This window comes from Nocardia sp. NPDC059691 (assembly GCF_042733915.1).
Taxonomy (GTDB): domain Bacteria; phylum Actinomycetota; class Actinomycetes; order Mycobacteriales; family Mycobacteriaceae; genus Nocardia; species Nocardia sichangensis.
The window spans coordinates 1-57671 of sequence record NZ_JBHWFB010000021.1 but is presented as its reverse complement, the minus strand read 5'-3'; the positions used below and the strand labels follow the sequence as shown (position 1 = coordinate 57671).

Annotated in this window: 49 protein-coding genes (1 of these 49 running past the window's edge); 21 read left to right on the top strand and 28 right to left on the bottom strand. The window is 69.4% G+C overall.

Annotation, left to right across the window (positions count from 1 at the left end):
• Positions 1 to 184, top strand: the 3' end of a protein-coding gene (locus ACFV2O_RS34095) for a winged helix-turn-helix transcriptional regulator (protein WP_379255761.1). Its footprint begins 515 nt before the window's first position; only the last 184 of its 699 coding nucleotides appear in the window; its start codon lies off the left edge, out of view; the stop codon is at positions 182 to 184.
• Positions 185 to 390: 206 nt separating this feature from the next.
• Here the strand turns inward: ACFV2O_RS34095 and ACFV2O_RS34090 are convergent, their stop codons facing one another.
• Genes ACFV2O_RS34090 through ACFV2O_RS34080 form a run of 3 tightly spaced genes read right to left on the bottom strand, consistent with a single transcriptional unit; the run spans position 391 to position 2812 of the window.
• Complete coding sequence (locus ACFV2O_RS34090; protein ID WP_379255759.1) at positions 391 to 1029, bottom strand: TetR/AcrR family transcriptional regulator; 639 nt, start codon at positions 1027 to 1029, stop codon at positions 391 to 393.
• The gene (locus ACFV2O_RS34085; protein ID WP_379255758.1) at positions 1026 to 2075 is read right to left on the bottom strand and encodes a zinc-binding dehydrogenase; all 1050 of its coding nucleotides are present in this window, start codon (positions 2073 to 2075) and stop codon (positions 1026 to 1028) included. The genes ACFV2O_RS34090 and ACFV2O_RS34085 overlap by 4 nt, the downstream gene beginning before the upstream one ends.
• A complete protein-coding gene (locus ACFV2O_RS34080) occupies positions 2072 to 2812 on the bottom strand; it encodes an SDR family oxidoreductase (protein ID WP_364436637.1) in 741 nt (246 codons plus the stop codon). Before ACFV2O_RS34080 ends, ACFV2O_RS34085 begins: the two co-directional genes overlap by 4 nt.
• Positions 2813 to 3054: 242 nt before the next feature.
• Here ACFV2O_RS34080 and ACFV2O_RS34075 point away from each other — a divergent pair, with 242 nt between their 5' ends.
• Both ACFV2O_RS34075 and ACFV2O_RS34070 read left to right on the top strand, forming a co-directional pair.
• Positions 3055 to 5235, top strand: coding sequence for a malate synthase G (locus ACFV2O_RS34075; protein ID WP_379255756.1), 2181 nt, complete (start codon positions 3055 to 3057; stop codon positions 5233 to 5235).
• A 620-nt stretch (positions 5236 to 5855) separates the two neighbouring features.
• Positions 5856 to 6371, top strand: coding sequence for a hypothetical protein (locus ACFV2O_RS34070; protein ID WP_355078484.1), 516 nt, complete (start codon positions 5856 to 5858; stop codon positions 6369 to 6371).
• Between the two features lie 27 nt (positions 6372 to 6398).
• Here ACFV2O_RS34070 and ACFV2O_RS34065 read toward each other — a convergent pair whose 3' ends face one another.
• The gene (locus tag ACFV2O_RS34065; RefSeq protein WP_379255754.1) at positions 6399 to 7133 is read right to left on the bottom strand and encodes a PaaI family thioesterase; all 735 of its coding nucleotides are present in this window, start codon (positions 7131 to 7133) and stop codon (positions 6399 to 6401) included.
• Positions 7134 to 7298: 165 nt separating this feature from the next.
• On the opposite strand from ACFV2O_RS34065, the gene ACFV2O_RS34060 reads away from it, so the two are divergent.
• Positions 7299 to 8057 (top strand): NAD(P)H-dependent oxidoreductase, encoded by a 759-nt coding sequence (locus ACFV2O_RS34060; protein WP_379255752.1) that lies wholly within the window; start codon positions 7299 to 7301, stop codon positions 8055 to 8057.
• Between the two features lie 12 nt (positions 8058 to 8069).
• On the opposite strand, the gene ACFV2O_RS34055 is transcribed toward ACFV2O_RS34060, so the two are convergent.
• The 13 genes from ACFV2O_RS34055 to ACFV2O_RS33995 form a co-directional block, all read right to left on the bottom strand.
• Entirely contained in the window at positions 8070 to 8699 is a 630-nt protein-coding gene (locus ACFV2O_RS34055) for a DUF305 domain-containing protein (protein WP_379255750.1), read from the bottom strand.
• 14 nt (positions 8700 to 8713) lie between these two features.
• Positions 8714 to 10288, bottom strand: a complete 1575-nt coding sequence (locus ACFV2O_RS34050; RefSeq protein WP_379255748.1) for an LVIVD repeat-containing protein — start codon at positions 10286 to 10288, stop codon at positions 8714 to 8716.
• A 153-nt stretch (positions 10289 to 10441) separates the two neighbouring features.
• On the bottom strand, positions 10442 to 11356 hold the full coding sequence (locus tag ACFV2O_RS34045; RefSeq protein ID WP_379255826.1) for a 3-methyladenine DNA glycosylase: 915 nt from the start codon (positions 11354 to 11356) through the stop codon (positions 10442 to 10444).
• Between the two features lie 37 nt (positions 11357 to 11393).
• On the bottom strand, positions 11394 to 12458 hold the full coding sequence (locus ACFV2O_RS34040; protein ID WP_355078479.1) for a hemolysin family protein: 1065 nt from the start codon (positions 12456 to 12458) through the stop codon (positions 11394 to 11396).
• Entirely contained in the window at positions 12451 to 13833 is a 1383-nt protein-coding gene (locus ACFV2O_RS34035; protein ID WP_355078547.1) for a hemolysin family protein, read from the bottom strand. The genes ACFV2O_RS34040 and ACFV2O_RS34035 overlap by 8 nt, the downstream gene beginning before the upstream one ends.
• A 244-nt stretch (positions 13834 to 14077) precedes the next feature.
• On the bottom strand, positions 14078 to 15514 hold the full coding sequence (locus ACFV2O_RS34030) for a GuaB1 family IMP dehydrogenase-related protein (RefSeq protein WP_379255746.1): 1437 nt from the start codon (positions 15512 to 15514) through the stop codon (positions 14078 to 14080).
• Positions 15515 to 15624: 110 nt separating this feature from the next.
• Entirely contained in the window at positions 15625 to 16470 is an 846-nt protein-coding gene (locus ACFV2O_RS34025; protein ID WP_355078477.1) for a DMT family transporter, read from the bottom strand.
• Positions 16471 to 16473: 3 nt separating this feature from the next.
• Entirely contained in the window at positions 16474 to 18075 is a 1602-nt protein-coding gene (locus ACFV2O_RS34020; protein ID WP_379255744.1) for a DEAD/DEAH box helicase, read from the bottom strand.
• 182 nt (positions 18076 to 18257) lie between these two features.
• A complete protein-coding gene (locus ACFV2O_RS34015; protein WP_355078475.1) occupies positions 18258 to 19196 on the bottom strand; it encodes a M56 family metallopeptidase in 939 nt (312 codons plus the stop codon).
• 43 nt (positions 19197 to 19239) lie between these two features.
• Positions 19240 to 19632, bottom strand: a complete 393-nt coding sequence (locus ACFV2O_RS34010) for a BlaI/MecI/CopY family transcriptional regulator (RefSeq protein ID WP_043690252.1) — start codon at positions 19630 to 19632, stop codon at positions 19240 to 19242.
• A 71-nt stretch (positions 19633 to 19703) separates the two neighbouring features.
• Positions 19704 to 20603, bottom strand: a complete 900-nt coding sequence (locus ACFV2O_RS34005; protein ID WP_379255742.1) for an ABC transporter ATP-binding protein — start codon at positions 20601 to 20603, stop codon at positions 19704 to 19706.
• Entirely contained in the window at positions 20600 to 21691 is a 1092-nt protein-coding gene (locus ACFV2O_RS34000) for a FecCD family ABC transporter permease (RefSeq protein WP_379255740.1), read from the bottom strand. The genes ACFV2O_RS34005 and ACFV2O_RS34000 overlap by 4 nt, the downstream gene beginning before the upstream one ends.
• Positions 21688 to 22734 (bottom strand): FecCD family ABC transporter permease, encoded by a 1047-nt coding sequence (locus ACFV2O_RS33995; protein WP_379255738.1) that lies wholly within the window; start codon positions 22732 to 22734, stop codon positions 21688 to 21690. Before ACFV2O_RS33995 ends, ACFV2O_RS34000 begins: the two co-directional genes overlap by 4 nt.
• 131 nt (positions 22735 to 22865) lie before the next feature.
• Between ACFV2O_RS33995 and ACFV2O_RS33990 the strand changes: the two genes are divergently transcribed.
• The 6 genes from ACFV2O_RS33990 to ACFV2O_RS33965 all read left to right on the top strand — a co-directional run bounded on the left by ACFV2O_RS33990 (position 22866) and on the right by ACFV2O_RS33965 (position 27479).
• Positions 22866 to 23573, top strand: a complete 708-nt coding sequence (locus ACFV2O_RS33990) for a hypothetical protein (RefSeq protein WP_379255736.1) — start codon at positions 22866 to 22868, stop codon at positions 23571 to 23573.
• Between the two features lie 254 nt (positions 23574 to 23827).
• Positions 23828 to 24217 (top strand): PaaI family thioesterase, encoded by a 390-nt coding sequence (locus ACFV2O_RS33985; RefSeq protein WP_379255825.1) that lies wholly within the window; start codon positions 23828 to 23830, stop codon positions 24215 to 24217.
• A gap of 76 nt (positions 24218 to 24293) precedes the next feature.
• Positions 24294 to 24596, top strand: coding sequence for an urease subunit gamma (locus tag ACFV2O_RS33980; protein WP_039797870.1), 303 nt, complete (start codon positions 24294 to 24296; stop codon positions 24594 to 24596).
• 50 nt (positions 24597 to 24646) lie between these two features.
• On the top strand, positions 24647 to 24958 hold the full coding sequence (locus tag ACFV2O_RS33975) for an urease subunit beta (protein ID WP_379255734.1): 312 nt from the start codon (positions 24647 to 24649) through the stop codon (positions 24956 to 24958).
• 60 nt (positions 24959 to 25018) lie between these two features.
• Positions 25019 to 26740, top strand: coding sequence for an urease subunit alpha (locus ACFV2O_RS33970; RefSeq protein WP_379255732.1), 1722 nt, complete (start codon positions 25019 to 25021; stop codon positions 26738 to 26740).
• A 286-nt stretch (positions 26741 to 27026) separates the two neighbouring features.
• Positions 27027 to 27479, top strand: coding sequence for a hypothetical protein (locus tag ACFV2O_RS33965; protein WP_364436589.1), 453 nt, complete (start codon positions 27027 to 27029; stop codon positions 27477 to 27479).
• Positions 27480 to 27505: 26 nt separating this feature from the next.
• Here ACFV2O_RS33965 and ACFV2O_RS33960 read toward each other — a convergent pair whose 3' ends face one another.
• On the bottom strand, positions 27506 to 28048 hold the full coding sequence (locus ACFV2O_RS33960; protein ID WP_379255731.1) for a YaeQ family protein: 543 nt from the start codon (positions 28046 to 28048) through the stop codon (positions 27506 to 27508).
• Between the two features lie 133 nt (positions 28049 to 28181).
• Here ACFV2O_RS33960 and ACFV2O_RS33955 point away from each other — a divergent pair, with 133 nt between their 5' ends.
• A complete protein-coding gene (locus ACFV2O_RS33955; RefSeq protein WP_379255729.1) occupies positions 28182 to 28748 on the top strand; it encodes a hypothetical protein in 567 nt (188 codons plus the stop codon).
• Between the two features lie 7 nt (positions 28749 to 28755).
• Here the strand turns inward: ACFV2O_RS33955 and ACFV2O_RS33950 are convergent, their stop codons facing one another.
• Positions 28756 to 30348 (bottom strand): bifunctional phosphatase PAP2/diacylglycerol kinase family protein, encoded by a 1593-nt coding sequence (locus ACFV2O_RS33950; protein ID WP_379255727.1) that lies wholly within the window; start codon positions 30346 to 30348, stop codon positions 28756 to 28758.
• 181 nt (positions 30349 to 30529) lie between these two features.
• On the opposite strand from ACFV2O_RS33950, the gene ACFV2O_RS33945 reads away from it, so the two are divergent.
• The 4 genes from ACFV2O_RS33945 (at position 30530) to ACFV2O_RS33930 (ending at position 32367) form a co-directional block, all read left to right on the top strand.
• Positions 30530 to 30883, top strand: a complete 354-nt coding sequence (locus ACFV2O_RS33945; protein WP_379255725.1) for a hypothetical protein — start codon at positions 30530 to 30532, stop codon at positions 30881 to 30883.
• A 210-nt stretch (positions 30884 to 31093) separates the two neighbouring features.
• On the top strand, positions 31094 to 31546 hold the full coding sequence (locus tag ACFV2O_RS33940; protein ID WP_379255724.1) for an SRPBCC family protein: 453 nt from the start codon (positions 31094 to 31096) through the stop codon (positions 31544 to 31546).
• Positions 31543 to 31884 carry a metalloregulator ArsR/SmtB family transcription factor gene (locus tag ACFV2O_RS33935; RefSeq protein ID WP_356968549.1) on the top strand — a complete coding sequence of 114 codons (342 nt, stop codon included), beginning with the start codon at positions 31543 to 31545 and terminating at the stop codon, positions 31882 to 31884. Before ACFV2O_RS33940 ends, ACFV2O_RS33935 begins: the two co-directional genes overlap by 4 nt.
• A 39-nt stretch (positions 31885 to 31923) precedes the next feature.
• Positions 31924 to 32367, top strand: a complete 444-nt coding sequence (locus ACFV2O_RS33930) for an SRPBCC domain-containing protein (RefSeq protein WP_379255722.1) — start codon at positions 31924 to 31926, stop codon at positions 32365 to 32367.
• A 147-nt stretch (positions 32368 to 32514) separates the two neighbouring features.
• On the opposite strand, the gene ACFV2O_RS33925 is transcribed toward ACFV2O_RS33930, so the two are convergent.
• Positions 32515 to 33465, bottom strand: coding sequence for a zinc-binding alcohol dehydrogenase family protein (locus tag ACFV2O_RS33925; protein ID WP_379255720.1), 951 nt, complete (start codon positions 33463 to 33465; stop codon positions 32515 to 32517).
• A 95-nt stretch (positions 33466 to 33560) separates the two neighbouring features.
• Here ACFV2O_RS33925 and ACFV2O_RS33920 point away from each other — a divergent pair, with 95 nt between their 5' ends.
• Positions 33561 to 34088 (top strand): TetR/AcrR family transcriptional regulator, encoded by a 528-nt coding sequence (locus ACFV2O_RS33920; protein WP_379255719.1) that lies wholly within the window; start codon positions 33561 to 33563, stop codon positions 34086 to 34088.
• A 38-nt stretch (positions 34089 to 34126) separates the two neighbouring features.
• Here ACFV2O_RS33920 and ACFV2O_RS33915 read toward each other — a convergent pair whose 3' ends face one another.
• The 6 genes from ACFV2O_RS33915 to ACFV2O_RS33890 all read right to left on the bottom strand — a co-directional run bounded on the left by ACFV2O_RS33915 (position 34127) and on the right by ACFV2O_RS33890 (position 40069).
• Complete coding sequence (locus ACFV2O_RS33915) at positions 34127 to 36520, bottom strand: ATP-binding cassette domain-containing protein (protein ID WP_379255718.1); 2394 nt, start codon at positions 36518 to 36520, stop codon at positions 34127 to 34129.
• Positions 36521 to 36598: 78 nt separating this feature from the next.
• The gene (locus ACFV2O_RS33910; RefSeq protein WP_355078459.1) at positions 36599 to 37009 is read right to left on the bottom strand and encodes a VOC family protein; all 411 of its coding nucleotides are present in this window, start codon (positions 37007 to 37009) and stop codon (positions 36599 to 36601) included.
• Positions 37010 to 37014: 5 nt separating this feature from the next.
• Positions 37015 to 37464: a helix-turn-helix transcriptional regulator gene (locus ACFV2O_RS33905; RefSeq protein ID WP_355078458.1), complete on the bottom strand. Its 450-nt coding sequence runs from the start codon at positions 37462 to 37464 to the stop codon at positions 37015 to 37017.
• Positions 37465 to 37503: 39 nt separating this feature from the next.
• Entirely contained in the window at positions 37504 to 38808 is a 1305-nt protein-coding gene (locus ACFV2O_RS33900) for a hypothetical protein (RefSeq protein ID WP_379255715.1), read from the bottom strand.
• Between the two features lie 377 nt (positions 38809 to 39185).
• The gene (locus ACFV2O_RS33895) at positions 39186 to 39584 is read right to left on the bottom strand and encodes a hypothetical protein (protein ID WP_379255714.1); all 399 of its coding nucleotides are present in this window, start codon (positions 39582 to 39584) and stop codon (positions 39186 to 39188) included.
• The gene (locus tag ACFV2O_RS33890; RefSeq protein ID WP_364436561.1) at positions 39581 to 40069 is read right to left on the bottom strand and encodes a hypothetical protein; all 489 of its coding nucleotides are present in this window, start codon (positions 40067 to 40069) and stop codon (positions 39581 to 39583) included. The genes ACFV2O_RS33895 and ACFV2O_RS33890 overlap by 4 nt, the downstream gene beginning before the upstream one ends.
• A gap of 588 nt (positions 40070 to 40657) precedes the next feature.
• Here ACFV2O_RS33890 and ACFV2O_RS33885 point away from each other — a divergent pair.
• The 5 genes from ACFV2O_RS33885 (at position 40658) to ACFV2O_RS33865 (ending at position 46617) form a co-directional block, all read left to right on the top strand.
• Entirely contained in the window at positions 40658 to 41434 is a 777-nt protein-coding gene (locus ACFV2O_RS33885) for a helix-turn-helix transcriptional regulator (protein WP_379255713.1), read from the top strand.
• Between the two features lie 277 nt (positions 41435 to 41711).
• Positions 41712 to 43490: a TerD family protein gene (locus ACFV2O_RS33880; protein WP_379255711.1), complete on the top strand. Its 1779-nt coding sequence runs from the start codon at positions 41712 to 41714 to the stop codon at positions 43488 to 43490.
• Between the two features lie 607 nt (positions 43491 to 44097).
• Positions 44098 to 45036: a CorA family divalent cation transporter gene (locus tag ACFV2O_RS33875; RefSeq protein ID WP_379255709.1), complete on the top strand. Its 939-nt coding sequence runs from the start codon at positions 44098 to 44100 to the stop codon at positions 45034 to 45036.
• 141 nt (positions 45037 to 45177) lie between these two features.
• On the top strand, positions 45178 to 45546 hold the full coding sequence (locus ACFV2O_RS33870; protein ID WP_356968530.1) for a nuclear transport factor 2 family protein: 369 nt from the start codon (positions 45178 to 45180) through the stop codon (positions 45544 to 45546).
• Between the two features lie 168 nt (positions 45547 to 45714).
• Entirely contained in the window at positions 45715 to 46617 is a 903-nt protein-coding gene (locus tag ACFV2O_RS33865) for a S1C family serine protease (protein WP_379255823.1), read from the top strand.
• A gap of 73 nt (positions 46618 to 46690) precedes the next feature.
• Here ACFV2O_RS33865 and ACFV2O_RS33860 read toward each other — a convergent pair whose 3' ends face one another.
• Positions 46691 to 47368 (bottom strand): DUF6875 domain-containing protein, encoded by a 678-nt coding sequence (locus ACFV2O_RS33860; RefSeq protein ID WP_379255708.1) that lies wholly within the window; start codon positions 47366 to 47368, stop codon positions 46691 to 46693.
• On the bottom strand, positions 47365 to 57657 hold the full coding sequence (locus ACFV2O_RS33855) for an amino acid adenylation domain-containing protein (RefSeq protein ID WP_379255822.1): 10293 nt from the start codon (positions 57655 to 57657) through the stop codon (positions 47365 to 47367). Before ACFV2O_RS33855 ends, ACFV2O_RS33860 begins: the two co-directional genes overlap by 4 nt.
• Between the last annotated feature and the right edge of the window lie 14 nt (positions 57658 to 57671).

The window sequence follows — 57671 nt, the reverse complement described above, 5'->3', positions numbered from 1 at the left end:
CGCCTCGCTGTACCAGGTGTGGCTGGGGCGGCTGCCACTGGCGCACGCGCTGCGGACGGGCCGGGTGGCGTTCACCGGCACGCCCGCGCTCACCCGCCGGATGCCCTCGGTGCTGCGGCTCAGCCCCGTCGCCGGGTACGCGGACACGTCGCACCCGGACGCCGCCACTCGGCGCGCATCCTGAACTCCGGCGGCCTGCTCAGAGATTCCCGCCGACGCGCTCGAGGCGCTGGGCCACCAGTTCGCGGGCCTTCTCGCGCAGCGCGGCCGGTACCCGCTCGGATACACCGGGTCGCCCGGGGCGTAGCTCTTCTTCGGTGCGGACGAACTCCGCGGCCGAGTCCAGCTTCCGCCGGTACTCCGGGTCGGCCTCGAAATCCCAAGCCCCGGTCAGCCGTTCGTGTCCCGCGCGGTGCCGGTCACCACGCCGTCGAGCAAAGTGGTCGCGAGGATGTCGGCTATCTCGCCGGGGGAGCGGCCGCCGTGCGGGCGGTACCAGAACGACACCGTGTTCAACATGCCGAGCACGCTGTTGGTGACCACGTGGTCGTCGGTGCGCAACAGCCCCTCGGTGTGACCGGCGTCGATGACGCGTTGCCAGCACTGCTGCACCCGGTCGCGCAGGTCTTGCAGTTGCGCGGCGCGCTCGCCGGTGAGCGCGCCGACGTCGCGCAGCTGGATGGCCACCTCGCGCTGATGCCGCACGATCAGCCGCACGTGACTGTCGATCAGCTTGCGCAGCTTGGCGACCGGATCGCCGGGCCCGTCGGCGATCTGTTCGGCCTCGGTCAGCATGAGCTGCGTGTAGTCGCGCAGGATCTGCCAGAGCAGCTCTTCTTTGGAACCGATGTGGTAGTACAGCGCGCCGCGCTGCACGTCGGCGCGCTCGCCGACCTCGGCCACACCGGTGCCGTGGAAGCCCCGTTCGGCGAACAGGTCGATCGCGGCCCGCACGATCCGCGCCCTGGTGTCGCTCGCGGTCGATTCGGCCGCGGGCGGACGGCCCCTCCTACGGGACGGTGCGGTCATTTCGACGGGTCCAGCACGATCTTGCCCACCCCGTCGGCCCGCTCGGCGAACATCCGGTAGGCGGCGGGCCCGTCGGACATCGGAAGGTGGTGGGTGACCACCGCCTCGGGCCGCAGCCTGCCGCCCGCGGTGAGCTTCAGCAGCGCGGGCAGTTCGTACTGGATCGAACACAGCCCGATGTGGAATTCGAGGTCCTTCACCTGCGCCGCCATCATGTGGAACGGATAGGCGCGGTTGTGGCTCACGCCGATCACACTGACCCGGCCGCCGTGCCCGACGGCGCTGATCGCCAGCTTGATGGTTTCGTCGGCCCCGACCGCCTCGATCGCGACATCCGCTCCGCCGCGCAGCGTTTCGCGGATCGCCTGCTTCGGATCGTCCGATTCGACCGGCTCCGCGCCGAGGTCGGCGGCGCGCTTGCGGCGTTCGGCCAGCAGGTCGACGCCGAGTACCCGCGCCGCGCCCATCGCGAACGCGGACTGGACCGCCATGAGACCGACCGGGCCGAGACCGATCACCACCACGGTGTCGCCCGGCGCGATCCGGGCGCGCCGGGCCCCGTACCACGCGGTGGGCGCGTTGTCGGTGAGCACGACGGCGGCGGTGTCGCTCACCTCGTCGGGCAACTTCGCCAGATTGCCCGCGGCGTGCGGGACGGCGAGCAACTCGGCCTGGCATCCGGCCAGTGCGCCGCCGAGCCCGTAGCAGGCATCCACCGGCAACGGATGGCGAGCGCACGCGGTGACGATCCCGGCGCGGCACTGCGCGCAGCTGTCGCAACCGGCCGAGGCGGCGACCAGCACGCGGTCGCCGACGGAGAACCCGCGGGTGTACGGCCCCACTTCCACGATCTCGCCGACGGCTTCGTGCCCGACGCCGTAACCGGCGCCGGCGACGAATCCGTGTCCGGCGTAGATGTGCAGATCGCTGCCGCAGATGCCCGCCGCGGTGACCCGGACGATCGCGCCGTCGGGGCCGGGCAGCGCGGGATCGGGCCGGTCGCCGTACGAGATCTGTCGCGGTCCGTCATAAGTCAGCGCCTTCATCGCCATCCTCCGTCGATCGGGAGGGTGGCGCCGGTGCAGAACGCCGAGGCCTCGGTGGCGAAGAACAGCGCCGCACCGACGATCTCCTCCGGCCTGCCGACCCGGCGCAGGGCATTGTGTCTGGTGAGTTCCGCGCGCAGCTCGTCCGGCCACGCCGTGGCGATGTCGGTTTCGAAAGGCCCGCACTGGATGGTGTTGACCCGCACGTTCGGCGCGAACGTCTGGGCCAGCCCTCCGGTCAGTGCGTTGAGACCGGCCTTGGCCGCCGAATAGGGGACCGCGAAGGGTTCCGGCCGGATCGCCTCGATCGAGGAGACGTTGATGATCGAGCCGCCGCCGTCGGCGGCCATCCGGCTGCCGATCAGAGCGGACAACCGGAACGGTCCTTTGAGGTTCACGCCGATGACCTTGTCGAACAGCGCCTCGGTGACCTGGTCCAGGCTGGGGTACAGCGGCGAGAGGCCCGCGTTGTTGACCAGCACGTCCACCCGGCCGAACGTGTCGTAGACGGTCTGCACCAGGGCGTCGCACTGCGACCAGTCGCTGACGTTGCAGGCCACCGGCAGGGCGCGGCGGCCGAACCGCTCGGTCACCTCATCGGCCAGCGCGGCGCAGCCGTCCAGCTTGCGGCTTGCGATCACCACGTCCGCGCCCGCTTCGGCGAACGCGAGCACCATCTGTTTGCCCAGCCCCCGGCTTCCCCCGGTGACGACAACGACCTTGTCGGTGAGTGGCACCTTGACTCCTGCATCTCCGAAAATGTTCCGATCAGTACATTAAATCCGGCGCGCGTTACGATCAAGGGGCTGTCCGGCCGACCGCCGACGGCTCACGACCCGCCGGGCGCAACGAACAGCTCACCTCGGCGTGGCGACGGATTCGGGCACAGGCATGGGCGACCCGGCGCGCGGTTACACCGCTACCCACGGGTAACATGGCACTGTTTTCCCACTCGGTTTTCTCGGAAGTGAGGCAGTAGATGACAGAGCGGATTCAGGTCGGCGGGCTCCAGGTGGCACGCGTTCTCCACGAGTTCGTCGAGAACGAGGCGCTCCCCGGTTCCGGCGTGGATTCCGCCGCGTTCTGGGCCGGCGCCGAGCAGGTCATCAATGATCTCGCTCCGCGCAACCGCGCTCTGCTGGCCGAACGCGACGAGATCCAGGGCAAGGTCGACGCCTGGCACGCGGAGCACCCTGGCGCGAACTACGACAAGGCCGCCTACAAGAACTTCCTGACCGACATCGGCTACCTGCGGCCCGCGCCCGCCGATTTCCAGATCACCACCCAGAACGTCGACGAGGAGATCGCCGTGACCGCGGGCCCGCAGCTCGTGGTGCCGGTGATGAACGCCCGTTTCGCGATCAACGCCGCCAACGCGCGTTGGGGCTCGCTCTACGACGCGCTCTACGGCACCGACGCCATCTCCGAGGCGGGCGGCGCGGAGAAGGGCACCGGCTACAACAAGGTGCGCGGCGACAAGGTCATCGAGTGGGCGCGCAACTTCCTCGACGACTCGGTCACCCTGATCACCGGTTCGCACATCGGCTCGACGTCCTACAAGATCGTCGACGGCGAGCTCGAGGTCGGCCTCGAGGACGGCACCAGCATCGGCCTGGCCGACGCCTCTCAGCTGGTCGGCTACCTCGGTGACCCGGAGGCGCCGAGTTCGGTGCTGCTGAAGCACAACGGTCTGCACATCGAGATCCAGATCGACCCGCAGTCCCCGATCGGCAGCACCGACACCGCGGGCGTCAAGGACGTCGTGCTGGAGTCCGCGGTCACCACGATCATGGACTTCGAGGACTCGGTCGCCGCCGTGGACGCCGAGGACAAGGTGCTCTGCTACCACAACTGGCTCGGCCTGATGAAGGGCGACCTCGCGGAGAAGGTCAGCAAGGGCGAGAAGACCTTCACCCGCACCATGAACCCCGACCGCGTGTACACCGCGCTGGCCGGCGGCGAGCTGGTGCTGCACGGCCGTTCGCTGCTGTTCGTGCGCAATGTGGGTCACCTGATGACCTCCGACGCCATCCTGGACGCCGAGGGCAACGAGGTGCCCGAGGGCATCATGGACGGGCTGATCACCTCGCTGATCGCCAAGCACAGCCTGGCCGACGACGTGCAGCTGAAGAACAGCCGCACCGGCTCGGTCTACATCGTGAAGCCGAAGATGCACGGCCCGGACGAGGTCGCGTTCACCGACGAGCTGTTCGGCCGGATCGAGGACGTGCTCGGGCTGAGCCGCAACACGCTCAAGGTCGGCATCATGGACGAGGAGCGCCGCACCACGGTGAACCTCGCGGCCTGCATCCAGGCCGCCGCCGAGCGTGTGGTCTTCATCAACACCGGCTTCCTGGACCGCACCGGCGACGAGATCCACACCTCCATGGAGGCCGGGCCGATGGTCCGCAAGGCCGACATGAAGTCCCAGCAGTGGATCCTGTCCTACGAGGATTGGAACGTCGATACCGGTCTCGCCGCGGGCCTGCCCGGCAAGGCGCAGATCGGCAAGGGCATGTGGGCCATGCCGGACCTGATGGCCGACATGCTCACCCAGAAGATCGGTCACCCGCGCGCGGGCGCGAACACCGCGTGGGTGCCCTCGCCCACCGCCGCGACCTTGCACGCGACCCACTACCACCTGGTTGACGTGTTCAAGCGGCAGCAGGAGATCGCCAAGGGCGGTCGCCGCGCCACCGTCGACGAGATCCTGGAGATCCCGCTGGCCGCCGCGCCGAACTGGACCGACGAGGAGAAGCGCCAGGAGCTGGACAACAACTCGCAGTCCATCCTCGGCTACGTGGTGCGTTGGATCGACCAGGGCGTCGGCTGCTCCAAGGTGCCCGACATCAAGGACGTCGCGCTCATGGAAGACCGTGCGACGCTGCGCATCTCCAGCCAGCTGATGGCCAACTGGCTGCGCCACGGCATCGTCAGCGCCGATGAGGTGGTGGCCAGCCTGGAGCGGATGGCCCCGGTCGTCGACCGGCAGAACGCGGGTGACCGGAACTACCGGGCGATGGCGCCGGACTTCGCGGGCAGCATCGCGTTCCAGGCGGCCAAGGAACTGATCCTGGAGGGCACCAAGCAGCCCAACGGGTACACCGAGCCGATCCTGCATCGGCGTCGTCGTGAGGCGAAGGCGCTGGCCTGCGTCTAGTCTCCGTGTGTCGCGAATCCCCCGGTCCCGTCGGCCGGGGGATTCGCGCTTTCGCGGGCGACCAGGAGTTTCGACTCTTGTATATCGGTCCGTTACCCTGGGGGCCGCACGAGATCGTCGATTTGTGAGGAAGATTCATGGGAAGCGTTGTGCTCGACATCGTGGCATTGGTCGTTAATCGCGCGGCGATGTTCTGGAATTGGATGGCCACCGGATCGGCGGGCTTCCCTCCGCTGTGAACGTGCGGTCCACGATCTGCTGCGAGTAGTGAAGTCCCCTGGTCAGGTGTGCTGGCCGGGGGATTTTCTATTCCGGCCGGAATCGGGAAACGTTCCGAATTGTTTGTTTTCACACCGGTGGATCTCGCTGCCTGGTGAAGTGCGTAGTCATCGGTGCCGGAATTCGCCGGACATCTGGACCATGCGAACTCGGGCGCGGTCTCCGGAATTGGACCGCGCGAGCTTTCCGCCCGCTTCCCGCGTCGCTGTGATCGTCAGTGCCCCGGGGGATTTCGCCGCCGATCCCGCGCGCGAAGCTCCTGCCCCTCGTATCTTGAACACGTGAACTCCGCAGGGTCCGTGCGCACACGGTCGCGTATTCCTCGTTGGTTCGTTCTGTGGATGGGGCTCCTGACCGCCCTGGTCGCGCTCTGCTGCGCGGCGCTGTTCTGGCAACTCGCCGCGGAGGGCACGTTCCCGACCCTCGTCGTGCTCTGGGCGGTGCTCGGTGTGCTCGGTGGGATCGCCGTCCTGTTCGGACTGCTCGGGCTGCTGCGCTACCGTGCCGTGTTCCACAGCCTCGCCTCGCCCGTGCTCATCGCGGCCCTCGTGGCGTCGGCCCTCTACGACGTCCCGGAGGACACCGGCTGGCGCCTCTCCCGTGGGATCCTCGAAGACCAAGCCGTCGACTGCGCGCACTCCGGCCACCGCAGCCGCCTCGGCGTCTACACGATCACCTTCATCACGCCCCGCGACGGCGGCTGCCTGTTCTACACCCAAACGGGCGACTCGAATTCGGAGGGCTTCGCCTTCTTCCGCGACCCGGCCACCCCGCCGCACCTCGGCCCGCCCGCCACCAACGGCATCGAATACGCCGCTTTCGACGGCCAGTGGTACCGCTTCGTCGACACTCACTGAGCGCGGTCGGCAGATTCGGGGGACGGATCACCATTCGAACGGGAGCGGTCGGCGGGGCTCGATCCAGAGCGCTTCGGCGAGGGCACACAGCGTTCCGTCGCTTCGTGACAAGGCCACGCCGACCGTGTACTTGCGGCCGTCCGATGAGATCGGCCACCCGTAGGACAGGTAGGGGTCGCCGGCGCGGACCGGTTCGAGCTGCGTGGCGGTGAGAGCGGCGGTGACCGCTCCGGGGCGCAGATCGCGCAGCGCCATCGCGGCCCAGCCGCCGGGGCAATCCAGAGCGGACCAGACGTTCTCGGTGGGCAGCAAGCCATCGGGTCCGGCGAGCGCGGGATCCGGTGTCCAGGCGGCGATGACCATGTCGTGCGTGGACATGGCCCAAGGCGACAAGCGCAATCCACGTCCGGGCACGCAGGCCGCACCGCAGCCGTAGCAGTGGCTCATCTTGCGCAGCGCGCCTGCGGTCGCGCTCGCCGCTCGAGCCTGTTCCCAGCTGGGCGCGGGCCGCGGCGTGACCGTGACCGTCGATGGGGACGCTTCGGCGAGTACCGCACCGTCGAGGTCGGTGAGTGACGCGCCGCCGGAGCCGTCGGCCGCCAGTACCAGCGGAGTGTCCACGGACACGCCGCGGCGGAAGTCGACGCGCACCTGCGTGGCGCCGCTCGCGGCGGCGAGCAGTCCCGCCACATACCCGCCGAACGCCACACCTGGGTAACCACGCACGTGCGCGGGCACCTTGATCGCATCGGTCCGAATCATCTGTTGCCCAACCTCTCCCGGCCGACGATCATGACCCGGTTCAGCCGACCATACCGTCGCGGTGTCGCCGGGCCGTCGGCGGGCCACCTGTCGACGCAGGTCGAGGGGACGACGGAATATCCGACGCTCCGCACGCTGTTGCGCCGACATGTGACGAACGCTGGAATGAACGTACTGATCGTGTACGCCCACCCGAAGCCGGACTCACTCACCGGCGCTCTGAAAGACGTTGCGGTGCGCCAGTTGCGGGCGGACGGGCACGAGGTGCGGATCACCGACCTCTACGCGATGGGGTGGAAGGCCGCCGCCGACACCGACGATTTCGGCGCGGTCGAGGAGCCCAACTTCATGCTGGCCTCGGGTGCGGCCTACCGCGACGGGACGCTGAGTCCCGACATCCGCGCCGAGCAGGAGAAACTGCTGTGGGCCGACGCCGTCGTCCTGCATTTCCCACTCTGGTGGTTCGGCATGCCCGCGATCATGAAGGGCTGGGTGGACCGGGTTCTCACCTGCGATTTCGCCTATGGAGCCGGGGGTAAGGCGTTGCCCAGATACGGTGCGGGCGTCCTGGCCGGGCGGCGCGCGATGCTGGTGGTCTCGGTCGGGGGCAGGCAGCCGTCCTACTCCGATCGCGGGATCAACGGCCCCGTCGAGGATCTGCTGTTCCCGATCCACCACGGCATCCTCTACTACACCGGCATGGACGTGCTGCCGCCGTTCGTGGTGCACGACACGATCCGCCTCGACGCCGCGCGCTTCGACGACGTCGCGTACGACCTGCGGCGGCGGATGTCGGAGCTGGCCGAACTGGAGCCGATCCGGTACCGCCCGCAGGGCGGCGGCGACTACGACCGGACTCTGCGTCTCGTGGCTGGTCGCGAAGCGCGGGGAGCGACCGGCTTCGGATTGCACGTGGCGTCGTAGCCGCCCGGGTGATCAGGGCAGTGGGGTCGCTCCGCGCTGGGTGAGCAGCATGCCCATCACCCCCGCCTCTTGGCCTTGCCCATGGATCATGGAACGCGCGATCTCTTTGACCGGCCCGGAGCCCAGGAGACTGTCGGCGGCCTCGGCCATCGCGATACCGCCTTGGTGGTGGCGAAACATCAGTTGAAGGAACAGTATCTCCGCGTTCCGGCCATGTGCCGCTGCCAGATTGTCCAGTTCCGCCGTGCTCGCCATCCCGGGCATCAGGGGTGCCGTCTGCGCGGCCGTCGCCTGATGGCCATGCGCCGACGCGTCCGCGCCGTGCATCCACGCCATCGGGTGTACGGAGCTGGGCGGCGCGTCCGCCAGGCGCAGCCAGCCGAGCATGGTGCCGATCTCCAGGCGCTGTGTGCGGTCGAGTTGTTCGGCCAGCCGGGCGACCGCCGGATCGACCGAGCGATCCAGCCGCTGCACCATCAGCAGCGCTTGCTGGTGATGGGTGGTCATGTCCTGTACGAAGCCGATCTCGACATCGGTGAGCACCGGTGCGGCGGAACGACTTTCCGGAAACACCAGCGGCCGCAGAGCGGCGCCGAGCACGAGCAGCGCGAAGGCCGCCGAGACCAGGGCGGCGGTCGACATCCGGCGCCGCATCGCTACGACCCGACGATCGACCGCTGGTCCGCCGGTGGCGAGTACACGTCGTCGTCCAGTCGCAGCACCATGAACCCGTTGTCCGAGCATGCGACGTACAGCTGTGATCCGCGCCATTCCGGTGGTGAGAAGCACCAGTCGGTGGACACATCGCCGAAGGCGAGGCGGCCGGTGCGCGGGGTGGTGGCGTCCAGGGGGTTGAACTGTCCCTCCAGTACGGCGCGCACCGCCGGAGGGGTGCTCATGAGCGGAACGCCGATGAGCGAGGCGAGCGCGTGCGGCGAGTTCCACAGGCTCATGTTCTGCCCGGTGCGGGCGGGCGGGTTGTAGTAGGCGATCTCGCGGATGGCGTAGGGGTCGCGGATGTCGAACACCCGGATGCCGGAGGAGATCCATCCGCAGGCCAAGGCGGTCGGGTTGTCCTGCCGGTCGGCGGCGCAGTAGTGCGATTCGTAGGCGAAGGCGGAACCACCCATCGACGAACCGATATTGCTGTCGATGTGCTGCGGCAGGTTGATCTCGAGCTTGATCTTGTTGGCCACCCTGGGCGCGGTCTCGTCGGAGATATCGATGAGTTTGACGCCGCCGGAACCGCCTTCGTCGACGGTGTAGAGGTAGGGCTTGCCGTCGTAGAAGACCGGGATGCTGTGCTGGGTCGCCCAGCCGTCCGTCCAGAACACCCGGCCCAGATGGTGCACCTGCGGGTTGGGGTCGCGGCGCTGCACCGCGCTGATGTCGAGGACGGTGAATCCGCCGAGCGCGGAGATGTACATCCGATCGCCGTCCGGGCTGATGCCGAATCCGTGCGCTTCGATGCCCGTCAAGCCCTGCCACACCACATGCGGGTCGGCGGGGTCGCTCAGGTCCACCGCGCTGACGAAGCCGGGCGCGACTCCCGAGGCCCAATAGGTGTTGCCGTCGGGGGAGAACCCGCCCTCGTGCGTGGTGATCGGCAGCGGCATCGCCAGATTCGTCCCCGGACCGGGATTGAGCAGCCGTGGATGCGCGCAATCGGAGATGTCGTAGACCGACAGGTAGCCCACACCCTCGCCGACCGGCACGCCGGTGCCGACCAGCAACTTGCGCTCGGTGTTGACCTTGAGGCTCTCCCAGGTGCCCGCGAGCATCGCGGGCTCGGTCAAAGTCGCCGTCGGACGCGGATTCGCCGGATCGGACACGTCGAGCACCTGGACGCCACGGCCCTCGCTGATCAGGTCGCCGGGAAAGAACGAGCCCAGATAGGCGCAATGCTCGAAGCTGGTGGAGGTGATGCCCGCGCCGCGGCCCGCGTAGCCGCCGACGTAGGAGATGTTGCACCGGTAGCCCTGCGTGCTGCGCCCGCTGTCGCGGTCGGCGGCGGTGACATCGCCTTGCAATCCGCTCTCGGGGGCGGCGCCGGGTCCGCACTCGGCGCGGGGAACCGAGGTGCGCCCGACGTCGAGGAACTCCTCGACTGCGTTACGAACGTCCGATGGCGGATCGGCCGAAGCGCTCACGGGCAGCAGCACGGCCGTAACCATGCCGATGGTGAGCAGAGCCAGCGGTTCGGCACGGCACAGTCTGGCCAACGGGCGCATCGTCGCGACCCCCCAACTTCGTCGTCGAGATTGGCTACCCAGGGTGACTGGGACAGTCACCGCTAACTGACTGAATAGTAATGATTTCCGTCGGTCCGAGGGCGGGTTTCGCCGAATCGCAGACTGATTCGCGAAGTTTTCCGTTCCGCGTGGTCAGCGCGGCTGGGTCGGTCCGGTGCCGAGTGCGGCCGAATTCGGGTGCTCCGACAGGAGTTCGTCGCAGGCACCCAGGAAGACGCGTCGTAGTCCGGCTGCGCGTTCCGCCAACTCGGCCTGGGCGCGGACGTACTCCGCCCGCCCCGAGGGTGTCTCGATGCGAACCGGCTGGTAACCGAGGCCGGACAGGTCGTACGGGCTGGCGCGCATGTCCAGTTCCCTTGCGGCGCAAGCCAACTCGAAACAATCCAGGAGCAGCTCCGACGAGATCAGCGGGACCAGCTTGAAGCCCCACTTGTACAGATCCATATTCGCGTGCAGACAGCCCGGCTGTTCGCGACGCAGCTGGTCGGCTCGGGTGAGCGGCTCGGCGTTGCGGCCGACGGCGTCCGGGGTGAAGAAGCGGTAGGCGTCGAAATGCGTACAGCGCAGCGACATCGAGTCGAGCACGCTGTCGGTGCCCGCGCGTCCCAGCCGCAGCGGCACCCTCTGGTGGCGGATGTCGTCGGTGCGATACACCATCGCCCATTCGTGCAGCCCGAAGCAGGACAGATGAGCGGGCCGGGACGCGGTGGCACGCAGCAACTCCGCGACGAACGCGACGGTATCGCGGCGTTTGTCCAGGTATGCGGGATCGGCGGTGCAGAAGCCCGCAGCGCCGGAATCGGTGACCACGTGGTGATACCCGCGCGCATCGCGGTATTCGGCGGCATCGGCCATCCCGATGCCGTATCCCGGATGCCAGCGCCGCAACTGGGCGGGTTTGTGCCCGTAGTAGGTGAACAAGAAGTCGATCACCGGGTGCGACGAACCTTGCGCCCGCCGTTCGAGATAGGGCCCGACCAGATCGTCCAGCCGGACCCGGTGCGCGGCGGCGGACTCCCGCCACTGCGCACCGGACAACACCCGCATGGTCATCGCACCCCGCGCGGGCACGCTGCCCGAATCGTCATTCGCCCACCCGATGCGTTCCGTCTCGGACGGTGCCGACGAATTCCTCCACCAAGTCCTCCAAGGCGACGATGCCGGTGGTGTTGCCCCGGTCGTCGACCACGCGGCCGAGATGGCTGTTGGTGCGCCGCAGCCGCGCCAGCGCCTCGTAGAGCGTGGCGCCCATGCCCACCGTCGGCAGCGGGCGGATATCGGTGCGCGGGATCGGCGTCCCCGGACCGGCGCTCTCGTCGGCGACCTTGTCGAGCACGTCCTTGACGTGCAGGTAGCCGACCAGCGAGCCGTCGTTCGCCCGCACCGGGAACCGGGAGAAACCCGTCTCGGCGACTGCGGATTCGATGTCGCCGAGTGTGGTCCCGTTGCCGCGCAGCGGAATCGATCGGGTCGCGTCCAGCGGCACCATCACGTCGGCGACCACCCGGTCGCTGGTGCCGAGGGCCTGCGTGAGGCGGCGATGCTCCTCCTCGTCGAGCAGCCCCTCCGAGCGGGACTCGCCGATCATCTCGGCCAGTTCCACCGTCGACACGGTGGCCTCCAGCTCGTCCTTCGGCTCGACCCGCAGCAGGCGCAGCGACAGGTTGGCGGCCAGGTTGTACAGCGCGATGAGCGGGCGGGCCAGCCGCAGCCACATCAGGTGCACCGGCACCAGCAGCAGCGCGCTGCGCTCCGGCCCGGCCAGCGCGATGTTCTTCGGGATCATCTCGCCGAACAGGATGTGCAGGATCACCACGATGGTCAGCGCCAGCGCGAACGCCACCGGGTGCAGCAGTTGCTGCGGCAAGCCGAGTAGGTCGAACGGGCCTTCCAGCAGGTGCGCTACGGCGGGCTCGCCGACGCGGCCGAGCAGGATCGAGCAGATGGTGATGCCCAGCTGCGCGGCGGCGAGCATCATCGAAAGGTTCTCGCCCGCTCGGATGACGGTGTTCGCGTTGCGCTTGCCCTGCGCGGCCAGCGCTTCCAGCCGGTCGCGGCGGGCGGAGATGAGCGCGAACTCGGCGGCGACGAAGAACGCGTTGCCTGCCAGCAGCACGACGGTGAGCAGGACGCCGAAGAGGTCACCCATGGCTGTGCTCCTTGGTCGCGAGGGCGTCGGCGTCCACCGGGATCAACCGGACCCGGTCGATGCGCCGTCCGTCCATGCGTTCGACCCGGGCGATCCAGCCGCCGGAGCCGTGGTTCTCCGGCGCCGTCCACTGCTGCGAGCGAGGGTTGGGCAGCACGACTTCGTCGCCGGGCACCGGGATGCGGCCGAGCCGGGTCAGCACGAGGCCGCCCAGCGTCTCGTACTCGCCCTCCGGCGCGTCGTACCCGGTGGCCCGGGAGACCTCGTCGATACGCAGCAGGCCCGAGCAGTCCCAGCCGTCGGAGACGCGCCGTACGTCGCGCTCCTCCTCGTCGTGCTCGTCGCGGACGTCGCCGAGGATCTCCTCGATGATGTCCTCCATGGTGACCAGGCCCGCGGTCCCGCCGTACTCGTCCACGACGAGGGCGACCTGCATGCCGTCGGCGCGGACCCGTTCGAGCACCTCGTCGCCGTCCAAGCTGGCGGGCACGATCGGCACCGGCTGGGCGAGCCGGTAGAGGGGGGTCGTCCGGCGCGCGTGCACTGGGCGGGTGAAAGCCTGCTTGACGTGCACGAAGCCGAGGGTGTTGTCGAGATCGCCGTCGATCACCGGGAATCGGGAGTAACCGGTGCGGCCCGCCGCGTCGATCAGATCGGCGATGGTGTCGTCCTTGTCGAGCGACTCGATCTTCACCCGCGGAGTCATCAGCTCCTCGGCGCTGCGCTCGCCGAACTGCAGCGAGCGGTCCATAACCTGGGCGGTGGGCTGGTCGAGCGCGCCGCGCAGCGCGGACGTGCGCACCAGGGAGCCGAGTTCCTGCGGCGAACGGGCCGAGCGCAACTCCTCGGCGGGCTCGACGCCGAGCCTGCGAACCACCCAGTTGGCGGTGCTGTTGAGGAAATGGATCATCCACTTGAACACCACCGAGAAGCTGACCATCGGTCCGGCCGTGACGCGGGCGGTGGCCAGCGGCTTGGCGATGGCGATGTTCTTGGGCACCAGCTCGCCGTAGATCATCGACAGCGAGGTGGCCAGGATCAGCGCGAGCGTGAGCGCGACGCCGCCCGCGGCGGCTTCGCTCAGCCCGATGCCGGCGAACACCGGATGCAGCAGCCGGGCCAGTACCGGCTCGGCGATATAACCGGTGATCAGCGTGGTGATGGTGATGCCGAGCTGGGCGCCGGACAGCTGGAACGACAGCGTGCGATGCGCCTTGCGGACCATGCGGGCGCGGACGTCACCGGTGCGGGCGTGCGCCTCGACGGTGCTGCGCTCCAGGGCGGTAAGGGAGAATTCCGCGGCGACGAACAGGGCCGTGCCGACGGTGAGTGCGATGAATCCGATCAGGCTGAGCGCGGTGAGCGCGACGGACATGGTCAGCACCACCCGAACGGTGCTGCGTGACGGCCTGTGCGGAATGGGACTACTGCGGGGAGGGGGACGCCGGGTTGGTCACCCGGCTCGATAGAGGAGCCCTCCTGTGCGGCGCCCTCGGACGCGGGTGACAACTGGATCCTTTCGCAAACGAGTCGTGGTGCCGGTGTCCGGCAACCACCATGCTACCGGCCCACGTGCCGAGTGGCGTGGGCCGGTGCCGGTGCGATGCGTGTGTCGGCGCTCACCAACCGCTGGGCAGCGGGCGGCCTTCGGCGAATCCGGCCGCGGACTGCACGCCGAGCACGGCCTTGTCGTGGAATTCGGCGAGCGTCCGTGCTCCCGCGTAGGTGCACGCGCTGCGCACACCGGAGCAGATGTGGTCGATGAGGTCCTCGACGCCGGGACGCTCGGGGTCCAGCCGCATCCGCGAGCTGGAGATGCCCTCTTCGAACAGTCCCTTGCGCGCTCGGTCGAATTCGCTGTCGGAGGCGGTGCGGGCGGCGACGGCCCGCTTGGAGGCCATGCCGAAGCTCTCCTTGTACGCGTTGCCGTCGCGATCGACCCGCAGGTCGCCGGGGGACTCGTAGGTACCGGCGAACCAGGAGCCGATCATCACGTTGGACGCGCCCGCGGCCAGCGCGAGCGCCACGTCGCGGGGATGGCGCACGCCGCCGTCGGCCCAGATGTGCACGCCGAGTTCCGCGGCGGCGGTGGCGCATTCGGCCACCGCGGAGAACTGCGGGCGGCCGACGCCGGTCATCATCCGGGTGGTGCACATGGCGCCGGGGCCGACACCGACCTTGACGATGTCGGCGCCCGCCGCCGCGAGATCCCTGGTGCCCTCGGCGGAGACGACGTTGCCCGCGACCAGCGGGACTCCGAGCCCGAGATCGCGCACGGCGGTGAGCGTTTCGAGCATCTTGGCCTGGTGTCCGTGCGCGGTGTCGATGACCAGCAGGTCGGCGCCCGAATCCACGAGGGACTTGGCCTTGGCGGCCACGTCGCCGTTGATGCCGACCGCGGCCGCGACGCGCAGCTTGCCCGCGGCGTCGACGGCGGGCTGGTAGATGCCCGCGCGCAGGGCGCCGGTCCGGGTGAGCACGCCGGCCAAGGTGCCGTCCTCGGCGGTGAGCACGGCGAAGTCGGCGTGCTCGGCGTGCAGCAGGTCGAACAGGTCACGCGGGGTGGTGGTCGCGGGGGCCCGCACGAAATCGGTGACCGCGATCTCGCGGAGCCGGGCGAAGCGGTCGACGTCGGCGCAGGCGGCCTCGGTCACCACGCCGACCGGGCGTCCTTCGTCCACCACCACGACCGCGCCGTGCGCGCGCTTGTGCATCAGGGCGACCGCCTCGGAGACCGAACGGTCGGGGGCGAGGGTGACCGGGGTGTCGGCGGTGAGCGAGCGGCTCTTGACGAAGGCGATGGTGTCGGCGGCTGCGGTGATCGGCAGGTCCTGGGGGAGGACCACGATGCCGCCGCGGCGGGCCACCGTCTCGGCCATTCTGCGCCCGGCCACGGCGGTCATGTTCGCCACGACGATGGGGATGGTGGTGCCCGACCCGTCGGTCGTCGACAGATCGACGTCGAAGCGCGACGCGACGTCCGTCCGATTCGGGACGAGGAAGATGTCGTCGTAGGTCAGGTCGTACGGCGGCTGATGACCGGGAAGAAAGCGCACTCGACCGATGATATCCGCGCGCCGACCGGTGTGCGCCGTTCTGCCCGGGGCTCGACAGTGCGGATATGCGGTGCGTCGTCTGTCCCGTCGGTCTTTCTTCGCCTGTGGGCTCAGGCGGCGGCTTGCGAGCGGGAGAGCATTATCGTCGCGGCGGCCATGACGAGCACCGCGCCTCCGGTGATGACCAGTCCCGCGGTGTCCGTCCGCAACCGCTCGTCCAGCACGGCGATGCCGATGAACGCGGCGGCCAGTGGCTCGACGACCGTGACGGCGGGCAAGGAAGCGGTCAGCGGTCCCGCGTGATAGGCGCGCTGCTGCAGGTAGACGCCGGTGACACCGGCCCCGATGAGTGCCCAGGTCTGCCAGCCGCTGAGCACATCCCCGAGACCGTGTTCGAACAGGTCGGTGACGTAGTCGGTGAGCGCGGCGGCGAGTCCGTAGAGGGCGCCGCTCGCGGCGCCGATCAGCAGCGCGCGCCACGCCGGGTCGCGCGCGGCGATGCCACCGGCGGTGGCGGCGGCGATCAGGCCGAGCAGGATGCCCAGGGGCACGAGCCAATCTCGCAGTGGCGCATCGGTGTTGCCCTCGGTCGGATTGCCGACGAGCAGGAAGCAGGCCAGCGCGGCGGTCAGCGCGAGGGCGGTCGCCCAGGTGCGCGGCGCCACGCGGCGGTCGTTGAGCCGGGCGGACATCGGTAGCGCGAACACCAGCGCGCTCACCAGGATCGGCTGCACCAGCAGCACCGCGCCCAGGGTGAGCGCGACGACCTGCATGGCGTATCCGCCCGCGTCGCCGACGACGCCCGCCCACCAGCGCGGGGTACGCATCAGCGAGCGGATCAGCGACGCGCCCTCCGGCACCGCGGCCGCCGCGTGCTGTTGCGCGACCGCGGCGACCGCGAACAGCAGCGCAGCGAGCAGGGCGCAGAGGACGGCGGCTGCCGCGTGAGTCGACACGTTCTAGTTTGCTCCGCGATTGCCCCGCTTCGGTGACTGCTGCGCGCGTACGGCGCGTCGCCGTGTCCGGCCCGGCGTGTCGCCGGAGGCGTGCCCTGCGGCGCGTCCGGAGAATCCGCCCGCCGTAGCGGAACGGCGGTGGGACGCACCCTCGACCGAACCCGCACTGTGCCCGGCGGAGCTGCCGGTGGCGGGCTTCCCGGCGACTTTCGCCTGGCCGCGACGACGCCCCGGCGCGGTGACCGATTCGCCACCACGGCTCGGCACCGAGCCCGACCGGGACTGCTTCGCCGCACCGGCGCCGCGGCCAGCGGCCTGAGCTGTCTCCGCACGCCGGTTCGCTTGACGCCGTGCGGGTTTCGTCGCCGGGGTGGTCGCGGGCGCGGCGGAAGCCGGAACCACCGGAGTTCCGGACGGGCGGCGGGCGCCGGTGATCTCGACCAGGGTGCGGTCGCCGGGACGGACCGCGACTCCGTCCACTTCGACACCCGCCTTACGGGCCATCGACTCGACGTCGCGGCGCTCTTCGTCCATCACCAGCGTGACGACCACGCCGTCCTCACCCGCGCGGGCGGTGCGCCCGGCCCGGTGCAGATAGGCCTTCGGCTCCGGCGGCGGATCGACATGCACGACGAGGGAGATCCCGTCGACGTGGATGCCGCGCGCGGCGACGTCGGTCGTGACCAGCACCGGCACCGAGCCGTCGGCGAACGCGGCGAGGGTGCGGGTGCGATTGTTCTGCGCCTTGCCGCCGTGCAGCGCGCCCGCGGCGATGCCCGCCCCGCGCAGCTGTTTGGCGAGCCGGTCGGCGCCGTGCTTGGTACGGACGAACATGATGGTCAGCCCGTCGCGGGCGGCGATCTCGGTGGCGACCGCCCGCTTGGTCACCTTGTCGCCGACGTAGAGCAGATGATGCGACATCGTGGTGACCGAGGCCGACGGCGGTGCGGTGGAATGCGTGACGGGGGAGCGCAGGTAACGCTTGACCAGCTTGTCGACCTCGCCGTCCAGCGTGGCCGAGAACAGCAGGCGCTGACCGTCGCGCGGCGTGCGGTCGAGCAGCTTGGTCACCTGCGGCAGGAAACCCATGTCGGCCATGTGGTCGGCCTCGTCGAGCGCGGTGATCGTCACGTCGGACAGATCGGCGGATCCCTGGGTGAGGAGGTCGGCGAGCCGTCCGGGCGTGGCGATGAGCAGGTCGACGCCGCGGGCGAGCCGGTCGGCTTGGCGTTTGATCGGGGCGCCGCCGACCACCGCGGCCACGCGCAGGCCGAGCGAAAGCGCCGGTTCGTCCAGTGCCCGCTCGATCTGTGCGGCCAGCTCGCGGGTCGGCACCAGGACCAGTCCGCGCGGGCGGCCCGGCTTGGCCGCGGCGCCGGCCAGCCGGGTGAGCATCGGGAGGCCGAAGGCCAAGGTCTTTCCGGAACCGGTCGGCCCGCGGCCGAGCACGTCCTTGCCTGCCAGGACGTCGGGCGTCGTGGCGGCCTGGATCGGAAACGGCGTCTCGATGCCGTCGCGTCGCAGTGCCTGGACGAGCACGGCGGGCAGGCCCAGACCCGCGAAGGTCGCGGGGGGCGCCGCGGCGACGGTGGTCGAGGGGGTCACGAGGAGGATGTGCCTTTCGTCGCACGGCGCGTTCCACGCGGATCGCGCTGTTCGGTGGGATGGAGAACGGTGCGCGATGCGGTTTCACCGCGCGGTGGCGCGGGCGATGACGCGCGCCGGGTAAAGCGAGAGGATGCGGCCGACCGGAGGCGGGCCGAAGGTTCAGGATACGTGCCGGGGAGTCAGCCGTGGAACAGCCGACTCAGTTCCACGAGCCAGGGTACGGCCACGGCCTGCGTCGGCACCACCAAGATGGCGGCCGAGCCGAGGTAGGCGGCCGTGGCGATGCGCAGGTCCCCGATCCGGCCGCTCAGCCGCTGGATGCGGATGAGCGTGGTGGGGCCGCCCGCGGCGAGCGCGCCTTGCGGCGCGGTGGACTTCGCGCAGGCGACGAGGGCGCGGGCCAGCGGCTTCGGTCCGGTGACCTTGACCGCCGAGTCGTCCGCGAGCAACTCGATGAGCAGTTTCACCGAGCCGAGCGCCGCCTTGCTGCGCACCACCCGGGGGAACGCCTCGTGCACGGCCGTGAACGCCTCCAGCACGAGATCGTGCCTGGCCCGCAGGTGCGAACGTTCGTGGCTGACGATGGCGGTGACCTCGGCGTCGGCGAGATTGGTCAGAGTGCCTTCGCTGAGCACGACGCGCTGGCGCAGGCCGGGCAGGCAGTAGGCGATGGGCTCGGTGGCGGCCAGCACCCGGATGTCGGCCGCGCGCCGGTGCGGACCGCTCTGGTCCAGCAGGTCGACGAGCATGCGGTGGCGCGACCGTCGCCTGCGGGTGTGCACGCCCACCCGGATGATCGCGTAGATCAACCGGGCGCCGATCAGCAGCGTGAGCGCGAAGACGAACACGTACGCCAGCCACAGCGGCAGGCCGAGCGCGTCGATCTCCCTGGTCGGCGCGGTGGTGGGGCGGCCGTCGGGACCGGGCACGAGCAGCTCGGCGGCGATGGCCAACCCGGAGCCGAACGCGCTGAGCACGGCTGCGAGCGCGATGGCCTGCCAGAGCACCAGCGCTGCTCGGGGCGTCCGGTAGGTCCAGGTCGCCCGGCTGAGCAAGGCCGGGGCAGGCCCCGCGAGAAGCAATGCCAGTCCGGCGAATACCGGCGCGGTTGCGTTCATCGACTCAGCTCACTGCGTTGTGGGGCCAGGGCGCCCGAGGAGTCTACTGCGGCGGGGGCGGCGAGTCCTCGGTTGCTTCGAGCTTAGCGAGTGCTTCGCGCAGAGCGGCAGCCTCGTCCTTGCCGACCTGTTCCACGAAGTGCACCAGGGCCGCGGCACGGCTGCCCGCCGCGTCGGCCTGTTGCAGGGCGTCGACCATCAGGCTGGCCACGAGTTCGTCGCGGGTGTGCACCGGCGCGTAGCGGTGCGCGCGGTCGTCGCGCCGCTGGACCACGAGGTTCTTCTTCGCGAGGCGTTGCAGCACGGTCATCACCGTGGTGTACGCGAGCTCACGGCGTGCGGCGAGCGCCTCGTGCACCTGCCGGACCGTTTGTGGTTCGTCGGCCGACCACAACTGGTCCATGACCGCTTTCTCGAGTTCACCAAGACCTGCCATTCCCTAATTTTAGGTACTCAACGACGAGGATGCGTACTACAGGGTGTCGTAACTATGGAATAGCTGGTGTGTCATTTCTCATACGGCGCGGTCTCGGGCGTTGTGGCAGCCGGGCCGCCCACCTTTCCGCGCACGTGCCTGGCGCCGATCGGCACGATCATCGGGCGGCCCGACACCGGGTCCTCGAGCACCCTCGCGTCCAGGTCGAACACTTCGCGCAGCAGCTCGACCGACACCACCTCGCCGGGGGCGCCCGCGGCGACCACGCGTCCGTCGCGCATGACGACCAACTGGTCGCTGTAGCGGATCGCGAGATTGAGATCGTGCAGCACCATCACGACGGTGCGGCCGAGATCGGCGTGCAATCGGTCCACCAGGTCGAGCACCTCGATGGAGTGCGCCAGGTCCAGATAGGTGGTCGGCTCGTCGAGCAGCAGGATGTCGGTGCCCTGGGCCAGTGCCATCGAGATCCAGGCGCGCTGGCGCTGGCCGCCGGACAGCTCATCGAGCGGGCGGCCTGCGAGGTCGGCGATCCCGGTTTGTTCCAGCGCGGTCGTCACCTCGGATTCGTCGGTTCCCGACCACTGCCGGAACCAGGACTGGTGCGGGTGGCGTCCGCGGGCGACCAGATCGGCGACGGTGAGCCCTTCCGGCGCGATCGGCGACTGCGGCAGCATGCCGACGACGCGGGCGATGTCCTTGGTCTTCATCGTCGAAATAGCCTTGCCGTCCAACAACACTCGGCCTTCTCGCGGGCGCAGCAGGCGGCCGAGCGAACGCAGCAGGGTGGACTTCCCGCAACCGTTGGGCCCGATGACGGTCGTGACGACGCCGGGAGTGACGGTCAAGCTCAGCCCGTCGACGATCACCCGGTCGCCGTAGCCGAGTGTGACCGCCTCGGCGCCGAGCCGGTGCGCAGGAGCGCTCGCTCGCTCCGTGGCGTCAGGGGTGGTGATGTCCGCGATCGTCATGACAGCGTCGCCTTCCGGTTCATACGCACGAGCAGGTACAGCAGGAACGGCCCGCCGAATGCCGCGGTCACGACGCCGAGGGGAAGGTCGACCGGAAACGCCGTGCGGGACGCGACATCCGCGCCGACCACCAGGATGGCGCCGGTGACCGCGGCGCCGACCAGCGGCTCGCCCGGCGTGCGCAGCAGGCGTCGTGCGATCTGCGGCGCGGCGAGGGCGACGAAACCGACCGGCCCGACGGCGGCGGTGGCCACCGAGGTGGCCACGACCGCCGCTCCGATCAGGACGGCCTGCTGGGTCTGGATGCGCACCCCGAGCGCACGCGTGGTGTCGGACCCGAGGCGCAGCGCGGCGAGCGAGCGGGCGGAGGCGAGCGCGACGAGCGCGGCGATTCCCGCGGCGATCGCCGCGGGACCCAGGCGCGCGTTGTCGGCCGCGTTGAGCGATCCGTTCAGCCACAACTGCACGCGCTGGGCATCCGCCAGGCTGGCGCGGGTGAGCAGCCAGCTGATCCCGGCGGTAAGCAGGGCGTTCACGCCCACGCCGATCAGCACCAGCCGCAGCCCGGTGGCGCCGTACGCGCCGGTGGCGGTGCGTCCCCAGGCGAGCAGGTAGATGGCGACGGCGGTGAGCAGCCCGCCTGCCAGGGCCGCCACCGGCGCGCCGACCGAAGCGGCCAGGCCGGTGCTCGCGCCTCCGGTGCCGACCAGCACCGCGACCGCCCCCAGGCTCGCGCCCGAAGTGATGCCGAGCATGTCCGGCGCGGCCAGCGGGTTGTGCAGGATGGACTGGGTGACGGCGCCCGCGAGCCCGAGCGCGAGTCCGACCACGAGCGCGGTGAGCGCGCGCGGCAGCCGGGACTGCAGCACGATGAACCGCTGAGCCTTGGTGCCGCCGCCGGTCAGGACGTCCAGCACGCGCCCGAGCGGTAGATGGGACTCGCCCACCGCGACGTCCAGGCACAACAGTGCGAGCGCCAGCGCGATCAGGACCGCGACGATCAGGATCATCCGCGGTCGCAGCACCGTCGACACCGGCCCGACGCGCAGCGCGGGGCGGGCACTCGAGGCTCGCAGCGAGATCGTCACAGGTTCACCGGCTTTCGCCTGCGCGCGAACGCGAGGAAGAACGGCACGCCGAGCAGGGCCACCACTACGCCGACCTCCAGTTCGCCGGGGCGAGCCACCACCCGGCCCGCCACATCGGCGATCAGCAGTAGCAACGCGCCGAGCAGCCCGGAATAGGGAATCAGCCAGCGATGGTCGGGCCCGGTGATCGTCCGCGCCAGATGCGGGACGACCAGGCCGAGGAAGGCGATCGGCCCGACCGCCGCCGTCGCCGCGCCCGCCAGCAGCACGACGGCCGCCAGGCCGAGCGCGCGGCTGCGGCCGACGTGCACGCCGAGCCCACGCGCGACGTCGTCGCCGAGGCCGATCAGATTCAGTCCGGGCGCCGCCAGCACCGCCAGCAACATGCCCACGGCCAGGAACGGCAGTACCTGCCAGAACACCGCGGCGTCGCGGCCGGCGACGGCGCCGATCACCCAGAACCGGTAGGTGTCCAGCGCGGCGGCGTCGAACAGCACGACGGCGTTGGTCATGGCCTGCAGGAACGCGGTGACCGCCGCACCCGCGAGCACGAGGGTCAGCGGGCTCGCCTTGCCGCCGCCCACGGACGAGGTCGCGAACACCGCCACCCCCGCGATCAGCGCTCCGGCCAGCGCGAACCAGATGTATTGCTCCGGCGCGGCGAAGGCGAACAGGTACACGCTCAACGCGGCCAGGAACGCCGCACCCGCGTTCAGTCCGAGCAACCCGGCGTCGGCGAGCGGATTGCGGGTGTAGCCCTGGACGAGCGCGCCCGCGATTCCCAAGGCCGCCCCGCAGACCAGTGCCAACGCGGTGCGCGGCAGCCGCAGCCCTCGCACGATCTCTTCCTCGGTGGAACCGGCTGCGCAGGTGAAGGGTCCGCCGGGGCAGGTGAGCGCATGATGCACGGCGTCGTAGACGGTCCCGGGCGCGAGCGAGCGGGCGCCCACCGCCACGCCGGCCAGCACGGCGAGCAGCAGCAGGACGGTCGAGACGAGAAGTCCGGAAAGACGTCGCCGCCTCACGGTGGCAAGAGAAGTCACGGCGACGAGCTGCTCCTGAAATCAGCGATACGGTTGCTAGGTCTGGTAAGCCTAACCTATCTTCTCGGACAGGCGGGCATGGCCGAATGTCCGCCGCGCCGCGCGACGGAGCCGATCCCCAAGGAGGTTCGATGACCGAGCTCATCACCACGCCACATCGCTCGACGACGGCGTTCGGACGCGCCTGTGCCCGGCTGCGCGCGCTGCAACCGGAGCACCCGCGGGTCTATGCCGTCGCCGCGATCGCCGAGCAGGGCAAACGACGCTGGTGGCAGCTGGCGGACGGAGTGCGCGAGGGGCGCGTCGAACTCATGTACCGGCGGCATGCCGCGGAGATGATCAGTGCCGGCGTCGCGGCGGAAGTGGTTGCCACGGCGCTGATCCACGCGATAGCCGGTCGGGTGGTCGCGCTGCTCGTGGCAGAAGGGCGGGCCTGGGATCCGGGCTTGGAGAACCTCTGGATCCATACCGACAACGACGGCGGAATCGACTGGGCGGGCTTGTCGGACACCACGATTCGCGTGATCGACGGTGATCCGCTTGCGGGCGGTCCCGGTGTGGTCGCGTTGCCGTGCCCGGAGGCGATGTACGTCTGGCTCGCGCATCGCTGCGAGCCCGCGCTGACCGTCGTCCAGCGGAACCTGACTCGCTGCTCCGGTTTGAGCGCCGGGCGGTTCTGGTCCCTCGTCGGTGAATCCGTCGCGGGCGCTTCGACTTACGTGCCCGATCTGGCGCGGACCGATTCCGTCACCGGCGCGCGTCGTGGCCAGGCGCTCTTGGCGGCGATGGCCGAGCGCGGGCTGCCCGTGCGGCGATCGGGTTCTTGCTTAGTTAGGTAAGCCTGACCTATACTCATCTCCGGCGTACGGATCGCGCGAGAGTCCCGAGGGCTGCGGTGACCCCCGATCCCGTGCCGCGGCGGGCTCCACTTCCGGTGGGGCCCGCCGCTCTGTGTCGATCTCTTCGGCGGGGCACCGCCCTGGCCTGCGAATGAGGCCGCGGCGTTGCGCGCAGGGTGCTGTGCGACAGTGAATACATGACACAGCAGGAGACTCGCCAGTTCGGCTCCCTGGCGGACGTCACGCCCGAGCAGATGAACGCTTACAGCGAAGGCACCTTCGCCGACCTGATCGGCCTGCGCTACACCGAGCTGAGCCCCGATCGCGTGCGCGGCGAGTGGGTCGTGAAACCGCATCTCTACCAGCCCGCAGGCATCCAGAACGGCGGCGTGTACTGCACCGTCGTCGAGACGCTCGCCAGCATCGCCGGCGGCGTCTGGTTCGGCGACCAGGGCACGGTCGTCGGCGTGAACAACAACACCGATTTCCTGCGGGCGGTGCGCGAGGGCACCCTGACAGGCGAGGCGACCCCGCTGCATCGGGGCAGGCTGCAGCAGCTGTGGCAGGTCGTCATCACCGATGAGCAGGGCCGCGCCGTGGCGCGCGGTCAGGTGCGACTGCAGAATCTGCCGCATCGGTCCTGACCGCTCGACCGGCGACGGCGGAACGGGCGTGCCAGAATGTGCGTCACCCGTCACTGTGAACCGGTGAGGAGCCCGGATGCGACTGTCACCGCATGAGCAGGAGCGCCTGCTGCTCAGCTACGCCGCCGAGCTGGCCCGGCGCAGGCAGGCGCGCGGACTCAAGCTGAACCATCCCGAGGCGGTCGCGCTGATCACCGACCACGTGCTGGAAGGCGCGCGGGACGGGCGCACCGTCGCGGACCTGATGTCCTCGGGACGGACGGTCCTGACCCGCGACGACGTGATGGAAGGCGTGCCGGAGATGATCCCCGACGTCCAGGTCGAGGCGACCTTCCCGGACGGCACCAAGCTCGTCACCGTGCACCACCCGATCGGATAGGCGGACGGTATGTGGTTTGCGAGCGCCCCCGAGCCGGACCGAGGCCCGGCGTGATCCCCGGCGAATACCTTTGCGCCGAGGGCGTCATCGAACTGAACGTGGGCGCGCGGCGCCTCGAACTCGACGTGGTCAACACCGGCGACCGGCCGGTGCAGGTCGGCAGCCATGTGCATTTCCCGCAGGCGAACACGGCGCTGGAGTTCGACCGCGCGGCCGCGCACGGCCACCGCCTCGACATCCCGGCCGGGACCGCGGTGCGCTTCGAACCCGGCCTCGGGCAACGGGTAGGGCTGGTGCCGCTGGGCGGCGCCCGCGAGGTGCACGGGATCAGCTCGACCCCACCGGGCCGTCTCGATGGCTAGTGCGTGTGCGGACCCGCAACGGGGCGGCGCGGAGTACGCGGGCTCAGGAGGTAGGACGCGATGAGTGAGCTGAGCCGGGCGCGGTACGCCGAACTGTTCGGACCGACGACGGGCGACCGGATTCGTCTGGCGGACACCGATCTGCTGATCGAGATCACCGAGGACCGCAGCGGGGGACCGGGGCGCGCGGGCGACGAAGCCGTGTTCGGCGGCGGCAAGGTCCTGCGCGAATCCATGGGCCAGTCCCGCGCGACGCGCGCCGAGGGCGCTCCCGACACCGTGATCACCGGCGTGGTGATCATCGATCATTGGGGAATCATCAAGGCGGACGTCGGTATTCGTGACGGACGGATCAGCGCGATCGGCAAGGCGGGCAACCCCGACACCATGACCGGGGTGCACCCGGACCTGGTCGTCGGGCCGTCCACCGAGGTGATCTCCGGCAACGGCCGCATCCTCACCGCGGGCGCGATCGACTGTCACGTGCATTTCATCTGCCCGCAGCTGTTGGAGGAGGCGCTCGGCGGCGGCATCACCACCCTCATCGGCGGGGGCACCGGCCCGGCCGAGGGCAGCAAGGCGACCACCGTGACGCCCGGCGCGTGGCATCTGGCGCGCATGCTGGAGGCCACCGACGGCTGGCCGGTGAACATCGTGCTGCTCGGCAAGGGCAACACCGTCAGCGCCGAGGCCATGTGGGAGCAATTACGCGCGGGCGCATCGGGTTTCAAGCTGCACGAGGACTGGGGCTCAACGCCCGCCGCGATCGATGCCTGCCTCACCGTGGCCGAGGCGGCGGGGGTGCAGGTGGCGCTGCACTCGGACACGTTGAACGAGGCGGGTTTCGTCGAGGACACCCTCGCGGCGATCGCGGGCCGCGGCATCCACGCCTACCACACCGAGGGCGCGGGCGGCGGCCACGCGCCCGACATCATCACCGTCGCCGCCCATCCCAACGTGCTGCCCAGCTCCACCAACCCGACTCGTCCGCACACGATCAACACCCTCGACGAGCACTTGGACATGCTCATGGTGTGCCACCACCTGAGCGCGTCGATCCCGGAGGATCTGGCCTTCGCCGAAAGCCGCATCCGCCCCTCCACCATCGCGGCCGAGGACCTGCTGCACGATCTCGGCGCCATCTCGATGATCGGCAGCGATTCACAGGCCATGGGTCGCATCGGGGAGGTGGTGCTGCGCACCTGGCAGACCGCGCACGTGATGAAGCGCCGCCGCGGCGCGCTGCCGGGCGACGGCGCCGCCGACAACGCCCGGGTCCAGCGCTACGTCGCGAAATACACCATCTGCCCGGCCGTCGCGCACGGCCTGGACCACGAGATCGGGTCGGTCGAGGTGGGCAAGCTCGCCGATCTGGTGCTGTGGGAGCCGGCGTTCTTCGGTGTCCGCCCGCATGCCGTCCTCAAGGGCGGCGCGATCGCCTGGGCCGCGATGGGCGACGCCAACGCCTCCATCCCCACGCCGCAGCCGGTGCTGCCGCGCCCCATGTTCGGCGCCGCCCCGGCGGCCGCCGCCGCGACCTCACTGCATTTCGTCTCCGAGCAGGCGATCGAGGACGGCCTCGCCGACCGGTTGCGGGTCCAGCGCAGACTGGTTCCGGTCCGCGACGTCCGTGGCGTGCGGAAGACGGATCTGCCGAACAACGACGCCATGCCGCGCATCGAAGTCGAGCCGGACACTTTCACCGTCCGCATCGACGGCGAGGTCTGGCGCGAACAACCCGCCACCGAATTGCCCATGGCCCAGCGCTATTTCCTGTTCTGACCGGCGCGGGTACGGGTTCGACCGATCGGTCGGTCCTCGCCGGGCTTGCCGAACTCCTCGATCAGCACCGGATACTGCTCCCCGCCGTGTCCCGCGACGCTCTCGCCGACTACATCGACGCCGCCGAGCGAACGGCCGCCGACAACTACCCGCCCTTCGCCGCCTCCGCTTGAACACCTTGCGAGTCGCGCACGGCTGCGACGAGGTACGAGAGGACGTCTCAATGGTGTGCCACTCGTGGACGCCGGGCGTATAGTCCGCTGGACCTGGAGCAAGGGAGGGAAGCATGCCTCGACCGGGCGAGCGTAAGGCGGCGCGTCGGGCGCTGACGGGTGTGGTCGGCGCGGGGACGTTTCTGGCCGCGATGTTCGTGACCTCCGCGGCCGCGCCGCTGCCGTCCGACGGCGGTGTCACGGTCACCTTGAACGACTACTGCCAGGATTCCGGTGCGGTGGGCCGCCTCGCGGACGGCCGGACCGTCTACTGCACGCAGGTACAGAACACCGACGCGTTCGTGTGGTCCTTCAGCCGGAATCCGATCCCTCGCGACCCGAATACGCGCGGCTACACCTGCGACGGCGATGCCTGCCACTGGCCCGACGGCAGCGCCGTCCCGAACTACCAGCGATGCGGTGTTCTCTGCGGCGAGCCGCCCACCAATGGCGACGTGCAGAGCGGACTCTACGACTGCCTTCGAACCGGAGCCGAATTCGAGGAGTGCGAACGCCGGATCCGATGAGGGGCACCTAGGAACGGATCCGAGAACTAGGTGAGCCGGTGCTCGTGGATCGGTGCGCTCAACCCGGTGCCGTTGAGGTCCAGGTACAGCAGGCGCTCGGTGACGGACACGGTCACGGTGTTGCGGCGTTCGGTCGCGGCGACGGCGGAATCGATGAAGTCGCGATCGAAGCTGTAGAGCGGTATCGCTTCGGCGCGATGGATGCGCTTGCCGGGGAGTTGCGCCAGCACCTTGGCCGGGTCGCGGTGAGTGTAGACGGCGACCCGGTCGGCGAGTTTGCTGCCTCGGTGCACCCGCTCCGCGTCCGGAGCGCCGACTTCGATCCAGGCGGTGAGGCGGCCGGTGAGGTCGCGCACCAGCACCGCTGGCTCGTCGGTGGAGGAGACCCCACCGTCACTGAAGGCGATGCCCTCCTCGTATTCGAGGCAATAGGCGAGCACGCGGGTCAGCATGAACTCCGCGGATTCGGACGGGTGCCGCGCCACCCGCAACTCCAGCTCCTGGTAGACGCCCCGATCGACGTCGGCCAACTGGACGGCGAAGTTGTGCAATGTCGCGCTGAGTGCCATAGCTGCAAGAGCTTATCGCCGCCCGGTGATCAGCCCCGAGGCAGCGCGGTAGCGATGATTTCGCAAGCTGTCGGCGATGGGCCGGACGATCCGGTGTCCGATGAATGTCATTGACGACGCTTAGGATTCGGCGGTGACACTTACTCGTGACGACTTGGCCGGATACGTCGAGCGCGACCTCGACGCCGACCTGGCCAGATGGTTCGCCGATCGGCCGCTGGTCACCGTGCCGGAGGAGACCCGGCCGGTGGCGCCCTTCCTCGAACGGCTGGCGCCTTCGTCCGCGGCGGCGCTGGCGGCTTTCGATCGCCGGGTGCGGTCCGGGCGGATGCCGCGGTTCCTGGATGTCCACGACTGGTCCTACGGTTTCGACTTCGCCGGAAATGACTGCGGCATAGTGGATTCCGACTACGAGACCGAGCTCACCGACGACGACGTGTATTCGATCGGCGCGGACGGCGGCGGCAACCTGTACGTGGTGCTCAGCAACGGGCAGATCGCGATCTGGTTCCACGAGGAGGAAGTGGTCGAGGAGGGCACTCGTTTCGACGACCTCGATGTCTTCCTCTGGTCGGTGGTGCGTTTCCACGCGGTGCGGGCCGGGGTGCTGGAGCGCGAGGCGGTCGAGGCGGACTTCCTGGCGCTGGGACAGGACGGCGCGCTCGAGCCGAACCTCGGGTTGCTGCGCTCGATGAAGTAGCGCGCGCTCAGTCTTCGCCCGCTCGCCGCTGAAACGGTAGCTCGGCTCGGAAGACGTCCCGCAGCCAGGGAGCTCGGCGGTGATGCGGGCGGCTGCGGTCGGCCCAGAGCGGATTGGATTCGTCACGGCGGTAGACCGCGAGTTGCCCGGCGATGCGGAAGTGCAGTCGGGTGGCTTTGCCGACCACCTCGCCATCGGTCGCCAGCGACTCCGGCGTGGGTAACTGCACGAAGAGTTCGGGCAATTGGCGTTCGCCGTAGACCTTGCTGTGGCCGATCGCCGCCAGCAACAGCGCGAGTACGGCGCGGGTGCGCGACCAGCGCAGATCGGCGCGCAGCCAGCGGATATCGAGTAGTCCGGCGTCGAGCCGGTCACGGAAGGCGGGCACCGCGCCGTGCGGGTGGTAGGGACCGTTGCCGACGAACAGGAACCACACCCGCTGCCAGCGTCCGTCCAGGCAGATCTCGATCGGCTCGGCCCGGTGCAGGGTCACCACGAGCGCGGCGGCGAAGGCGGGCCATTTGCCCCAGCGTGACTGCCACTTCTCGCGCAGCTGCACCAGGTCCGGATAGGCGCCGAGGCTGGCGGTGTTGATCAGATGCCGGGTGCGGGAACCGGTGTCGTCCTCGCATTCGACGCAGGCGATGTCCACCGCCACCGCCTCGCCGACACCGGTGGCATCGATTACTTCGCGCAGGTCGTAGACGCCGAGATCGCGGGCGAAGTGGTTGAGCGTGCCGGTGGGGATGACGACCAGCGGCAGCTCGTGGCGCAACGCGACCGCGGCCACCGCGGCCACCGTGCCGTCACCACCGGCGACGCCGACCGCAAGCACCGGTTCGCCGTGCTCGGCGATGGCCCGCTCGAGCTGGTCGGCGCAGTCCAGATCGGGCTGCGTGCGCAGCACGGTGGCGGCGGGCAGGGCCGCGACCACGTCGTCGGTGGGATCGTAATTCGGGTCACCGGACACCGGATTCACCATGACCACCAGGCCTTTGCCCTCCACCAGCGCGGGCACTTCGCGAACCGGACGGGCCTGCGCCTCATCGGATTCGCGTACCGGCCACCAGCGTCGCGTGGCCAGGGCGACACCGGAACCCACGGCCGCTCCGACGAGCACATCGGAACTCCAGTGCACACCGGTGTGCACCCGAGAGTAGGCGACGGTGGCGGCCAGCGGGGCGACAGCCAGTGCGGTACGGGGACTTTCCAGAGCGACAGCGGTGGCGAATGCCGCGGCGCAAGCGCTGTGTCCCGAGGGGAAGGAGGAGGAGCGCGGGGTCGGAACGAGTCGCCGGTGCACCGGCAGGAGTTCGGCGGCAGGCCTGCGCCGGGCGATCAGCGACTTGAGGCCCACGTTGACGACGAGACTGGCTCCGGCGACGGAGACGACGCCGCGCAGCGCGGCCCGCCGCGGCGCGCCTTGGCGGGAGGCGAGCAGCGTCGCGAGAACCAGCCACAGTCCGCTGAAATTCGCGCTGCCGGTGAGCCGCAGCAATCCGTGGTCGACCACCGAGGCAGGCAGTTCGGCGACCGCGCCGCCGATCGCTCGATCGATTCGTCCGATGCCGTGAAACTTCCGGCGCACCCAGCTACTCACTCGTCCGACATTACCGATCACCGCGCACACAAACGTGGACGCACAGCGGACTCCCGCGGTGTCGGCGAGGCCTAGGGCTCGGCGAGAGGTCGTGGAGCCGACACCTGCCACGAGAACCGATGTTGCGAAGGAATTCTCGAGAAGCCGACTGCCAGTTGCCGGGAATTCGAAAGGGATGCCGATGAAGGCGATCGTCGGTGCGGGCGGTCACATTGATCGCCGTGAGCGTGGCGGCTACGGGTTGACAGGGCGGATCGGATGCGGCCTCCGAACAAAGCCGGTCACCCCGGCCGATCGATTGCCGATGTCCGCCGAACCGAGGCCGCGACGGGTGGTGACGCCACGCATGCTCCCGCGAAAACACCTGTCACCAGCGGGACAGGGCGATGTGTCGATCCCGGCTCCCGCATGGCAGCTCGGCGGCGCCCGCGGTCGCGACGATTTGTGGTCGCCTGATCTTCTGATCGCCGATTCGTCCGCACTCCGCGCAGCACGCGGCTATCGTAGCGATGCGAGATTGCTGAAAAGTTGCTGATGCGCCGCATCGGCGGGTGGGCGTGGCATGTCTCAGCTAGTGAAGCCATTGCCGGGCAGGGGATGCCGCAATGGCGTCGGTCGGCGCGAGGTGTGCGGCGGCGAGGTCCGCCATCGGCGACAGCGGCGCATGTGCAACCGATGGTTGCGCTATGCCCGGTGGTCGACTAACGTCAAGCGCAACCAAACGTTGCATATGGAGGTCGTGAATATGGAGTACGGCAGCGTCGAACGCGAGATACACGTCGACGCCTCGCCCGAGGTGGTCTTCGAGGTCGTCAGCAGCCCGGAGCACATCTCCGAATGGTGGAGCGACGACGCCGAGTTCGATACGGCGCCCGGTGCGGTCGGCGAACTCGTCTGGGGCGACCGCGTCGATGTCGTCCCGATCAGGGTGGTGCGGGCCGAGCCGCCGCGATTGTTCTCGTTCCGCTGGTGCTATCCGGGCGGTGCGATCGACGATTCCGCCGCCTCGCTGCTGGTCACTTTCGAACTCACCCCGTCGGGCGCGGGTACCAGGATCCGGCTCACCGAGACGGGGTTCCGGGAAATGGGTTGGGAGGCGGCGAAACTCGAGGAGCAGTACCGCGACCACAGCGTGGGATGGGACACCTTCGTCCCCCGCCTCGGGGAGTACATCGTGCGGCTGGTGTCGACGCCGTGACCGCCGCGGTCGACGACGACCTGTGGTCCGCCATCGGGGACCCGATGCGCAGGCGGATGCTCGATCTGCTCCTCGCGGAGGGGAACGGCACGGCCACCAGCCTCAGTGAGCGGCTGCCCGTCACGCGGCAGGCGGTCGCCAAACATCTCGTCGTGCTCGACCGCGTCGGTTTGGTGCACGGCACGCCCGCCGGGCGGGAGCGGCGGTACCGGGTGGACGAGGCGCAACTCGCGCGCGCGGTCGCTCAGTTGTCCGCGGTCGGGGCGGCGTGGGACGCCAGGCTCCGGCGTATCAAGCGCATCGCGGAGGCGATTCAGCGCAGACAAGACCAGCAGTGAGATCACGCGGTTGCGAGAACAACGGAAAGAGGAATCGAAATGGTGGACATTCTGCACAAAGTGGGCATCGAGTCGCCGGTGGACGAGGTCTACGCCGCCTTGACCACCACCGAGGGGCTCGCCGGGTGGTGGACGGCCGATACCGAGGGGGACGGCGGCGAGCTCGGCGGCTTGCTCGAATTCCGCTTCGCGGCAGGTGGATTCGACATGCGGGTGCGCGAGCTCGACCCGGGAAAGCGAGTGCTGTGGGAGGTGGTCGGCGGGCCCGACGAGTGGATCGGGACCCAGGTGGACTGGAGCCTCGAGCAGGCGGGCGACTACACCACCGTGCTCTTCGCCCACCGGGGGTGGAAGGAGCCGGTGGACTTCATGCACCACTGCAGCACCAAGTGGGCGGTCTACCTGCTGAGCCTGAAATCGCTGATCGAAACCGAGAAGGGCGCTCCGCATCCCCACGACGTCAAGATCGACAGCTGGGATTGACGCGCCGCGCGGGAAGTTCGGGGGCACCGCGACGGCATTTCGCACCGGCGGCATCGCCACCGGTGCGGATGCTGTCGCCCGTCGGCCGGTCGGCGTACCTTGCCGTGAGCCGTTCGAGCTCGATGGCCGCACGTTTCCGATACGCGGTCAGGGGGTGAGGATGGTCTTCCCGATGGCCGTGCGGTCTTCGAACGCCCGATGGGCGGTCGCCGCTTCGGTCAGGGGCAGCACCGTGCCGATGACGGGGGTGAGTTCACCGCGCACCGTGAGGTCCTCGGCTCGGCGGGCCAGCTCCGGCCACCGTTGCGGGCGATATCCGAGGCTGAAGGGAATCAGCGAGGCGCCGACCGGTAGAAGTTGCTCCGAGCTGATCTCGACCGCGACGCCGCTGGCCGAGCCGAAGACCACCATGCGGGCGCGCGGTTTCGTGAGCAGGCTGTAAGCCTCCCGAGCCGTCTGTCCGCCGACGGTCTCGAGCACGACCGACACCGGACCGGCCTCCTCGGTCCATCCCGGTCGCGTGTAGTCCACGGTGGCATCGGCGCCGAGGTCGGCGGCCAGCTGCCGCTTCGCGGCCCCGCTCGCACCGGCGACGACCCGGGCTCCGGCTCGTTTGGCCAACTGGATCAACAGGGTTCCGATTCCTCCGCCTGCCGCCTCCACCAGAACCGTGTCCTCGGGCCCGATTTCCGCGGCTTCGATCAATCCAACGGCCGTCGCGCCCTGGCCGAGCAGCGCGAGGGCTTGATGCTCGCCGAGGCGATCGTCGAGCGGTACGGCCGCCGCCGCCGGAATGCGCACCAGCTCCGCGTAACTGCCGGAGGCGACCGTGCCGACCACTCTTTCGCCGATGCGGCGGGTCTCGACGCCGGGACCGACCGCGGCCACCGTCCCGGCTACTTCGATGCCGGGCGTGTGCGGCAGCGGCAGGCCGAGCGGATCCGGGGTCACCCCGGCGCGCACCTGCACCTCGAAGTAGTTGACTCCGGTGGCCGTGGCCCGGACGAGCAGTTCGCCCTCGCCCGGCGTGGGATCGTCGACCTCCTCGACTCGCAGCACTTCCGGGCCGCCGTACTCGTGATAGCGGACTGCGCGCATGAGATTCACCTTTCCGAATACGGACTGTCGGTCCGTTTAGCGTGCCGCTATGATACGGACTACGGGTCCGCTTATGTCAACTGGAGAGGTCAGCGATGCGCGCCGACGCCGAACGCAACCGGGCCGCGATTCTCGCCGTAGCCGGGCGTCTGATCTGCGATGAGCAGCGCGACAACGTCTGCATGGACGAGATCGCGGCAGCCGCCGGAGTCGGGAAGGGCACGCTGTTCCGCCGATTCACCGACCGCGAAGGGCTGATTCGCGCGCTGTTCGACGACCGGACCGGCCGGGCTTGGGCGGCCGTCCGCGACCTCGCCGCGGATCCCGCCGTGCCGGTGGACGAGCGGATACAGACGTTCGTCGCCACGGTGTTCGACCTCACGGTGGTCGAGTTGCAGCCGTTGACGCGCGCCCTGCCCGACGGCTGTCGGTCCGAGACCTGGGCGCCGTGGCGGGCGCTGCTGGCGGAGTTGATCGCCCAGGTCGTCCCGGATGCCGACGCGGAGTTCCTGGCCATGGCGATCTTCGCGAGCATGCGTCCGGAGATCACCGACATGACCTCCCCGCAACGCCATCGGGAGGGCGTGCTCGCCTTGACGGCTCGCGTTCTCCGGTCAGGGTAGCGGCGTCGATCGCCGCCACCCTGCTCGCGAGCGCCCAGTCAGGCGCCGACGTAGGCCGCGAGATGTTCGCCGGTGAGAGTGGAGCGGGCGGCGACGAGGTCGGCGGGAGTGCCCTGGAAGACGACCCGGCCGCCGTCGTGTCCCGCCCCAGGACCGAGGTCGATGATCCAGTCCGCATGCGCCATGACCGCTTGGTGGTGCTCGATGACGATGACCGACTTGCCGGAGTCGACGAGCCGGTCGAGCAGGCCGAGCAACTGCTCGACATCGGCGAGATGCAGGCCGGTGGTCGGCTCGTCGAGGACGTAGACGCCGCCCTTCTCGGCCATGTGCGTGGCCAGCTTGAGCCGTTGCCGCTCGCCGCCGGACAGCGTGGTGAGCGGCTGACCGAGGCTGAGGTAGCCCAGCCCGACGTCGGCGAGCCTGCTCAGGATGGCGTGCGCGGCCGGGGTGCGGGCGGCCTCGGTGCCGAAGAACTCCTCGGCCTCGAGCACCGACATCGCGAGCACTTCGCTGATGTCGCGGCCGCCGAGGTGGTATTCCAGCACCGACGCCTGGTATCGCTTGCCCTCGCACTCCTCGCAAGTGGTGGCGACACCTGCCATCATCCCCAAATCGGTGTAGACGACGCCCGCGCCGTTGCAGGTGGGGCACGCTCCTTCGGAATTGGCGCTGAACAGCGCGGGCTTCACCCCGTTGGCCTTGGCGAACGCCTTGCGGATCGGCTCCAGCAATCCGGTGTAGGTCGCCGGATTACTGCGCCGCGAGCCGCGGATGGGCGCCTGATCCACCGCGACCACGCCTTCGCTCGCGGGGATCGACCCGTGCACCAGCGAGCTCTTGCCGGACCCCGCCACGCCGGTGATGGCGACGAGCACACCCAGCGGAATGTCGACGTCGACATCGCGCAGGTTGTTCGCTTTCGCGCCGCGGATCTCGAGCTTGCCGCTCGGCTCGCGCACGGTGGCCTTGAGCGCGGCCCGGTCGTCGAAATGGTGGCCGGTGACGGTGCCGCTGGCCCGTAGCCCCTCGACGCTGCCCTCGAAGCAGACGGTGCCGCCCGCCGTGCCCGCTCCCGGACCGAGGTCGACGACATGGTCGGCGATCACGATCGTCTCCGGCTTGTGCTCCACGACGAGCACCGTGTTTCCCTTGTCCCGCAGCCGCAGCAGCAGGTTGTTCATCCGCTGGATGTCATGGGGATGCAGGCCGATGGTCGGCTCGTCGAAGACATAGGTGACGTCGGTGAGCGAGGAGCCGAGGTGGCGGATCATCTTGGTGCGCTGGGCCTCACCGCCCGATAGTGTGCCGGAGGGCCGGTCCAGCGAGAGGTAGCCCAACCCGATCTCCACGAACGAGTCGAGAGTGTGCCGCAGCGCGCCCAGCAGCGGCGCCACCGACGGCTCGCTCAGGCCGCCGACCCATTCGGCGAGGTCGCTGATCTGCATGGCGCAGGCGTCGGCGATGCTGATGCCCGCGATCTTCGACGAGCGCGCCGCCTCGGTGAGCCGGGTGCCGTCGCACTCGGGACAGGTCGTGAAGGTGACCGCGCGGTCCACGAACGCCCGGATGTGCGGCTGCATCGCCTCCCGGTCCTTGGACAGGAACGACTTCTGGATCTTGGGGATCAGCCCCTCGTAAGTGAGATTGACCCCCTCGATCTTCACCTTGGTGGGCTCCTTGTAGAGGAAGTCCTGCATCTCCCTCTTGGTGTACTTGCGGATCGGCTTGTTCGGATCGACGAAACCCGACTCCGCGTAGACCCGCACCGTCCAGAAGCTGTCCGACTTCCAGCCCGGGATGGTGAACGCGCCTTCGGCGAGCGACTTGGAATCGTCGTAGAGCTGGGTGAGGTCGATATCGGACACCGAGCCCCGGCCCTCGCAGCGCGGGCACATCCCGCCGGTGATGCTGAAGCTGCGGCGCTCCTTCACGGTCCTTCCGGAACGTTCGGTCGTGACCGCGCCCGCCCCGCTGATCGAGGCGACGTTGAAGGAGAAAGCCTGGGGCGAGCCGATGTGCGGCTTTCCGAGCCTGCTGAAGAGAATGCGCAGCATGGCATTGGCGTCGGTGGCGGTGCCGACCGTGGAGCGCGGGTCGGAACCCATGCGTTGCTGATCGACGATGATCGCGGTGGTCAGCCCCTCGAGCACGTCGACCTCGGGCCGTGCCAGCGTCGGCATGAAGCCCTGGACGAACGCGCTGTAGGTCTCGTTGATCAGCCGCTGCGACTCCGCGGCGATCGTGCTGAACACCAGTGAGCTCTTGCCCGAGCCGGAGACGCCGGTGAACACCGTCAGCCTTCGCTTCGGAATCTCGATGCTGACATCCTCGAGGTTGTTCTCGCGCGCGCCGTGCACGCGGATCAAATCGTGGCTGTCCGCGGCGTGCGGCGCGGGCGACTGCGTGTCCGTCGTCGTGGCCGTGCTCATCGTGTCTCCATCTGTCGGGCGGGGCCGCCTGCGCGGCCGGCGTCGCCGGGCTCGGTTCGATCGGTTCGCGCCGGGCGGTCAGCGCAGCTGCTGGATGCGGATCAGGTTGCCCGCGGGATCGCGGACGGCGCAGTCGCGCACCCCGTACGGCTGCTCGGTCGGCTCCTGGACGATCTCCGCGTCGTTGGCCGCCAGCCGTTCGAAAGCGCCATCCAGATCCTTGGTTGCCAGCAGGATGCCGCCATAGGTGCCCTTCGCCATCATCTCGGTGATGGTGCGGCGCTCGTCGTCGGTGATGCCGGGATCTGCGCCCGGCGGATGCAGGACGATGGATGTTTCCGGCTGGCCGGCGGGGCCGACGGTGAGCCAGCGCATCCCTTCGTACCCGACGTCGTTGCGGACCTCGAAGCCGAGGATGTCGCGGTAGAAGGCGAGGGCCGCGTCCGCGTCGTCGTGCGGCAGGAAGCTCGCGTGAATGGTGATGTCCATGGCAGTCAGGCTAATTGCGGCTCGGTAACCGGTGCTTCTCGATTCCTGATCGGTCTGGTCACCTGTTTCGACACGCACGAGGGGATCCCCGCCGTGGCGCGCGCCGCCTCGCGCCGGTAGACGCTCGGCGGCACACCGACCAACTCGGTGAAGCGGGTGCTGAAGGTGCCCAGCGACGAGCAGCCGACCGCGAAGCACACCTCGGTGACGCTGAGGTCGCCCCGCCGCAGCAGCGACATCGCTCGTTCGATGCGCCGCGTCATCAGATAGGAGTACGGCGACTCGCCGTAGGCGAGCCGGAACTGGCGGCTGAGGTGCCCGGCCGACATATGCGCGTCGCGCGCGAGCGCCTCCACGTCCAGCGGCTGCGCGTACTCGCGATCGATGCGGTCGCGAACGCGGCGCAGCCGCGCGAGGTCGTGCAGGTGCTGCGTGGCGGCGGGGCGGCTGGTCACTTACGCGATCGTGCCACATGGCGGTGACAAGCCGAGGTGCTACCAGAAGGTCGCCGAGAGCTCGTACTCGGCGAGCGCGGACCGCACCAGCTCGGTGAGCTGCTCGGTGTCCAGCAGGGCAGGCGGGTGGAACCCCATGACGCGCATCGTGATCTTCTCCGCGGCCTCGACCAGCGCGACGTACAGATTGCCGCCGCGTTCGGTCACGACGCTCCGCGCGTCGAGGCTCTGATTGACCAGGCCGAGCATCATCGCCGAGGCCGGGCGGCCGTCGATGCGCAGCATGTCGGGGTCGAGCTTGCCGAGGCTGGAGCACACCGTGGAGGTGGGGTCGGTGGCGGCTTGCCGCGCCAGCCGGGCATACCGTCCGCGCGGCAGCGCCACCGCGACCGGAACCAGCGGCGGGACGTCCTGTCCGCTGGCCGCGGCCGCGGTGAGTTTTTCCTTCATCACCGCGCGCAGCGGAGCGAGGTCGGCCGGTGCGCCGTCGCGCACGTCCACTTCGAAGGCGATGGAGGTCAGAGCGTTCGCCCGAAGATCGTCGGCGGTGCGGGTGCTGACCGGCATCATCATGCGCACCCGGCCCTCTTCGTCGGTGCGGCCGACCTCCGTCGCGATGGCGGTCATCATCGCCACCGCCAGGGTGGTGCCGGTTCCGCCTCGGGCCCGTGCCGCCGCATGCCACAGCTGCGCCGGGACCGTCGCGGTGACGGTCGGAAGCCGGAAGCCCGGCGCGTCGCCGGCGGGCCCGGTCCCGCCGCCGCGCCCGGTGACGGCCAACCGCAACGCCAAACCGGCGGCGGAGGGTAACGACCCGGCTCGCCGCGCGGCATCGCGGAGATCACCGGCGAGCAGGCGCATCCGGCCGAATTCATCTGTGCGGTAGGACAAGTCGAGTCGCTTGTCCGCGACGGCGTCCGTGACCGCCGTGCAGAACGCGTGGCCGTCGGCGAGCGTGTGGGAAACCAGCAGCGACACCACGCTTTCCCCGTTGTCGAGGTGGGTCGCCGCCAACCGCCACGCGGGCCCGCCGAAGGTACGCAACTCGGCATTTCCCTGTTCGGCGATCCAGGCCTCCAGATCGCCCGAGGGGATGGGCTCGTCGGCGACCTCGAGCGGGCTGAATTCGACTCGGGTGGTCCACCGGTCCCCGGCGGCGGGGATCATCGCGGGCGCGACCGCTCTGCCCAGCCTGCCGTGCCGCAACGCCTCGTGGAAATGCTCGAGCGCCGCCAGATCCACCGCACGGTCGTAGCGCCAGACCGCCTGTATCGCGAGGGTTCCCCCTAGCGCGGAGTGCCCACGGGCACTCACGCAATCGATATCGGTCAGGCGGTAGGTCACGCGAATCTCCCCTCGAGTACCGGACACCGGGGCGGGTCCGCACCGGCGTCGTCGCCGCCACAACTCGGCGCTACGACGATGAAGATCGTTCGAATGTCCGGTTTCGAGCTGTTCGGCCAACCAAGAGCATCCGGCCTGGCAACGCCGTGGTCAACCCTACTGGCGGGTTCGGTGATCACGGCACCCGGCGATGCGCCGCGCAAGCGGGTTCGGCCGCGGACGCCTTCGCTGTCCAGCGCGAACGGCTGAGCCGCCCGCTGTCCGGCCGACCTGCGGAAGGCGCCGGAGGGGGCGAGGCGGCCGAACCCGCGACGGCTCGAGCTGGACGTCTGACCACTTCAGCAACGGGTGGGGACTGTGGCCGGCTTCCGGTGCGGTCAGGCACCCGGAGTGTCGGCGGCGAAGATCTGTCGGGCATGTCGTGCGGAGTCGGTAGCCGACCACGGCGCCAGCGCCGTCGTGAACATCAACTCACACCACGACAGCGCGGGCACGGTCCCTCCGGCGAGGGTCGCGATCAGCGAGAGTTCGACATCGTGCCCCGCCCACGCGGCAAGCAGCCACGCCGTGTCGAGCCTGCCCAGGAACTCGTCGGTGCTGTCGGGTGGTCCAGGGCGGGCGTCGACCGCCAGGTGTACGACGGCGGCGACGGCGTGGCGTAGCCGGGCGTCGAGTTCGCCGCCATCGTGGACCAACAGCCCTTCCAGCGCGGTGCGCAACGTGGCGCCCGCATCGATGTGCCGGACGGTGTCGGTGGATGCGATGTCGCCGATCATCGGCGTGTCCTCCTCGGGCTCTGGCGAACCGGGGCCGACGCCACGTAAGGGCGTACGCCGAAACCGGAGCGGCGGTCTACGAGACCGGCCAGCGAAGCGGTGCTCCACTCGAGCCATCCGTAGGTGCTGCACCAGCCACGCGCCGGATTCTCTTTGGTGACGATGAATTCGAGGGCGAGGCCGGTGAGCACGGCGGTACGTTGCAGCGCCCTGATGTCGAGCTGCCGGTCGGTGACGATCAGGCGCAGCAGCGCATGGCCGAGACCGGCCTGCGTCTTCGCCTGGCCCGCGAGCCAGATGCCGCGCGCCGCGGCGGTTGTCGGGGCGGAGGCGGGCCGGCCTGCCACCATGTCGTCCGGCGGTGGTTCGAGGGGGCCGTACCACAGCGGCCTGCCTTCGGCGGCGCACACCGCAAACGTTCTTCGTTCGTCGTCGCCGCTGGCCGCCAGTGTGATGCGCGGCGTGGGATGAGCGTGTGCGGACAAGTCGGAATGCTCCTGTTCTAGTGATGACGGAGTTCGATCCGCCGGTGATCGGCTCGAAAATGAAATCGTCGATCGTTCCGGGGAATTTCTCGACCAAGATCTAATGCAATCCGCTCGGGTATGTCCATCTTCCCGACGCACCCTTTTGCGGATACATACCGCGCAGTGTCCGCCCTGGCGAGGATTTCTTCGGCGAGGGGTGATCCGGTCGGCGAGGAACGGAAGTCGCGGCGGTGCCGGTCGCCGGGAGGAATGAAAAGTACTGTAGGCCAACCTGTTACCGCAGTGCACTTGCGGTGTGTGATCTGTCTAACATGCCGGTCCAGTTGGTTTCATATCGTGATCGAATGCATTTAACATCGGTGCGCAGAAGATCTTCCCGGGGGTTGCTGCGGCAATGTAGCCCTGGCTTGTTCTTTTCAACGATCCGGACGCCGGAGGGGATTGCGGTCGCCGTCCTCGCCGGCATCACCTTTTCCTTCGATGTGTCCCGTCGTTCAACACAGTTGTCAGAGGAGTGGATCAGTGACGCACCGAGTATCGGGCAGAATCGACAGTGGCCGCCCCGAGCCGCCCAGCTTCGGAAGTATGCTGCGCCGGCTACGTGACGAACGCCGGGTGTCGCGGGAGAAACTCGCGTTCGCGGCCGGAGTGAGCGCGAGCTATGTCGCGCACCTGGAAAGCGGCGAGCGCGCCCGTCCCACCATGGTCGTCGTGGAGGCGTTGGTCGGTTATCTGAAACGGGTGAAAGCGCTGACCGATGCGGAGCGCCGCCACTTGTACGAGTTGGCCGGTCTCTCGATCAGCAGGTCGCCGTCGATAGCCGAGTTGTGCGCCGAGATCACCGACGACATGCGGCAGGCGCTCGTCGCGCAGGAGCCGGGCCTTGCGGGCTTCGTCGATACCCGATGGAATGTTCTCGCCTGTAACAGGCCGTTTGCGCGCGCGTTTCCCGGCCTGGTGGACGACATGAACATCCTGCGATGGTTTTTCGGCAACCCGCTGTCGCGCCGGGTGATCGTGGAATGGGAGCGGGAGGCCGGTCTGATGGTCCGCTGGCTGCGCGGCCTCATCGGACCGGCGGCGGAATCGGAATGGCCGGCGGATCTGCTCGCCGAACTCGCCGAGTACGCCGACTTTCGCCGGATGTGGGCAGAAGGAATAGCCGTTTACGGCAGAGAACGGCCCGCGATGCATTTCCGTGATAACGAGACCGGAACACAGCACGCGGTGCATGTTCAAGTCTTCCGTCTGGACTCGGGCAACTATCCGGGGTGGATTCAGTACTACCTGGGCACCTCGGTGCCGCAACGCGCTCCCAGCGCGCTGCTGGAGTTGCCGATCTGCGGCGCCGCGAACCCGTAGCGCGGCGTCCCGCGGACCACGAACTCGTTGCGGAGCAGGACCAGGGCCACGGTGGCATCCGCGGATGCAGGGCTTCGGGGACGGCTTCACCTCGTGCGATCGCGCGGCCCAGGAGGGCCGGCCATGGGGCCGGCGTCGGCAGATGGCGTTCGTGTCGGTCCCGGCCGTGCGGCGACCTCGTCCATGGTGAGTGCGGCGTATCCGGAATTCGAGGTGCGATCAATGCAACGTTCGGGACCGTGGTCACGATGAGTTGGCCGTGCAAGGGAATGCGATTGTGCGCCAAGCGCCTTCAACGGCGGGTTTCGGCGCCTACACCGTTGTCGACGTGGAGACCTCGGGTCTGCGGGCCGAAGAGCATCGGGTGCTTTCGGTGGCGGCATTGGTCCTGGACGCAGACGGCCAGGTCGTCCATGAATTCCATACGCTGGTCGATCCGGGCTGCGACCCGGGGCCGGTGCACATCCATGGCCTGACGACCGAGATCTTGCGCGGCTCACCGCGCTTCGAGCACGTGCGCGAACCTCTTTCGGCCCTGCTGGCGGGCCGGGTGATGGTCGCGCACAACGCGCACTTCGACTACCGATTCCTCGCCAGCGAATTCGGCAGGACCGGCGCCGATCTGCCGGTGGGGCGCCGATTGTGCACGCTTGCCCTCGCGCGGCGGGTCGCGCCGCCGACGCCGGATTGCAAGCTCGGCACGCTCGCGGCCTATTACGGGATTTCACGCTCGAGAGCGCACGACGCGTTGGACGACACCCGCGTCCTGGCCGGTGTGCTCAGAGCGCTGATCGCCGATGCGGCGCGGCTCGGCATCACGCCGCCTCTGCTGCGCTGCCCACCGAAGGAGAACTACCAGAGCGCGTGGGGTCTGCCGACCGAGCGGACGGGCCCGAAAACACCGTGTCCTTACACGTATCCGGGCCGGTTCGAGACCGGTGGCGCCCTCGTCCAGGGAATGAAAGTCGCCTTCACCGGCGATACCGCGACCGATCGGGACGTCCTGGTCGCCCGTGCCGAAGCGGCCGGACTAGAGGTGACCAGCGCGGTGAGCGGTCGCACCAGTGTGCTCGTCACCAACGCGCCGAATTCGACCAGCGGCAAGGCTCGCAAAGCCGTCGAGGTCGGCACCCCGATCGTCAGCGAGAACAGATTCCTGTTGTTGCTGGAGCGTGTCGAGCCGGGTGAGCGCAAGGACGATCAGGTGGCGCGGACTTCCTCGACACGTCGTCGACCGTCGCGTGTGCCGGTTGCACCCGGTGGCCCCTTGGCGGGACGCCGGGTGCTGGTGCTCGGTGGAACGCATGGCGGTGCCGCCGCAGTCCGGTCACGGATCGCCGAGCTCGGCGGCTCCGCGGCGGTGAACATGTCCGGGCGGGTAACCGACGTGCTCGCGCTGACCGGAGGGCACGCCGACCGGCGCTGCGTACGGGCCGCCGAACTAGGCATCCCGGTGCACGGCGCCGAATTGCTCTCGGCGCCGCAGCCTTCCGACGCGTCGTCGGCATCGCGTCGCGCGGGCGCCGAGCCTCTTGCGCTGATTCGTGGTCAGGTGATCGATCTACCGATCGACGACTTCGGCATCGATTGGACGATCCGGGCGTCGTGGGCCTACAGCGGCAGCGGGGCGGTTGACCTGGTCGCGTTCCTCGTCGACGGTGACGAGCAGGTGGCGGGCGACGACGACTTCGTCTTCTACAACCAGCCCGAGACGCGGGGCGTGCGTCTCATCGCCGAGGGGCCCGACGAGCAGTCCGTCGCGATACGGCTGGATCAGCTGCCGCGATATTGCCGCCGGATCGTGCTGGCCGCCGCGTTGGACGACGCGGAGGCCACCTTCGGTGATGTCGGCGCGATCGAGGTCGAGGCGATGCCGGGCGCGGAGGCAGGCGTTGTCGCGCGCGCGACGATGGACGCGGCCACCGAGGAACGGACGTTGGTGCTCGCCGAGGTCTACCTGCGTGGCGACGTCTGGCGGTTGCGTGCGGTGGGCCAGGGTTATCCGACGGATCTCGCGGTGCTGGCGCGCCGGTACGGGGTGGATGTGGCGGAGTGACGTCGCGGTGGCGGCGAGCATGCCGAAAACCGCTGTCGTCCGCTGTCATCCGGCTTCGCCACTGTCGCTGGATTTCCATCGGGTGGCGCGCTGTCGAACACTTGCGCAACTGATTGACGTACCCCGATGGGCGGGTTTCTAATGATGGATGGCGCAATTCGTGCGCCGGTCGACCGACGAAGCGAGGTGAGCGGCAGATGCCGGATGACAGTATCGACGTCTACAGCTGGGCCGCTCTCGCGAAACAGGTTGCGCCGGCGCGTCGTTGATCCGCGCGCGTGATCGCCCGCCGGGCAACGGCGCCCATCGGCCGACGCGGTACGGACCCTCAACCTTCGTCATCTCTCCGGCGCGTAAGAGCGGCGCGTCCGGGTTCGGCCGATACGTGGCCCCCGACCCGCGGCGCCGCCCGATCACGTCGCTGCTCGCCCCTGCGTGCGTCCTCGGTACCGGAGGAGCGCGCCAGCCCCGCACGATAGCAAGTATTGGAGCATCCACTATGGCCACATTGCCAGAGAAGGCCGAAACATCGCCTCGCACAACAGATCCGGAACGGCGGCAGCAGGCCGGATCCGCGGTGCGCTCCTTCCGCGGGCAGCGGTAGTCGATGACGACCTTTCTCGGTGCCGTGACCGCCGACCACTTCGATACCGAAGTGCTCCAGCAGCATTGGATTCCGCTCGCCGCCGACGACGCCGACACCGCGGCGGTGCTGCGGGAACGGCTCGGCATCGACTTCACGTCCGCACGCGATCAGGTCCTGGAGACCGACAGCTTTCGCTACTTTCCGGTGACGGCCGGATTCCAGCGTGGCGAGAACATCGAACAGGAGACGATCGTCTTCGCCCTTGGCGGTGAATTCCTCGTGACGCTGCAGCCGTCCGAGCATTTCGTCCCCTTCGACAAGGCGGTCGCGAAGATGCGGCGCGACCCGGCGCTCGCCGGCTCCGCGCACGGCGTGATGTACGCGCTGCTGTGGGCACTGAACGAGGCGTCGGAGCGGGTGCTACATCATGCGGGTGACGCCATGGAGGCGTTGCGCGACGAGATCGAGCGGACGATCACGGGCCGGGACCGGCGCGAGATCGAGCTCGCCGACCTGCGCGGCGTGATGTCGCGGATGAACGCGACCGAACGCATCGTCTCGCGCACTCAGGAGACCCAGCGGCAGCTGGCCCGCGCCGCGCGGCATCTGATGGCCGACACGTCGTCGGGGAAGGCGGAACTCGACGAGGCGATCGGCATCCTGCTCGCCGACATCGACGGGGTGGGGCAGTATGCGGGCTCGGCGTACGACAACGTCCGCTTCTTGCAGCAATCCGTGACGATCTGCCTGAACGTGCGGCAGAGCGAGATCGTCAAGGTGTTCACCGTCACCACCGCGGTCGTCCTGCCGCCCGTTCTGGTCGTCGGCTGCTACACCGCAGGTCTGCTCGACATCGCCGAATTGCCCTGGCAGCTGAGCCTTTTGCTCACCGTGCTGCTGGCTCTGGCGGCGGCGGTGATTCCATCGGCCTATCTCGAGAAGCGGGGCCTACTGCGCTGAGCCCTCGGGCGCGCGTGCTTTTCCGGCGATCATTACCTCGCGCGTAATCGACTCTGGGCGCGCGGCGCGGCAAGGTTGGAGACAGCCGATCGGAAGACCCGAACGGTTGCCGAAAAGCATTACCGCACAGGAGGATTCATTATGTCGCGCTACGAGGAAGCGGTCGATCGGTACTTCGCCGCGTGGAACGCCACCGACGAGGACGCCAGGGCCGCGGCGGTGGCGGCCGCGTGGGCCGAGGACGGCGCGTACACCGATCCGCTCGCGGAGGTGCGCGGGCACGCCCAGCTGGCGGCGGCCATCGGGGGCGTGCAGGCGCAGTTCCCCGGGTTCGAGTTCCGTCGCCTCGGCGCGGTCGACGGCCACCACGACATCGCCCGCTTCTCCTGGGAGCTGGTCTCCGCGACCGACGGCAGCGCCCCGGTCGCGGGTTCGGACGTGATCTCCCTCGGAGCCGACGACCGGATCACGAGTGTGCACGGTTTCCTCGACCGGGTGCCCACGGCGTAGCGCCCGGTGCCGGACCTGCGATCCGTATCCCGGCGACACGCCCGGCGCACCCGCGGCCCAGGTTGCGCCTGCGGCGAACACCGTGCGTCGTCCGCGGCGCGAGGGCATCCTGGACGCAGTAGTGCAATTCCGGCGAACAGGGTGGTGGTCGGCGTGGACAACGCCGCGATGGATGCCTACTCCCGCACGGTGATCGCGGTGGCGGCGTCGGTGACGCCGCACGTGGCCAGCGTGCGGACCAGGCGGGGGAGCGGATCGGCGGTGGTCTTCACCGACGACGGGTTCCTGTTGACGAACGCGCACGTCGTCGGCGCGGCCCGCGAGGGTGAGGTGGTCTTCGCCGATGGGGTGGAATCCCGCTTCCACGTCGTCGGGGTGGATCCCCTGTCGGATCTCGCGGTGTTGCGCGCACGCGGCGGCGCGCCGGACGCGGTGCCGCTCGGAGATGCCGACCAGTTGGTGGTCGGCCAGCTGGTGGTGGCGGTCGGAAGTCCGCTCGGCCTGGCGGGTTCGGTCACCGCGGGCGTGGTGAGCGCGCTCGGGCGCGCGGTTCCGGTGGCATCCCGCCGCGCCGGCCGGGTGATCGAGGACGTGATCCAGACCGACGCCGCGCTCAACCCCGGAAATTCCGGTGGCGCGCTGTCGGACTCGGCAGGCCGGGTGGTCGGCGTCAACACCGCGGTCGCGGGCATCGGGCTCGGCCTCGCCATCCCGATCAACGCGACGACGCGCCGGATCATCGGCACGCTGCACACCGAGGGGCGCGTCCGGCGCGCATACCTCGGCTTGGTCGGCGTGCCCGCGCCGCTGCCCGAGCCGGTCGCCGCGCGCACCGGGCAGGCCGCCGGGGTGCGCATCGTGGAGGTGGTCCGTGGCGGCCCCGCCGAGCTGGCCGGGCTGCGCCGCGGTGATCTGGTGCTGAGCGTGGCGCGGTCGGAAGTGTGTGACGCGCAGGGGATTCAGCGGCAGCTGTTCGCCGAGTCGATCGGCGTGCAACTGCCGGTCACCGTGCTGCGCAACGGGGCCATGGTCGACGTCATCGCGGTCCCGGTGGAACTGGTGGCTGACTGAGCGCTCTCCAGCCGGTCGCCGGGACCGGCTCGGCGGTGGTCACCGGGCGTCCGCACCCGCCCACACTACCGACTCACGAGGTGTCTTTCTGGGCGTCGATTGCCTGTTCGAGTCTGACGGACATGGCCGTGGCGACGAATCCGGGAATGGTAGGTGCGAAGAGCTTGAGGTAGGTATCGATCCATTCGTGGCGCGCGACGAGGAACGGATAGTCGGTAGGGGCCATGTGGCGTACCGCGAGGATGGGCAGTGGTGCGTCGAGCGCCGGGAACGCCGGATTGTGCAGTCCGGGGTAGGTGCAGCCCGGATAGAACTGCCCGATCATCAGACCTTTGTCGACGAATTTGGTTTTCTGTTGTCGTTGCACCGTGTCGATCGAGGCGTAGTCGGTGAGGTCGGGAAAGACCGCGAGAACGGCCTTGAACAGCGACTCGGGCGCCTCCTGCGGTGGCAGGGCCGGGAACAGGTCGTACAGATCGTCGGCGATCGCGGTGATGCGCCCGATATCGATGTCGTGACCATCGAAGTAGGCGGCCCACAAGTACCTGTGCGTGATGGCGTGGCTGGTGTAGGGACAGACAGGACCGGGCCGGCCGAGATCCGGGTGGGAATGGCACAGGTATTCGCGGGTCCACCGACGGAGTTCGGGGAACCGGGGGTGGTCGGCGAGGCCTGTTTCCGCGTCGGGAGCGAAGAGGTTGACCGGCTGGACGCCGGAGCGTGTCCCGACTATGGGGTCGGTGTTCATCATCGGCTGGTCCTTGCTGAGATCGGAGGCTCCGGTGAGGGGACGGGGGTGCGGCGGAAATGCTCGGTCAGGGTTGATCCGATGGCATGTAGCGCCTCGGGGTCGGTCATCCTTTCGTGCGGGACGGCGACACGGTGTTCGAAGATGCTGCCGGTGAGGTACTCCTGCCACGCGAGAGATGGAGAGGGGCCGTCGTCCGGGTGGCCGTTGGCGGCGCTGAAGTAGAGCAGATCACCGTCGAAGAGTGCCGGTCGATGATCTCGGGTGAGGTCGATGAGCCGGGTGTAGTCGCCATACAGAACCGCCAGATGCTCGGGCGTGAGGGCGGTGAAGAGACCGCCCTGCCGGTGCAGCAAGTCGGTCGCGGCCTCGACGGTGAAGTCGGCCGGAATCCGGGAACCGGCCACGCCGCCGAACTCGGTGAGCAGGTCCCTGAGGGTGGGTAGGGGAGCTTGCGCGCTGCCCGCGTCGACTACGCGCGTGTCCATCATCGCCAGGGTGGCGACGGGTTCGCCCTCGCGGCGCAGTCGCACGGCGATCGCGTGCGCGATGGTGCCGCCCAATGAGTAGCCGAGCAAGTGATAGGGGCCGTGCGGCTGGACCGACCGGATCTCCCGCACATAGCGGGCGGCGAGTTGGTCGAGCGTGTCGAACCGCGCGGTGGGGTCGGTCAGCGCCGGGGATTGCAGCCCGTGAACGGGCCGCTCCGCACCGAGGTGCTGCACGAGTCCACTGAAGCCCCAAGCCAAACCGACGGCCGGGTGGACGCAGAACAGTGGCGGCTCCGCACCGGTCGCGCGCAGGGGGAGCAGGACGGCGAGCGCGTCGTGGGGGTCGGGTTCCTCGAAGCCGCTCAGCCGGGCCTCGATGCGGCGGGCCAGCGATTGCGGTGTCGGGTCGCTGAAGATCCACTGAATCGGCACGGGCACCCCGGTGGACTCCTCCAACCGCGCCACCAGTTGGGTCGCGGCGAGCGAGTTGCCGCCGAGGGCGAAGAAGCCGTCGTCGCAACCGGCACGCTCGAGCTGGAGCGTTCGCGCGAACGCCTCGCAGACGGCGGTCTCCAGAGGTGTGGACGGCGCGCGGAACGGGGGCCGGTCCGGCGCGGGCAGAGCTTTGTAGTCGAATTTGCCGGTGCTGGTGAGCGGGATCCGGTCGAGGACGACGATGGCGGTGGGGATCATGTGGGTGGGCAGGCGGGTTGCGAGGTAGGTGGTCATGGCGACGGTGTCGGGTGTGGTGTGCGGCGTCGGTACGACGTAGCCGGTGAGTTGGCCGGTGCCGTCGGGGTGGGTGTGCACGGTGACCGCGGCGTAGGCGATGTCGGGGTAGCTGCTCAGCGCGGATTCGACCTCGCCGGGTTCGACGCGGTTGCCCTGGACCTTCAACTGCAGGTCGCTGCGGCCCTTGTATTGCAGTCTTCGGTCGGTGGTCCACGCCACCAGGTCGCCCGTGCGATACATTCGCGTCCCGGGCCGCCCGTACGGGGCGGGGACGAATCGGCTCGCGGTGGTCGCGGGTTGCTTGTGGTAGCCGCGGGCGAGGCCCGGCCCGGACAGATAGAGTTCGCCGACCACTCCGAACGGAACGGGGCGGAGATTGCGATCGAGTACGACGGCGGTGAATCCGCGGATCGGGCCGCCGATGGCGATCGGGCCGTCGACGGTGGTGGACAGCGGAGTGCCTGCGCAGCTCACGACCGTGGTCTCGGTGGCCCCGTAGCTGATGAGCACCGTGCGGCCCGGCGTCCATCGCGCCGCCAGCTCCGGCGGACACGGCTCACCGCCGATGACCAGGGTTTCGAGTCCGTCGGGATTCATCGCGGCGAGCATCGTCGGGGTGAGCGCGGCATGGGTGACGTGTTCCGCCCGGACCAGCTCGGACAGTCCGGCGCCGACCGGTGTGGGGGCGAGGATCAGCGTGGCTCCGCCGCAGACGGCGCTGATCCATTCGAGGATCGAGACGTCGAAGCTCGGCGAGGCGACAGCCAGTATCCGAGAGGACGGAGTGATGCCGAACCGTTCCCGCGTGTCCGCGGCCAGGTTCGCTATCCCGGTATGTGTGACCACGACGCCCTTCGGGGTTCCGGTGGAGCCGGAGGTGTAGACCAGGTAGGCCGGGTGCTGTGGCCGTAGTGGGGCTGTTCGGTCGGCATCGCCGATCGCCGCGGAGGACACTTCTGCCGACGTCGCCGCGAAGGAGGGGCTGTCGACGGTCAGCCATTTGATGTTGTCCGGCAACTGATTTCGGTAGGGCTCGCGAGTAAGCCCGACCATGGCACCGGAATCCGTGAGGATGGTCGTGCTGCGTTCGCGCGGATGGCTGGGTTCCACCTGGACGAACGCGCCGCCGGTCTTCGCGACCGCCCACACGGCGATCATGGCGTCGATGGAGCGAGGTAGCGCTATGGCTACGAACGATTCCGGTCCTATCCCGGTGTCGATCAACACCCGCGCCCACTGGTTCGAGGTTTCGTCGAGTTCGCGGTAGGACAGTCGTACGCCGTCGCAGACCACCGCTTCGGTCTCCGGTTCCATCGCGGCGGTCAGCACCTGCGGCAGCACCGACATCACCGCGCCGCGCGGGCCACGCACGGGGACCAGCGCGGCCTGCTCGGCCTGCGACAGCAGCTGTAGCCGGGTGAGCGGCAGGTCGATGTGGTCCGCGACGGTGTCGAGCACGCGCAGCACACGGTCGGCGATGGCGTCGATCTGCTGCCGGGTCAGCAGGTCGGGCAAGTATTTGAAGGTCAGGTGCAATCTGTTGTCCTGGTGCACGATCAGGCCGAGCGGGTAGTGCGCGGCATCGCGTCCGTGCACGCCCAGGACACGCATTCCCGCGATGTCGGTGTCTTCGGACAACCCGGTCGAGTCGATCGGGTAGGACTCGAAGGCCGTCACGGTGTCGAACATCGCGCCAGGACCGGCGATCTGCTGGATCTGGGCCAGGCCCAGGTGGTGATGGTCGAGCAGCGCGGCTTGTTCGGTCCGGATTCGCCGCACCAGTTGGGCGAGGGTTTCGCGGTGGTCCAGCCGGACCCGCACCGGCACCGTGTTGATGAACAGCCCGATCATCGATTCGATGCCGGCGATCTGGGGCGGGCGCCCGGAGACGGTGGTGCCGAACACCACGTCCTCGCGGCCGGTCGCGTTGGCCAGCACGATTCCCCAGGCGGCCTGAACGAGGGTGTTGAGCGTGACCTCCTGTCGGTGGGCTGTGGCGACCAGTGCCGAGGTGCGGTCTTCGCCGAGCTGAACTTGTACCTCGCGCGTGGCGGTGGTGTGCCTGCGGCCGCGGTCCGCGATCGCCAGCAGCGTCGGCTCCGACACGCCGTCGAGTGCCCGCGTCCACGCGGTTTCCGCCGCGTTCCGGTCTTGGGCGTGCAGCCACGTCAGGTAGTCACGGAAGGGACGGCCCGGAGCGGGCGCCGTGGCGTCGTCGTCGCAGGCGTAGAGGGTCAGCAGCTCCCGGATGAGCAGTGGCGTGGACCAGCCGTCGACGAGGATGTGATGCATGCTCCACACCAGCCGGTATCGCTCGGGGGCAATGCGCACCAACGTCATTCGCAGCAGCGGCGCCGCGGCCACGTCGAAGCTGGCGCGCCGGTCGGCGGCCATGAGCTGATCCAGCGCGGCGGCGGAATCGTCGTGCTCGGCCAGGTCGATGAGGGTGAACGGCACGTCGACGTGCTTGTGCACCACTTGGACCGCTTCACCCGCGCCGTCGCGCACGAACGCGGTCCGCAGGTTGGGGTGCCGTCCGACGAGCGCCTGCGCGGCGCGGCGCAGCCGCTCGGCGTCGACGTGCCCGCCGAGTTCCATGCAGAGTTGCACGATGTAGGCGTCGAGGGCGCCGTCCGCGAGCTGAGCGTGGAACAGCAACCCGGTCTGCAGCGGCGTGAGCGGCCAGATGTCGTCCAGGGCCGGGTGCAGGCGCTCCAGCCGGTCGATCGTGTCCTGGCTCAGATCGAGGAGGTCGAGGTCTGAGGGGGTGAGCCCGCCGGCGCCGGGCCGGGACGCGTAGTCGGCCAGCGCGGTCACCGCGTCGCGCCACAGTTCCGCGAGGCCGGTGACCTCGTCGGAGGTCAACAGACCGGTCGGATAGTCCCAGGCGGCGGTGAGAGCCGGCCCTTCCGGGGTGTCGGTGACGACCGCGTTGACTCCCAGCACGGATGCGGCGGCCGCGTCGGGGTTCTGGACTCCGCCGCCTCCGGCGGGCATCCACCCGGCCTCGCGCAACGCGGCGGGAATGGTGTCGTATCGGCCCATATAGTTGAAGCTCACCTGCGGTGCGGGCAGCGCACGCAGGATGCGGGCGGTATCGGCGTCGAGGTATCGCAGCTGGCCGTATCCGATCCCGTGATCGGGGACCTGCCGCAAACGTTCCTTCACTGATTTGACGACAGCCCCGGCGGCGGGTCCGGCGGCGAACGCGTCGTCTATGTCGATGCCGGACAAGTCGAGTCGCACCGGATAGGTGGTGGTGAACCATCCGACGGTGCGCGAGAGGTCGGCGTGCGGGAGCACCGTGTCGTGGCGGCCGTGGCTTTCGAGGGTGAGCAGCGTTTCCGGCGCGGTGTCGCCGTGCTCGCGCCGCCATCGGGTCAGCGCCAGAGCGAGCCCCGCGATCAGCGCGTCGTCCACGTTGCCGCGGAAGGCCTCCGGCAGCGTGGTGAGCACCGCGCGGGTCGCCGCGATGGGCAGCTTCACCTCGACGGTCGCGACGGTGGCCTGCACGTCCACCGCGGGATCGATGGGGCGTGCGCCGATCGGCGGGTCCGCGACGTCGAGTGTTGTGCGCCACCACTCGAGTTCGTCCCGGCGCGCGGCGGCGGTGTTCAGGGCATGCGCCCAGCGTCGCATCGAGGTACCGACAGGCGCGAGCCGCGGCGGTTGCCCCGCGCTGATCTGCGCCCACGCGATTGCGAGGTCGGGAACCAGAATGCGCCACGAAACGCCGTCGACGACCAGGTGATGCGCGACGATCAGCAGCCGTCCCGGCTGTCGCGCCCACTCGAACCAGACCAGTTGCAGCACGACGCCTGCCGCGGGGTCGAGGCGCTCGGCCGCGGCGTTCGCCTCGGCGTCGGCGATCGCGGCGAAGTCGCTGCTGTCCGGCGCCGCGGTTACCGGCACGCGCCGGATCAGCCCCGCGGCGGGTGCGGCGGTCGGCGATACGTGCAGCGCCCAGCCGGACGCGTGCGCGGGGTCCGGGCGTAGCCGGGCTCGCAGCATGTCGTGGCGTTCGAGCACCGCTTGGACAGTGGCGCCGATTCCGGCGCTGTCGATACCGGCAGGCAGCGTGAGCATCGCCCACTGGCTGAAACGGTCGAAGCCACCGCGTTCGAACATCCAGCACATGATCGGCGTCAGCAGTATCTGTCCCACGCCTCCGCCGGGCAGTTCGGCGGGCAGGGCGGTGGCCTCGGTGCTGTCGCGCACGGCGACCCGGGCCAGTTCGGCGACCGTTCCGTGCTCGAACACGTCGCGCGCGGAGAACAGCAGATCCGCCGCCTTGGCGCGCGCGACCAGCTGAATCGCCATGATGCTGTCGCCGCCCATGGCGAAGAACGAATCGTCCGCCCCGACCTCGTCGAGTCCGAGCACCTCCGCGAACAGTCCGGCCAGCGTCGTCTCGACCCCGGTGGCCGGTGCCCGAGATCCGGCACGGGGGGTGAAGTCCGGCTCGGGCAGAGCGGTGCGGTCCAGCTTGCCATTCGCCGTCCTCGGCAGCGCGTCGATCACCACGACGGTCGCGGGCACCATGTGCGAGGCCAACCGCTCCGCGGCGAACTCGCGAACCGCGTCCGTGTCGAGCTCGGCCCCGGACTCGGGGACCACGTACCCGATCAACCGGTCGCCGGTGACCGCGCCTCGGCGCACGGCTGCCACCGCGTGCGCCACACCCGAGTACGCGAGCAGCGCCGATTCGACCTCGCCGAGTTCGATGCGGAAACCACGGATCTTCACCTGAGAATCCGTCCGGCCCATGTAGTCGAGCGTCAGATGTCCGGTCGGCGACCGCAGCCACCGCACCAGGTCACCGGTCCGGTACATGCGCTGCCCCGGCCTCGCGAACGGATTCGCGACGAACCGAGACGCGGTCGTGCCCACCCGGTTGCGGTAGCCGCGCGCCAAAGCGGGACCCGCCAGATACAACTCGCCGACGACTCCGACCGGTACCGGCCGCAACCAGGTGTCGAGCACGATCTCCTGCACCCCGCGGATCGGGCTGCCGGTCGTCACGGCCTCACCCGCCACCAGCGGGCGCCCGGCGTCGGTCTGGATCGTCGCCTCGGCAGGACCGTAGGTGTTGAACAATCTGCGGCCCGGCGCCCACCGCGACACCAACTCCGGTGGGGGTTCCTCGCCGCCGATCACGACCGTCCCGAGGCCTCCGAGCCCGGCCGGATCGACCGTCGCCAAGGCCGTCGGCGTCAGCGCCGCGTGCGAAACCCGCTCCCGCGCCAAGATTTGCGCCAGCTCGTCCCCGCCGTAGACAGTCGGCGGCGCGATCACCAGTTGCCCGCCCGTCGCGAACGCCCAGAGGTATTCGAGTACCGCCGCGTCGAAACTCGGAGACGCGGCGTGCAGCACCCGCGTGCCCGGCCCGACACCCAAACGCGTACATTGATCGTCCACCAGATTCGCCAGCCCCTTGTGCGACACCACCACGCCTTTCGGCTCTCCCGTCGACCCGGACGTGTAGATCACGTACGCCGCGTGGTCGGGCCGCACCGGCCGTGCTCGCTCCTCGTCGCTCACCGGCGCTGCCGGGAATCCCGCCAGCTGCGCTTCGACCGCCGGTTCGTCGAGCGCCAGCCATCGCACCGATCCGGGGAAACGATCCCGCCATCGCGACAGCGTGATCCCCACCGCCACACCCGAATCGGTGAGCATGAACGCGATGCGGCCGGCCGGATACTCGGGATCCATCGGCGCGAACGCCGCCCCGGACTTCGCCACGGCCCAGACCGCCAGCACCGACTCGAACGACCGCGGCAATCCGACCGCGACGCTCGTCTCCGGGCCCGCTCCCAGGCCGATCAGCATGCGTGCCAGGCGATTCGACTCCGCGTCCAGTTCGCCGTAAGTCCACCGGCGATCGCCGCACACCGCCGCGACCGCACCCGGATCGTTCGCCACCGCCGCGGCCAGCAGATCCGGCAAGACCTGCGCCGACACCGTCGGACGACCCGACACGGGCGCCAACTCGCGGTATTCCGCGGAGGACAGCAGATCCAGCCGGGACAGCGGTAGATCCGGGTCGGTGGCGACCGCGCCCAGCACGCGCAGAACTCGACGCAGCGTCGCGTCCATCATGTCGTGGTCGAAGAGATCGGGCAGGTACTTGATGTCGAGACGCAATCGCGTGTCGACCTGGGCGACAACGCCGATCGGATAGTGCGCCGCGTCGGTGCCGCTCACATCGAGCAGCCGCATGCCCGCGATGTCGGTGTCCGCGGTGAGCCCGCCACGATCGACCGGATAGGACTCGAACACCGTCATCGTGTCGAACACCGCTCCCGGGCCGGCCACCCGTTCGATGTCGGTCAGGCCCACGTAGTGGTGGTCGAGCAGCGCGGCTTGTTCGGCCTGGATCCGGTCGAGCAGCTGCCCCAAACTCTCGGTGCGGTCGAGCCGGACACGCACCGGCAGCGTGTTGACGAACAGCCCGATCATCGATTCGACGTCCGAAAGTTGCGGAGGCCGTCCGGAGACGGTGGTGCCGAAGGTGACATCCGTCCGGGATGTCAAGGCGCCCAACACAATCGCCCAGGCCGTCTGGACCACGGTGTTGAGGGTGACTCCGCGTGCCCGCGCCAGGTTCGTCAAGTCGGCGGTCTGTTCCTCGGTCAATTCGCCGAGGACATCTCGTGATTCGGTGTAGCGGCGGCGGGGGTCGGACGGAGCCATCAGAGTCGGCTCGTCGGCGCCGTCGAACGCACGGGCCCAGGCGTCGAGCGAAGCGGTCGGGTCCTGCCGCGCCAGCCACGCCAAGAAGTCCCGATAGGGCCGGACACGAGGGAGCATCGCGTCGTCGCAGTCGGTGGCGTAGAGCACCAGCAACTCCCTCAGGAGCAGCGGCATCGACCAGCCGTCCAGCAACAGGTGATGGTTGGTCAGCACCAGCCGGAAGCGCTCCGGCCCGATGGTGACCAGCATCCAGCGCAGCAGTGGGGCGCGCGACGGGTCGAACCGGGTCGCGCGGTCCTCGGCCATCAGCCGAGTCCACTCTCGATCCCGTTCCCCGTCGTCCAGCCCGGACAGGTCCAGCTCCGTCCATGGCGCCTGGACGTCTTCGTCGACCACCTGCACCGGCCCGGTGTCGGTGACGAACGCCGCGCGCAGATTCGCATGCCGGTTCAGCAGCGCCTGCCCGGCTCGGCGCAGCCGCTGCGCATCGACTCGCCCACCCAGTTCGAGGACCAGCTGGACCACATAGGCGTCCACCGATTCCTCGGCGAACACCGCATGGAACAGCAATCCCTCCTGCAACGGAGTCAACGGCCAAACATCGCTCAGCGCCGGATATCCGGTCTCGAGCCGTTCGATATCGGACTGGGTGAGATCGACGAGGTCCAGATCCGACGGCGTCCGTCCGCCGGTCCCGGCGCGGCGGCTGTATGCCGCCAACGCGGTCAGTACCCGGCGCCACGACTCCGCCACCTCGTGCACCTGGTCGGCGGTGAGCACCCCGTCCGGATACGACCACCTCGCCCGCAGCCGCCGCCGGTCGCCGTCGTCCAGGACGAGGGCGTTGATGTCGAGCACCGCCGACATCGGCAGGTCCGGATCGAGCGCACCGGTGAACTCTGCGCCCGAGAGGTCCCCGCCGTCGTCCACCGGTAGCCATCCGGCCGACGGCGCTCCTCCGGGCACCTTCGTGGCGACGCGGCCGAGGTAGTTGAATCCGATCTGCGGTGTCGGCATGCTCTCGAGTTCCGGTCCGGTATCGGTGTTGAGATACCGCAGCAAGCCGTAGCCGATCCCGTGGTCCGGGACCTTGCGCAACTGTTCCTTCACCGACTTGACCGCTGCCCCCAGCGCGGGCCCGCCCGCGGTCGCGTCGTCGACATCGATGCCGGACAGGTCGAGGCGCATCGGGAAACTCGTGGTGAACCAGCCGACCGTCCGCGCCAGATCCGCGCCGGGGACCGCGCGCTCCTCGCGGCCGTGCCCTTCCAAACCGATCACGACGTCCGCGAGATCGCCGGAGGCGACCGTGTCGCGCTCGCGCCGCCACTTCGTCACCGCCACCGCCAGCGCGGCCAGCAGCCCGTCGCTCACCTCGCCGTGGAATGCCGCGGGCACGGTGGTCAACAACGCCTCGGTCACCTCGGGGGGAACATTGATCTCGACCGTGCGGGCAGTGGCGGCGACATCGATCGCGGGGTCGAGGGGGCGGGATCCGATCACCGGATCGTCTCCGGCGGCCATCGCTTTCCAGAATCCGAATTCGGCGCGCCGCTCGGCGCTTCCGGCCGATTCGACCAGCCCGTGGGCCCACCTGCGCATGGACGTCCCGACCGGGGCCAGCTCAGGTGGTTCGCCGGACTCGATCCGCGCCCACGCGATCGCGAGATCCGGCACCAGCACCCGCCAGGACACTCCGTCGACGGCCGTATGGTGCGCCACCACCAGCGCCCGGCCCGGCTCCGTCGTGGCTACCGGGTCGAACCAGACCACCTGCAGCACGACCCCGGCGCCCGGATCGAGCCGGTCCGCGGCGGCGTCCAACTCCGCCGCCACAGAAGCACGGAACTCGGCGCTTCCCGGGGCTTCCGGCATCGCCACCCGACGGATGACGTCCTCGGCTCGAATCGCCCCGGCGGGCAAGGCTTCCCACGCCCAACTTCCGTCGTCGGTCGGGCGCAGCCGCGCGCGCAGCATGTCGTGCCGATCGAGTACCGCCTGCACCGTGCCCACCAGCTGCTGCCGGTCGATCCCCGGCGGCAGTCCGAGCAACACCGCCTGCGAGAAGCGGCCGAACCCCGACCCGGCCCGCTCGAGCAGCCACCGGACGATCGGCGTGACCGGCACCGGCCCCACGCCTCCGCCGGGCAGTTCGGCCGCGAGCGCGGTCGCCGCGGTGCCGCCGCGGACGGCGACCTCGGCCAGCCCGGCGACCGTCTTGCGGTCGAACACGTCGCGCGGGGTGAACACCACACCCGCCGCCCTGGCTCGATTGACCAACTGGATCGACATGATGCTGTCGCCGCCGAGGGTGAAGAAGGAGTCGTCGAGTCCGATGGTGTTGGTGTGGAGTATGTCGGTGAATGCTTGGGTGATGGTGTGTTCGAGGG

What these genes read in the sequence shown, in the direction of transcription:
- ACFV2O_RS34070 (WP_355078484.1), top strand. Translation starts at nt 5,856, where the DNA reads ATGGGGCTCCTGACCGCCCTGGTCGCGCTCTGCTGCGCGGCGCTGTTC.
- ACFV2O_RS33985 (WP_379255825.1), top strand. Translation starts at nt 23,828, where the DNA reads ATGAACGCTTACAGCGAAGGCACCTTCGCCGACCTGATCGGCCTGCGC.
- ACFV2O_RS33930 (WP_379255722.1), top strand. Translation starts at nt 31,924, where the DNA reads ATGGTGGACATTCTGCACAAAGTGGGCATCGAGTCGCCGGTGGACGAG.
- ACFV2O_RS34035 (WP_355078547.1), bottom strand. Translation starts at nt 13,833, where the DNA reads ATGTCCGTCGCGCTCACCGCGCTCAGCCTGATCGGATTCATCGCACTC.
- ACFV2O_RS34005 (WP_379255742.1), bottom strand. Translation starts at nt 20,603, where the DNA reads ATGACGATCGCGGACATCACCACCCCTGACGCCACGGAGCGAGCGAGC.
- ACFV2O_RS33870 (WP_356968530.1), top strand. Translation starts at nt 45,178, where the DNA reads ATGTCGCGCTACGAGGAAGCGGTCGATCGGTACTTCGCCGCGTGGAAC.
- ACFV2O_RS34015 (WP_355078475.1), bottom strand. Translation starts at nt 19,196, where the DNA reads ATGAACGCAACCGCGCCGGTATTCGCCGGACTGGCATTGCTTCTCGCG.
- ACFV2O_RS34040 (WP_355078479.1), bottom strand. Translation starts at nt 12,458, where the DNA reads ATGGGTGACCTCTTCGGCGTCCTGCTCACCGTCGTGCTGCTGGCAGGC.
- ACFV2O_RS34075 (WP_379255756.1), top strand. Translation starts at nt 3,055, where the DNA reads ATGACAGAGCGGATTCAGGTCGGCGGGCTCCAGGTGGCACGCGTTCTC.
- ACFV2O_RS33910 (WP_355078459.1), bottom strand. Translation starts at nt 37,009, where the DNA reads ATGGACATCACCATTCACGCGAGCTTCCTGCCGCACGACGACGCGGAC.
- ACFV2O_RS34085 (WP_379255758.1), bottom strand. Translation starts at nt 2,075, where the DNA reads ATGAAGGCGCTGACTTATGACGGACCGCGACAGATCTCGTACGGCGAC.
- ACFV2O_RS33970 (WP_379255732.1), top strand. Translation starts at nt 25,019, where the DNA reads ATGAGTGAGCTGAGCCGGGCGCGGTACGCCGAACTGTTCGGACCGACG.
- ACFV2O_RS33885 (WP_379255713.1), top strand. Translation starts at nt 40,658, where the DNA reads ATGCTGCGCCGGCTACGTGACGAACGCCGGGTGTCGCGGGAGAAACTC.
- ACFV2O_RS34055 (WP_379255750.1), bottom strand. Translation starts at nt 8,699, where the DNA reads ATGTCGACCGCCGCCCTGGTCTCGGCGGCCTTCGCGCTGCTCGTGCTC.
- ACFV2O_RS34065 (WP_379255754.1), bottom strand. Translation starts at nt 7,133, where the DNA reads ATGATTCGGACCGATGCGATCAAGGTGCCCGCGCACGTGCGTGGTTAC.
- ACFV2O_RS34010 (WP_043690252.1), bottom strand. Translation starts at nt 19,632, where the DNA reads ATGGCAGGTCTTGGTGAACTCGAGAAAGCGGTCATGGACCAGTTGTGG.
- ACFV2O_RS34045 (WP_379255826.1), bottom strand. Translation starts at nt 11,356, where the DNA reads ATGCGGGTGTTGTCCGGTGCGCAGTGGCGGGAGTCCGCCGCCGCGCAC.
- ACFV2O_RS34090 (WP_379255759.1), bottom strand. Translation starts at nt 1,029, where the DNA reads ATGACCGCACCGTCCCGTAGGAGGGGCCGTCCGCCCGCGGCCGAATCG.
- ACFV2O_RS33865 (WP_379255823.1), top strand. Translation starts at nt 45,715, where the DNA reads ATGGATGCCTACTCCCGCACGGTGATCGCGGTGGCGGCGTCGGTGACG.
- ACFV2O_RS33965 (WP_364436589.1), top strand. Translation starts at nt 27,027, where the DNA reads ATGCCTCGACCGGGCGAGCGTAAGGCGGCGCGTCGGGCGCTGACGGGT.
- ACFV2O_RS34060 (WP_379255752.1), top strand. Translation starts at nt 7,299, where the DNA reads ATGAACGTACTGATCGTGTACGCCCACCCGAAGCCGGACTCACTCACC.
- ACFV2O_RS33925 (WP_379255720.1), bottom strand. Translation starts at nt 33,465, where the DNA reads ATGCGCGCAGTCCGCTATCACGAGTACGGCGGCCCGGAAGTGCTGCGA.
- ACFV2O_RS33960 (WP_379255731.1), bottom strand. Translation starts at nt 28,048, where the DNA reads ATGGCACTCAGCGCGACATTGCACAACTTCGCCGTCCAGTTGGCCGAC.
- ACFV2O_RS33940 (WP_379255724.1), top strand. Translation starts at nt 31,094, where the DNA reads ATGGAGTACGGCAGCGTCGAACGCGAGATACACGTCGACGCCTCGCCC.
- ACFV2O_RS33895 (WP_379255714.1), bottom strand. Translation starts at nt 39,584, where the DNA reads ATGATCGGCGACATCGCATCCACCGACACCGTCCGGCACATCGATGCG.
- ACFV2O_RS33920 (WP_379255719.1), top strand. Translation starts at nt 33,561, where the DNA reads ATGCGCGCCGACGCCGAACGCAACCGGGCCGCGATTCTCGCCGTAGCC.
- ACFV2O_RS34050 (WP_379255748.1), bottom strand. Translation starts at nt 10,288, where the DNA reads ATGCGCCCGTTGGCCAGACTGTGCCGTGCCGAACCGCTGGCTCTGCTC.
- ACFV2O_RS33860 (WP_379255708.1), bottom strand. Translation starts at nt 47,368, where the DNA reads ATGATGAACACCGACCCCATAGTCGGGACACGCTCCGGCGTCCAGCCG.
- ACFV2O_RS33980 (WP_039797870.1), top strand. Translation starts at nt 24,294, where the DNA reads ATGCGACTGTCACCGCATGAGCAGGAGCGCCTGCTGCTCAGCTACGCC.
- ACFV2O_RS33915 (WP_379255718.1), bottom strand. Translation starts at nt 36,520, where the DNA reads ATGAGCACGGCCACGACGACGGACACGCAGTCGCCCGCGCCGCACGCC.
- ACFV2O_RS33875 (WP_379255709.1), top strand. Translation starts at nt 44,098, where the DNA reads ATGACGACCTTTCTCGGTGCCGTGACCGCCGACCACTTCGATACCGAA.
- ACFV2O_RS33990 (WP_379255736.1), top strand. Translation starts at nt 22,866, where the DNA reads ATGACCGAGCTCATCACCACGCCACATCGCTCGACGACGGCGTTCGGA.
- ACFV2O_RS33945 (WP_379255725.1), top strand. Translation starts at nt 30,530, where the DNA reads ATGAAGGCGATCGTCGGTGCGGGCGGTCACATTGATCGCCGTGAGCGT.